At 69.9% G+C, this 56,749-nt stretch carries 58 protein-coding genes, 5 pseudogenes and 1 riboswitch (2 of these 64 only partly in view); of the genes and pseudogenes, 59 read left to right on the forward strand and 4 right to left on the reverse strand.

Annotated features, from left to right (window positions below; translation table 11 throughout):
* The 49 genes and pseudogenes from secE to truA form a co-directional block, all read left to right on the forward strand.
* On the forward strand, positions 1-178 hold the final stretch of the coding sequence (gene secE / locus KIF24_RS03270; RefSeq protein ID WP_221082698.1) for a preprotein translocase subunit SecE. 215 nt of this gene lie to the left of the window's left edge; only the last 178 of its 393 coding nucleotides appear in the window; its start codon lies beyond the left edge, outside the window; its stop codon occupies positions 176-178.
* 39 nt (positions 179-217) lie between these two features.
* Positions 218-940 carry a transcription termination/antitermination protein NusG gene (gene nusG / locus KIF24_RS03275; RefSeq protein ID WP_221082699.1) on the forward strand — a complete coding sequence of 241 codons (723 nt, stop codon included), beginning with the start codon at positions 218-220 and terminating at the stop codon, positions 938-940.
* A gap of 208 nt (positions 941-1,148) precedes the next feature.
* Positions 1,149-1,580: a 50S ribosomal protein L11 gene (rplK, locus tag KIF24_RS03280; protein ID WP_221082700.1), complete on the forward strand. Its 432-nt coding sequence runs from the start codon at positions 1,149-1,151 to the stop codon at positions 1,578-1,580.
* An 83-nt stretch (positions 1,581-1,663) separates the two neighbouring features.
* Positions 1,664-2,380 carry a 50S ribosomal protein L1 gene (gene rplA, locus KIF24_RS03285; protein ID WP_221082701.1) on the forward strand — a complete coding sequence of 239 codons (717 nt, stop codon included), beginning with the start codon at positions 1,664-1,666 and terminating at the stop codon, positions 2,378-2,380.
* A 79-nt stretch (positions 2,381-2,459) separates the two neighbouring features.
* A complete protein-coding gene (locus KIF24_RS03290) occupies positions 2,460-2,846 on the forward strand; it encodes an ATP-binding cassette domain-containing protein (protein ID WP_221082702.1) in 387 nt (128 codons plus the stop codon).
* On the forward strand, positions 2,819-2,974 hold the full coding sequence (locus KIF24_RS03295; protein WP_221082703.1) for a hypothetical protein: 156 nt from the start codon (positions 2,819-2,821) through the stop codon (positions 2,972-2,974). The genes KIF24_RS03290 and KIF24_RS03295 overlap by 28 nt, the downstream gene beginning before the upstream one ends.
* Before the next feature lie 354 nt (positions 2,975-3,328).
* Positions 3,329-3,874, forward strand: coding sequence for a 50S ribosomal protein L10 (rplJ, locus tag KIF24_RS03300; RefSeq protein ID WP_221083152.1), 546 nt, complete (start codon positions 3,329-3,331; stop codon positions 3,872-3,874).
* Positions 3,875-3,929: 55 nt separating this feature from the next.
* On the forward strand, positions 3,930-4,316 hold the full coding sequence (rplL, locus tag KIF24_RS03305; RefSeq protein ID WP_221082704.1) for a 50S ribosomal protein L7/L12: 387 nt from the start codon (positions 3,930-3,932) through the stop codon (positions 4,314-4,316).
* 594 nt (positions 4,317-4,910) lie between these two features.
* Entirely contained in the window at positions 4,911-8,342 is a 3,432-nt protein-coding gene (gene rpoB / locus KIF24_RS03310) for a DNA-directed RNA polymerase subunit beta (RefSeq protein ID WP_221082705.1), read from the forward strand.
* Between the two features lie 103 nt (positions 8,343-8,445).
* Positions 8,446-12,333: a DNA-directed RNA polymerase subunit beta' gene (locus KIF24_RS03315; RefSeq protein WP_221083153.1), complete on the forward strand. Its 3,888-nt coding sequence runs from the start codon at positions 8,446-8,448 to the stop codon at positions 12,331-12,333.
* A 138-nt stretch (positions 12,334-12,471) separates the two neighbouring features.
* Positions 12,472-12,837: a hypothetical protein gene (locus KIF24_RS03320; RefSeq protein WP_221082706.1), complete on the forward strand. Its 366-nt coding sequence runs from the start codon at positions 12,472-12,474 to the stop codon at positions 12,835-12,837.
* Between the two features lie 579 nt (positions 12,838-13,416).
* Positions 13,417-13,788, forward strand: coding sequence for a hypothetical protein (locus KIF24_RS03325; protein WP_221083154.1), 372 nt, complete (start codon positions 13,417-13,419; stop codon positions 13,786-13,788).
* A gap of 500 nt (positions 13,789-14,288) precedes the next feature.
* Positions 14,289-14,663, forward strand: a complete 375-nt coding sequence (gene rpsL, locus KIF24_RS03330; protein WP_007465318.1) for a 30S ribosomal protein S12 — start codon at positions 14,289-14,291, stop codon at positions 14,661-14,663.
* Between the two features lies 1 nt (position 14,664).
* Entirely contained in the window at positions 14,665-15,135 is a 471-nt protein-coding gene (gene rpsG / locus KIF24_RS03335; protein ID WP_221082707.1) for a 30S ribosomal protein S7, read from the forward strand.
* Between the two features lie 74 nt (positions 15,136-15,209).
* Complete coding sequence (gene fusA, locus KIF24_RS03340; protein WP_221082708.1) at positions 15,210-17,306, forward strand: elongation factor G; 2,097 nt, start codon at positions 15,210-15,212, stop codon at positions 17,304-17,306.
* A gap of 214 nt (positions 17,307-17,520) precedes the next feature.
* Positions 17,521-18,714 (forward strand): elongation factor Tu, encoded by a 1,194-nt coding sequence (tuf, locus tag KIF24_RS03345; protein WP_221082709.1) that lies wholly within the window; start codon positions 17,521-17,523, stop codon positions 18,712-18,714.
* Between the two features lie 349 nt (positions 18,715-19,063).
* Positions 19,064-19,372, forward strand: coding sequence for a 30S ribosomal protein S10 (rpsJ, locus tag KIF24_RS03350; protein WP_007073037.1), 309 nt, complete (start codon positions 19,064-19,066; stop codon positions 19,370-19,372).
* An 11-nt stretch (positions 19,373-19,383) separates the two neighbouring features.
* Entirely contained in the window at positions 19,384-20,043 is a 660-nt protein-coding gene (gene rplC / locus KIF24_RS03355) for a 50S ribosomal protein L3 (RefSeq protein ID WP_221082710.1), read from the forward strand.
* Positions 20,040-20,717 (forward strand): 50S ribosomal protein L4, encoded by a 678-nt coding sequence (gene rplD, locus KIF24_RS03360; protein ID WP_221082711.1) that lies wholly within the window; start codon positions 20,040-20,042, stop codon positions 20,715-20,717. Before rplC ends, rplD begins: the two co-directional genes overlap by 4 nt.
* Positions 20,714-21,016: a 50S ribosomal protein L23 gene (gene rplW / locus KIF24_RS03365; RefSeq protein ID WP_093403611.1), complete on the forward strand. Its 303-nt coding sequence runs from the start codon at positions 20,714-20,716 to the stop codon at positions 21,014-21,016. The genes rplD and rplW overlap by 4 nt, the downstream gene beginning before the upstream one ends.
* A gap of 12 nt (positions 21,017-21,028) precedes the next feature.
* A complete protein-coding gene (gene rplB / locus KIF24_RS03370; protein ID WP_221082712.1) occupies positions 21,029-21,868 on the forward strand; it encodes a 50S ribosomal protein L2 in 840 nt (279 codons plus the stop codon).
* Between the two features lie 12 nt (positions 21,869-21,880).
* Complete coding sequence (rpsS, locus tag KIF24_RS03375; protein WP_067359615.1) at positions 21,881-22,162, forward strand: 30S ribosomal protein S19; 282 nt, start codon at positions 21,881-21,883, stop codon at positions 22,160-22,162.
* A 40-nt stretch (positions 22,163-22,202) separates the two neighbouring features.
* Complete coding sequence (gene rplV / locus KIF24_RS03380) at positions 22,203-22,658, forward strand: 50S ribosomal protein L22 (protein ID WP_221082713.1); 456 nt, start codon at positions 22,203-22,205, stop codon at positions 22,656-22,658.
* Positions 22,658-23,524, forward strand: coding sequence for a 30S ribosomal protein S3 (gene rpsC / locus KIF24_RS03385; RefSeq protein ID WP_221082714.1), 867 nt, complete (start codon positions 22,658-22,660; stop codon positions 23,522-23,524). The genes rplV and rpsC overlap by 1 nt, the downstream gene beginning before the upstream one ends.
* A 3-nt stretch (positions 23,525-23,527) precedes the next feature.
* Complete coding sequence (gene rplP / locus KIF24_RS03390) at positions 23,528-23,953, forward strand: 50S ribosomal protein L16 (RefSeq protein ID WP_221082715.1); 426 nt, start codon at positions 23,528-23,530, stop codon at positions 23,951-23,953.
* Positions 23,953-24,186 carry a 50S ribosomal protein L29 gene (gene rpmC, locus KIF24_RS03395; protein WP_018784554.1) on the forward strand — a complete coding sequence of 78 codons (234 nt, stop codon included), beginning with the start codon at positions 23,953-23,955 and terminating at the stop codon, positions 24,184-24,186. The genes rplP and rpmC overlap by 1 nt, the downstream gene beginning before the upstream one ends.
* Before the next feature lie 31 nt (positions 24,187-24,217).
* Positions 24,218-24,502 (forward strand): 30S ribosomal protein S17, encoded by a 285-nt coding sequence (rpsQ, locus tag KIF24_RS03400; RefSeq protein ID WP_221082716.1) that lies wholly within the window; start codon positions 24,218-24,220, stop codon positions 24,500-24,502.
* A 96-nt stretch (positions 24,503-24,598) separates the two neighbouring features.
* Positions 24,599-24,967, forward strand: coding sequence for a 50S ribosomal protein L14 (gene rplN / locus KIF24_RS03405; protein ID WP_015619002.1), 369 nt, complete (start codon positions 24,599-24,601; stop codon positions 24,965-24,967).
* Between the two features lie 82 nt (positions 24,968-25,049).
* On the forward strand, positions 25,050-25,364 hold the full coding sequence (rplX, locus tag KIF24_RS03410) for a 50S ribosomal protein L24 (protein WP_221082717.1): 315 nt from the start codon (positions 25,050-25,052) through the stop codon (positions 25,362-25,364).
* Positions 25,364-25,933: a 50S ribosomal protein L5 gene (gene rplE, locus KIF24_RS03415; protein ID WP_221082718.1), complete on the forward strand. Its 570-nt coding sequence runs from the start codon at positions 25,364-25,366 to the stop codon at positions 25,931-25,933. The genes rplX and rplE overlap by 1 nt, the downstream gene beginning before the upstream one ends.
* 1 nt (position 25,934) lies before the next feature.
* Positions 25,935-26,120, forward strand: a complete 186-nt coding sequence (locus KIF24_RS03420) for a type Z 30S ribosomal protein S14 (RefSeq protein ID WP_007073023.1) — start codon at positions 25,935-25,937, stop codon at positions 26,118-26,120.
* A 98-nt stretch (positions 26,121-26,218) separates the two neighbouring features.
* Positions 26,219-26,626: a 30S ribosomal protein S8 gene (gene rpsH, locus KIF24_RS03425; RefSeq protein WP_091444025.1), complete on the forward strand. Its 408-nt coding sequence runs from the start codon at positions 26,219-26,221 to the stop codon at positions 26,624-26,626.
* Positions 26,627-26,642: 16 nt separating this feature from the next.
* Positions 26,643-27,185 carry a 50S ribosomal protein L6 gene (rplF, locus tag KIF24_RS03430; protein ID WP_221082719.1) on the forward strand — a complete coding sequence of 181 codons (543 nt, stop codon included), beginning with the start codon at positions 26,643-26,645 and terminating at the stop codon, positions 27,183-27,185.
* On the forward strand, positions 27,182-27,571 hold the full coding sequence (gene rplR, locus KIF24_RS03435; RefSeq protein WP_221082720.1) for a 50S ribosomal protein L18: 390 nt from the start codon (positions 27,182-27,184) through the stop codon (positions 27,569-27,571). Before rplF ends, rplR begins: the two co-directional genes overlap by 4 nt.
* A gap of 34 nt (positions 27,572-27,605) precedes the next feature.
* Positions 27,606-28,220, forward strand: a complete 615-nt coding sequence (rpsE, locus tag KIF24_RS03440; RefSeq protein ID WP_221082721.1) for a 30S ribosomal protein S5 — start codon at positions 27,606-27,608, stop codon at positions 28,218-28,220.
* Positions 28,220-28,402 carry a 50S ribosomal protein L30 gene (rpmD, locus tag KIF24_RS03445; protein WP_221082722.1) on the forward strand — a complete coding sequence of 61 codons (183 nt, stop codon included), beginning with the start codon at positions 28,220-28,222 and terminating at the stop codon, positions 28,400-28,402. The genes rpsE and rpmD overlap by 1 nt, the downstream gene beginning before the upstream one ends.
* Entirely contained in the window at positions 28,402-28,845 is a 444-nt protein-coding gene (rplO, locus tag KIF24_RS03450; protein ID WP_221082723.1) for a 50S ribosomal protein L15, read from the forward strand. The genes rpmD and rplO overlap by 1 nt, the downstream gene beginning before the upstream one ends.
* Positions 28,846-29,078: 233 nt before the next feature.
* Positions 29,079-30,401, forward strand: a complete 1,323-nt coding sequence (secY, locus tag KIF24_RS03455) for a preprotein translocase subunit SecY (protein ID WP_221082724.1) — start codon at positions 29,079-29,081, stop codon at positions 30,399-30,401.
* On the forward strand, positions 30,402-31,055 hold the full coding sequence (locus KIF24_RS03460; protein WP_221082725.1) for an adenylate kinase: 654 nt from the start codon (positions 30,402-30,404) through the stop codon (positions 31,053-31,055).
* A gap of 88 nt (positions 31,056-31,143) precedes the next feature.
* On the forward strand, positions 31,144-31,995 hold the full coding sequence (gene map, locus KIF24_RS03465; RefSeq protein ID WP_221082726.1) for a type I methionyl aminopeptidase: 852 nt from the start codon (positions 31,144-31,146) through the stop codon (positions 31,993-31,995).
* Between the two features lie 106 nt (positions 31,996-32,101).
* A pseudogene (locus KIF24_RS34290) lies at positions 32,102-32,613 on the forward strand (DUF1707 SHOCT-like domain-containing protein); the annotation flags it as partial.
* Positions 32,614-32,973: 360 nt separating this feature from the next.
* The gene (gene infA, locus KIF24_RS03475) at positions 32,974-33,195 is read left to right on the forward strand and encodes a translation initiation factor IF-1 (RefSeq protein WP_007073013.1); all 222 of its coding nucleotides are present in this window, start codon (positions 32,974-32,976) and stop codon (positions 33,193-33,195) included.
* A gap of 91 nt (positions 33,196-33,286) precedes the next feature.
* The gene (rpmJ, locus tag KIF24_RS03480) at positions 33,287-33,400 is read left to right on the forward strand and encodes a 50S ribosomal protein L36 (RefSeq protein WP_012184307.1); all 114 of its coding nucleotides are present in this window, start codon (positions 33,287-33,289) and stop codon (positions 33,398-33,400) included.
* 272 nt (positions 33,401-33,672) lie between these two features.
* Positions 33,673-34,053 carry a 30S ribosomal protein S13 gene (rpsM, locus tag KIF24_RS03485; RefSeq protein ID WP_221082727.1) on the forward strand — a complete coding sequence of 127 codons (381 nt, stop codon included), beginning with the start codon at positions 33,673-33,675 and terminating at the stop codon, positions 34,051-34,053.
* A gap of 129 nt (positions 34,054-34,182) precedes the next feature.
* The gene (rpsK, locus tag KIF24_RS03490) at positions 34,183-34,590 is read left to right on the forward strand and encodes a 30S ribosomal protein S11 (RefSeq protein ID WP_030329919.1); all 408 of its coding nucleotides are present in this window, start codon (positions 34,183-34,185) and stop codon (positions 34,588-34,590) included.
* A gap of 13 nt (positions 34,591-34,603) precedes the next feature.
* A complete protein-coding gene (rpsD, locus tag KIF24_RS03495) occupies positions 34,604-35,230 on the forward strand; it encodes a 30S ribosomal protein S4 (protein ID WP_221082728.1) in 627 nt (208 codons plus the stop codon).
* A 99-nt stretch (positions 35,231-35,329) separates the two neighbouring features.
* Complete coding sequence (locus KIF24_RS03500) at positions 35,330-36,352, forward strand: DNA-directed RNA polymerase subunit alpha (protein WP_221082729.1); 1,023 nt, start codon at positions 35,330-35,332, stop codon at positions 36,350-36,352.
* A gap of 34 nt (positions 36,353-36,386) precedes the next feature.
* Positions 36,387-36,944: a 50S ribosomal protein L17 gene (gene rplQ, locus KIF24_RS03505; protein ID WP_221082730.1), complete on the forward strand. Its 558-nt coding sequence runs from the start codon at positions 36,387-36,389 to the stop codon at positions 36,942-36,944.
* A 67-nt stretch (positions 36,945-37,011) separates the two neighbouring features.
* Entirely contained in the window at positions 37,012-37,842 is an 831-nt protein-coding gene (gene truA / locus KIF24_RS03510) for a tRNA pseudouridine(38-40) synthase TruA (RefSeq protein ID WP_221082731.1), read from the forward strand.
* 21 nt (positions 37,843-37,863) lie between these two features.
* On the opposite strand, the gene KIF24_RS03515 is transcribed toward truA, so the two are convergent.
* A complete protein-coding gene (locus tag KIF24_RS03515) occupies positions 37,864-38,799 on the reverse strand; it encodes a hypothetical protein (protein ID WP_221082732.1) in 936 nt (311 codons plus the stop codon).
* A 279-nt stretch (positions 38,800-39,078) separates the two neighbouring features.
* Between KIF24_RS03515 and KIF24_RS03520 the strand changes: the two genes are divergently transcribed.
* The 3 genes from KIF24_RS03520 to KIF24_RS03530 are packed head-to-tail and all read left to right on the forward strand — an operon-like array spanning position 39,079 to position 42,419.
* Positions 39,079-39,684, forward strand: coding sequence for a class I SAM-dependent methyltransferase (locus KIF24_RS03520; protein ID WP_221082733.1), 606 nt, complete (start codon positions 39,079-39,081; stop codon positions 39,682-39,684).
* Positions 39,685-39,731: 47 nt separating this feature from the next.
* The gene (locus tag KIF24_RS03525) at positions 39,732-41,411 is read left to right on the forward strand and encodes an ABC-F family ATP-binding cassette domain-containing protein (protein ID WP_221082734.1); all 1,680 of its coding nucleotides are present in this window, start codon (positions 39,732-39,734) and stop codon (positions 41,409-41,411) included.
* A 57-nt stretch (positions 41,412-41,468) separates the two neighbouring features.
* Positions 41,469-42,419 (forward strand): aldo/keto reductase, encoded by a 951-nt coding sequence (locus KIF24_RS03530; RefSeq protein WP_221083155.1) that lies wholly within the window; start codon positions 41,469-41,471, stop codon positions 42,417-42,419.
* Between the two features lie 69 nt (positions 42,420-42,488).
* Here KIF24_RS03530 and KIF24_RS03535 read toward each other — a convergent pair whose 3' ends face one another.
* Positions 42,489-48,287: a ThuA domain-containing protein gene (locus tag KIF24_RS03535; protein ID WP_331460999.1), complete on the reverse strand. Its 5,799-nt coding sequence runs from the start codon at positions 48,285-48,287 to the stop codon at positions 42,489-42,491.
* Positions 48,288-48,615: 328 nt separating this feature from the next.
* Positions 48,616-48,725: riboswitch (TPP riboswitch) on the forward strand.
* Between KIF24_RS03535 and KIF24_RS03540 the strand changes: the two are divergent.
* From KIF24_RS03540 to thiC, 7 genes and pseudogenes are all read left to right on the forward strand, one after another.
* Positions 48,720-49,345 (forward strand): annotated as a pseudogene (locus KIF24_RS03540) (thiamine phosphate synthase). Its footprint overlaps the riboswitch before it by 6 nt.
* A gap of 20 nt (positions 49,346-49,365) precedes the next feature.
* Positions 49,366-50,525, forward strand: a pseudogene (gene thiO, locus KIF24_RS03545) (glycine oxidase ThiO).
* Positions 50,516-50,716 carry a sulfur carrier protein ThiS gene (gene thiS, locus KIF24_RS03550; RefSeq protein ID WP_221082735.1) on the forward strand — a complete coding sequence of 67 codons (201 nt, stop codon included), beginning with the start codon at positions 50,516-50,518 and terminating at the stop codon, positions 50,714-50,716. Before thiO ends, thiS begins: the two are co-directional and overlap by 10 nt.
* Positions 50,717-50,721: 5 nt before the next feature.
* Positions 50,722-51,507 (forward strand): thiazole synthase, encoded by a 786-nt coding sequence (locus tag KIF24_RS03555; RefSeq protein WP_221082736.1) that lies wholly within the window; start codon positions 50,722-50,724, stop codon positions 51,505-51,507.
* A 59-nt stretch (positions 51,508-51,566) separates the two neighbouring features.
* A pseudogene (locus KIF24_RS03560) lies at positions 51,567-52,265 on the forward strand (thiamine phosphate synthase); the annotation flags it as partial.
* Between the two features lie 256 nt (positions 52,266-52,521).
* Positions 52,522-53,310, forward strand: coding sequence for a bifunctional hydroxymethylpyrimidine kinase/phosphomethylpyrimidine kinase (gene thiD / locus KIF24_RS03565; RefSeq protein ID WP_221082737.1), 789 nt, complete (start codon positions 52,522-52,524; stop codon positions 53,308-53,310).
* Between the two features lie 14 nt (positions 53,311-53,324).
* Positions 53,325-54,916: pseudogene (gene thiC, locus KIF24_RS03570) on the forward strand (phosphomethylpyrimidine synthase ThiC).
* Between the two features lie 64 nt (positions 54,917-54,980).
* Here the strand turns inward: thiC and KIF24_RS03575 are convergent.
* Positions 54,981-55,322, reverse strand: coding sequence for a hypothetical protein (locus KIF24_RS03575; RefSeq protein ID WP_221082738.1), 342 nt, complete (start codon positions 55,320-55,322; stop codon positions 54,981-54,983).
* Positions 55,323-55,398: 76 nt separating this feature from the next.
* Positions 55,399-56,749 carry the 3' portion of a hypothetical protein gene (locus tag KIF24_RS03580; protein WP_221082739.1) on the reverse strand. 422 nt of this gene lie beyond the right edge of the window, so 1,351 of the gene's 1,773 nt are visible here — the last part of the coding sequence; the start codon falls outside the window, past its right edge; the stop codon is at positions 55,399-55,401.

Raw genomic sequence — 56,749 nt, forward strand, 5'->3', positions numbered from 1 at the left:
GCGTTTCGTCCGCGAGGTGGTGGCCGAACTGCGTAAGGTCATCTGGCCGACCCGCAAGGAGCTGCTGACCTACACGGCTGTCGTGATCGCGTTCGTCACGGTGATGCTGACGATCGTGGCCGTCCTCGACTACGGCTTTGCCAAGGGCGTGTTGTGGGTCTTCGGCAACCCCAGCTGACCGGCTGACACGTGCCGATAGTGACGGAAGTGAGCAAGCGTGCCTGAGTACGACGAGACCGCCGAGACCCCGGACGAGCAGTCCGCGGTGGCGACGGCGGCTGGTGACGAGTCGGTCGAGGCCGCCAGCGAGCCGGAGTTCGACATGACCGAGCCCGCGCCCGACGAGGACTTCGACCCGGTCGCGGAGTTGCGGCAGAAGCTGCGTTACGCACCGGGCGACTGGTACGTGGTGCATTCGTACGCCGGCTACGAGAACAAGGTCAAGACCAACCTCGAGACCCGGATCACCTCCCTCGACATGGAGGACTACATCTACCAGGTCGAGGTGCCGACCCGGGAGGAGGTCGAGGTCAAGAACGGCAAACGTGCCCAGGTCCAGGCCAAGGTCTTTCCCGGCTACATCCTGGTCCGGATGGAACTGACCGCCGAGTCCTACTCCTGCGTGCGCAACACGCCGGGGGTCACCGGCTTCGTCGGTGCGACCGACCGGGCTGACCGGCCCGCGCCGTTGAGCCTCGACGAGGTGCTCAAGTGGTTGGCGCCGACCGTCGAGACCGAGCAGAAGAGGGCCAAGCCGGAGATCAAGGTCCTCGACTTCGAGGTCGGCGACTCGGTGACGGTCACCGATGGCGCCTTCGCCTCGCTGCCGGCCACGATCAGTGAGATCAACGCCGACCAGCAGAAGCTCAAGGTGCTGGTGTCGATCTTCGGTCGGGAGACGCCGGTGGAGCTGAACTTCAACCAGGTCGCGAAGATCTGAGCTGCCGACCGCCGGCGGTGGGACTGATCCCGTCGCCGGCGGTCGCCTTCTTCCGGGCGGTCCGACCGACAGGCCAACCTCCGTGGGCGGACGGATCCCAGCCTGCGCTACCCTAGAACGTCGCTGCCGTCGCACCCGCGCTGGCCGTGCGCGCCCCCGACGGCGACGTCGTGTGAACATTTCCCAGCTCCAAGCCCCAGGAAGAGACATGCCTCCGAAGAAGAAGCTCGTCAAGACGTTCACGCTTCAGCTGCCGGCGGGCCAGGCCACTCCGGCACCGCCGGTCGGCCCCGCGCTCGGTCAGCACGGCGTGAACATCATGGAGTTCTGCAAGTCGTACAACGCGCAGACCGAGTCGCAGCGGGGCGACATCGTCCCCGCCGAGATCAGCGTGTACGAGGACCGTTCCTTCACCTTCGTGCTGAAGACCCCGCCCGCCGCCCGGCTGCTGATCAAGGCGGCCGGCGTGCAGAAGGGCTCGGGCGTCCCGCACACGCAGAAGGTCGGCTCGGTGACCCGCGCACAGCTGCGCGAGATCGCCGAGAAGAAGATGGCCGACCTCAACGCCAACGACCTCGACCAGGCTGAGAAGATCATCGCCGGCACCGCCCGGTCGATGGGCCTGAACGTCGCCGACTGACGTCGACCGCAGCCGACCCGTACGGATCGTGGGAGGGCGCGCGAACACCGCGGCCCGCCAGAGACCACAGGAGTAAACAGAAGATGCAGCGCAGCAAGAGCTACCGCAAGGCCGCCGAGGCCATCGACCGGTCCAAGCTCTACACCCCCTCCGAGGCCGTCAAGTTGGCCAAGGGGAGCACCACCGCCAAGTTCGACGCCACGGTCGAGGTCGCGATGCGCCTCGGCGTCGACCCCCGCAAGGCGGACCAGATGGTCCGCGGCACGGTCAACCTGCCGCACGGCACCGGCAAGACCGCCCGCGTGATCGTCTTCGCCGCCGGCGCGAAGGCCGACGAGGCTGCCGCCGCCGGTGCCGACGAGGTGGGTACCGACGAGTTGGTCGCCCGGATCCAGGGCGGTTGGCTGGACTTCGACGCGGCGATCGCCACGCCGGACCAGATGGCCAAGATCGGCCGGATCGCGCGGATCCTGGGCCCGCGCGGTCTCATGCCGAACCCGAAGACGGGCACGGTGACCATGGACGTCACCAAGGCGGTGTCCGACATCAAGGGCGGGAAGATCACCTTCCGGGTGGACAAGCACTCCAACCTGCACCTGATCATCGGCAAGGCCTCGTTCTCGGAGGTCCAGCTGGTCGACAACTACGCGGCCGTCCTCGACGAGGTGCTGCGGGCCAAGCCGTCCGCCGCCAAGGGCAAGTACCTCAAGAAGGTCACCCTCACCACCACCATGGGCCCGGGCGTCCCGATCGACCCGAACGTGGTGAAGAACCTGCGGGAGGGCTCGGCCGACAGCTGAGCTCGACCGCGCCGACCGGGGTCCCCGCCACGAGGTGGCAGGGACCCCGGTCGCTGTCGCGTTGTGGCACGCTCACAGCATGTGGCTGGAGGACGTGTGGCTGAGATACCACCGGCGCGGTCCGTGGGTGCTGCGGGAGGCGACACTTCACGTCGCCTCCGGCGAGGCGGTGGTCGTGCCCGGTCGTAACGGCGCCGGCAAGTCGTCGCTGCTCCAGCTTGCCGCGGGTGTGCTGCGCCCGACCCGGGGCCGGGTGGCCGATCGACCGGCCGCCGTGGGCTGGGTGCCCGAGCGATTCCCCGCCGACCAGCCGTTCACCGTCGGTGGATACCTTGCGGCGGCCGCCCGGATGGCCGGCCTGTCCCGAGCCGAGGCCGATCGGGCCGTACGCCGGTGGGTCGACCGGCTCGGCCTCTGGTGCTCGGCAGCATCGGCTCGGTGGTGCCTTGGCTGGCGCCGCCGTTGATCCCCACGGCCCGGGCGTTGACCGGAGCGTTCTCGGGCCTGACCGCCCTGTCGTCGACGGGGTGGGCGGTGGCCGGGGCGACGGTGCCGCTGGCCGGGTACGCCCGGGCCCGCGGCCGGCGGGCCTGAGGCCGGCGGCCTGTCACGGCAGGGGTGAGCGGGGGCACACTGGGGCAGTTTGGCGGGCTGAGCGGCGTCGCGTACGCTCATGACGTCGTGCATGTTGTTGTGCATGAAGTTCCACCCAGAGACCGCTGGTCACCGTGCCTCGGCACGGTCGAAGGTCCCGCGAAGACGGGCGACCCGCGCAGGGCGGCAAGCGAACATCGGCAGCATCCTGCGGTCCGTCGACCGCAATGATCTCCGCCGGCCTCGCCCCGTGCGCCCTGCGCCGGGGCTTTTCTGTTGCCGCGATGCCTCCGCCACCGTCACGGGCGCTCGCCTGCGACGGTGACCAGCCTCGAGCAACGAGAGAGGAGGGACATGGCGGACAAGCCGATCCGGGCCGACAAGGCCACGGCCGTTGCTGAGCTGACGGAGAGTTTCCGTAGCGCGGGTGCCACCGTGCTGACCGAGTACCGCGGTCTGACGGTTTCCCAGCTCACCCAGCTGCGGCGCTCGCTCGGCAGGGAGTCGACCTACACGGTCGCCAAGAACACGCTGGCCAAGCGTGCAGCGGCGGACGCGGGCATCTCCGGCATCGACGAGCTGTTCACCGGTCCTACCGCGCTGACTTTCGTTTCGGGCGACGTCGTAGAGGCGGCGAAGGGTCTTCGCGACTTCGCGAAGTCCAACCCGAAGCTCGTCATCAAGGGCGGCGTCTTCGAGGGCAAGGCCATTTCCGCGGCCGAGGTCACGAAGCTCGCCGACCTTGAGTCCCGTGAGGTGCTGCTGGCCAAGCTGGCCGGCGCGATGAAGGGCAACCTGAGCAAGGCCGCGGCCCTGTTCCAGGCCCCGCTGTCGAAGACCGCCCGCCTGGCGGCCGCCCTGCAGGACAAGCGCGAGAAGGAGGGCGCCGAGGCGGCCTGAGGCCCCGCGGCGCAACCACGTTCTTAGGTAAATCATTCAGGAAAGGACGCCAGCCATGGCGAAGCTCAGCACCGACGAGCTGCTCGACGCGTTCAAGGAGATGACGCTGATCGAGCTCTCCGAGTTCGTGAAGCAGTTCGAGGAGACCTTCGAGGTCACCGCCGCCGCGCCGGTCGCCGTTGCCGGCCCCGCCGGCCCGGCTGGCCCGGCCGCCGAGGCCGAGCCGGAGAAGGACGAGTTCGACGTCATCCTCGACGCCGACGGTGGCAAGAAGATCCAGGTCATCAAGGTCGTCCGCGAGCTGACCGGCCTGGGCCTCAAGGAGGCCAAGGACGCGGTCGAGTCCGCGCCGAAGGCCATCCTGGAGAAGGTCAACAAGGAGACCGCCGAGAAGGCCAAGGCCAAGCTGGAGGGCGAGGGCGCCAAGGTCACCCTCAAGTGACCTGAGTCCCACCTGGCCGCCCGGCTCGCCTGAGCCAGGGCACACCACGTCGCGGCGGGCGGCGATCCGAGACCGGATCGCCGCCCGCCGTGTTGGTGGCCTCCCGCCGGGAGCCGGCATGAGCAGGGCGTCGAACGGGCATGAGCAGGGCGTCGAACGGACCCCGAGGCCGCCGCCGGGGGCCGTCGGCCTCGCCCGTCGGTGGGAAACAGCGTCCGATGGCGACGACGGCTCTTGACGCGGCACTGGACCGCCAGGCACGCTGACATCAGCAAGACCTTCCGCGCTTGCGACGGCCATCGCGCGGGTAGTGCAGCGGCAGCACCATTCGCCGCTGAGACCCGAGCGGCCCGGCAGGAACGTTGCGTTCCGAGCGGCCCGGTACGACCCGTTCGAGGGGTCCCGAGGCGCGTTCCGCAACGACCTGCGGGTTGGGCTGGACAGCGGTTAGCCTCTCGGCTACACTGCTAGTTTGCGCTGCCTTCCGACTTGACCCCTGCTCGGAAATGTCCGTTTATGGATATTTTCTGGTGGGGTCATTGGAGTGCACGCGTACCAGCCGTTCTGCAGCACCGGTCCTCGGAAGGACGCATCTTGGCAGCTTCCCGCCCTGCGAAGACCAGTCGTACGTCGAGCGCATTCGCTCCCCGCCGAGTTTCTTTCGGTCGGATCACCGAACACCTCGAGGTCCCCAACCTCCTCGCCATCCAGAACGAGTCGTTCGACTGGCTCGTCGGCAATGAGGGTTGGCAGGGCCGGTCGGCGGACGACCCGCACGCACGCTCGGGTCTCGCGGAAATTCTCGACGAGATCAGTCCCATTGAGGACTTCTCGGGCACTATGTCGCTTTCCTTCTCGGCGCCACGCTTCGACGAGGTCAAGGCCTCGATCGAGGAGTGCAAGGAGAAGGACCTCACCTACTGCGCGCCGCTGTTCGTGACCGCGGAGTTCACCAACAACACCACCGGCGAGATCAAGAGCCAGACGGTGTTCATGGGTGACTTCCCGATGATGACGCCGAAGGGCACCTTCATCATCAACGGCACCGAGCGTGTGGTGGTCAGCCAGCTCGTCCGATCGCCGGGCGTCTACTTCGACAAGCAGCCGGACAAGACCTCCGACCGCGACCTCTCCAGCGTCAAGGTCATCCCGAGCCGGGGTGCCTGGTTGGAGTTCGACATCGACAAGCGCGACACGGTCGGCGTCCGCATCGATCGCAAGCGCCGGCAGGCCGTCACGGTGCTGCTCAAGGCCGTCGGATGGTCGGCCGAGCAGATCCGTGAGAAGTTCGGCTGGTCCGAGCTGATGATGACCACGCTCGAGAAGGATCACATCGCCGGCCAGGACGAGGCGCTGCTGGACATCTACCGCAAGCTCCGCCCTGGCGAGCCGCCGACCCGCGAGAACGCCCAGACCCTGCTCGACAACCTCTTCTTCAACCCGAAGCGGTACGACGTCGCCAAGGTCGGTCGGTACAAGTTCAACAAGAAGCTCGAAGTGGGTGTGCCGATCACCACCGGCACGCTGACCGAGGACGACATCGTCGCCACCGTGGAGTACCTCTGCCGGCTGCACGCCGGTGAGGAGGGCTACGAGGCCGACGACATCGACCACTTCGGCAACCGGCGGCTGCGTACCGTCGGCGAGCTGATCCAGAACCAGGTTCGGGTCGGCCTGTCCCGGATGGAGCGGGTCGTCCGCGAGCGGATGACCACGCAGGACGTCGAGGCGATCACGCCGCAGACCCTGATCAACATCCGTCCGGTCGTGGCCGCGATCCGGGAGTTCTTCGGCACCTCGCAGCTGTCCCAGTTCATGGACCAGACCAACCCGCTGGCGGGCCTGACCCACCGGCGCCGGCTGAGCGCGCTCGGCCCGGGTGGTCTGTCCCGGGAGCGGGCCGGCTTCGAGGTCCGCGACGTGCACCCGTCCCACTACGGCCGGATGTGCCCGATCGAGACGCCCGAAGGCCCGAACATCGGTCTGATCGGCGCGCTGTCCACCTTCGCCCGGGTCAATCCGTTCGGCTTCATCGAGACGCCGTACCGGAAGGTCATCGAAGGTCGGGTCACCGACCAGATCGACTACCTGACCGCGGACGAGGAGGACCGGTTCGTCAAGGCGCAGGCCAACGCGCCGCTGAAGGCCGACGGCACGTTCGTCGAGGATCGCGTCCTGGTCCGTCGTAAGGGCGGCGAGACCGAGGACGTCGCGCCGGGCGCCGTGGACTACATGGACGTGTCGCCGCGGCAGATGACCTCGGTCGCGACCGCGATGATCCCGTTCCTTGAGCACGACGACGCGAACCGGGCACTGATGGGCGCGAACATGCAGCGCCAGGCGGTGCCGCTGGTCAAGGCCGAGTCCCCGCTCGTCGGCACCGGCATGGAGTACCGAGCCGCCGTCGACGCCGGTGACGTGGTCGTGGCCGAGGTCGGTGGCGTTGTCGAGGACCTCTGCGCGGACTACATCACCGTCCACCAGGACGACGGCCACCGCCGGACGTACCTGCTGCACAAGTTCCGCCGCTCCAACGCCGGCTCCTGCGTCAACCAGAAGCCGGTCGTCTTCGAGGGCGACCGCGTCGAGGCCGGCCAGGTCATCGCCGACGGTCCGTGCACCGACGAGGGCGAGATGGCGCTCGGGCGAAACCTGCTCGTGGCGTTCATGACCTGGGAGGGGCACAACTACGAGGACGCGATCATCCTGTCGCAGCGCCTCGTCCAGCAGGATGTGCTCACCTCGATCCACATCGAGGAGCACGAGGTCGACGCGCGGGACACCAAGCTCGGCCCGGAGGAGATCACCCGCGACATCCCGAACGTCAGCGAGGAGATGCTCGCCGACCTCGACGAGCGCGGCATCATCCGGATCGGCGCCGAGGTCGTTCCCGGCGACATCCTGGTCGGCAAGGTCACGCCCAAGGGCGAGACCGAGCTGACCCCGGAGGAGCGACTGCTCCGCGCGATCTTCGGTGAGAAGGCGCGTGAGGTCCGGGACACCTCCCTGAAGGTGCCGCACGGCGAGACCGGCACGGTCATCGGTGTGCGGACCTTCTCCCGGGAGGACGGCGACGAGTTGCCGCCGGGCGTCAACGAGTTGGTCCGGGTCTACGTCGCCCAGAAGCGGAAGATCCAGGACGGTGACAAGCTCGCCGGACGCCACGGCAACAAGGGCGTCATCTCCAAGATCCTGCCGGTCGAGGACATGCCGTTCCTGCAGGACGGCACCCCGGTCGACATCGTGCTCAACCCGCTCGGCGTGCCGGGCCGGATGAACATCGGCCAGGTGCTGGAAACCCACCTGGGGTGGGTGGCGAAGACCGGCTGGAAGGTCGACGGCGACGACGCGGACTGGCAGCGTCAGCTCCGGAGCATCGGTGCCGACGAGGCCGAGCCCGACACCAACGTGGCCACCCCGGTCTTCGACGGTGCCCGGGAGGAGGAGATCTCCGGCCTGCTCGCGTCGACCCTGCCCAACCGGGACGGCAAGCAGCTGATCGGCTCCTCCGGTAAGGCGCAGTTGTTCGATGGTCGCTCCGGCGAGCCGCTGCCCGACCCGATCGCGGTCGGCTACATCTACATCCTGAAGCTCAACCACCTGGTCGACGACAAGATCCACGCTCGGTCGACCGGCCCGTACTCGATGATCACGCAGCAGCCGCTGGGTGGTAAGGCGCAGTTCGGTGGTCAGCGCTTCGGCGAGATGGAGTGCTGGGCGATGCAGGCATACGGTGCCGCGTATGCCCTGCAGGAGCTGCTGACGATCAAGTCCGACGACGTTCTCGGCCGGGTGAAGGTCTACGAGGCCATCGTCAAGGGCGAGAACATCCCCGAGCCGGGCATCCCGGAGTCGTTCAAGGTGCTGCTCAAGGAGTTGCAGTCGCTGTGCCTCAACGTAGAGGTGCTCTCCAGCGACGGCGTGGCCCTGGAGATGCGCGAGACCGACGACGAGGTGTTCCGGGCCGCGGAGGAACTGGGTATCGACCTGTCCCGGCGCGAGCCGAGCTCGGTCGAGGAAGTGTGACGTTGGGGTCCGGTGGCGGGATGACTCCCTGGTGGGTCACCCCGTCACCGGACCAGGCCCGGTCAGCTGCTAGCGCAACAAGCGACGTGTGAGGGAATTGAACGTGCTCGACGTCAACTTTTTCGACGAGTTGCGAATTGGGCTGGCGACCGCCGACGACATTCGTCAGTGGTCGCACGGCGAGGTCAAGAAGCCCGAGACGATCAACTACCGCACCCTCAAACCGGAAAAGGACGGACTCTTCTGCGAGAAGATCTTCGGTCCGCAGCGGGACTGGGAGTGCTACTGCGGTAAGTACAAGCGGGTTCGGTTCAAGGGCATCATCTGCGAGCGCTGCGGCGTCGAGGTGACCCGCTCGAAGGTCCGCCGTGAGCGGATGGGCCACATCGAGCTTGCCGCCCCGGTAACCCACATCTGGTACTTCAAGGGCGTGCCGAGCCGGCTGGGCTACCTGCTGGACCTCGCCCCGAAGGACCTCGAGAAGATCATCTACTTTGCCTCGTACGTCGTGACGAGCGTGGACGCCGAGGCGCGTCACCGTGACCTCTCGACGATCGAGAACGAGATTCTGGCCGAGAAGCGCCAGTCGGAGAACAGCCGCGACTCGGAGATCGAGAAGCGGGCCGCCAAGCTTGAGGCCGACCTGGCCGAGCTGGAGGCCGAGGGCGCGAAGGCGGACGTCCGGCGCAAGGTCAAGGAGGGCGGAGAGCGCGAGATGCGCCAGATCCGCGACCGGGCCCAGCGCGAGATCGACCGCCTGGACGAGGTGCTGGACACCTTCCGCAAGTTGGACCCGAAGCAGCTGGTCACCGACGAGCTGCTCTACCGGGAGTTGCGGGACCGGTTCGGTGAGTACTTCACCGGTGGCATGGGCGCCGAGGCGATCAAGGCCCTGGTGCAGAACATGGACCTCGAAGCCGAGGCCGAGAGCCTGCGCGAGACCATCCGTAGCGGCAAGGGTCAGCGGAAGATCCGGGCGCTCAAGCGGCTGAAGGTCGTCGCGGCGTTCCAGAACACCCGCAACTCGCCGCTCGGTATGGTGCTGGACTGCGTGCCGGTCATCCCGCCGGACCTGCGCCCGATGGTGCAGCTCGACGGTGGCCGCTTCGCGACCAGCGACCTGAACGACCTGTACCGCCGGGTGATCAACCGGAACAACCGGCTCAAGCGGCTGATCGATCTCGGTGCTCCCGAGATCATCGTCAACAACGAGAAGCGGATGCTCCAGGAGGCCGTCGACGCGTTGTTCGACAACGGCCGTCGTGGCCGGCCGGTCACCGGGCCGGGTAACCGTCCGCTGAAGTCGCTGTCCGACATGCTCAAGGGCAAGCAGGGCCGGTTCCGCCAGAACCTGCTCGGCAAGCGCGTCGACTACTCCGGCCGTTCGGTCATCGTGGTCGGCCCGAAGCTCAAGCTGCACCAGTGTGGCCTGCCCAAGCAGATGGCGCTGGAGCTGTTCAAGCCGTTCGTGATGAAGCGGCTGGTCGATCTCAACCACGCGCAGAACATCAAGTCCGCGAAGCGGATGGTGGAGCGGCAGCGGCCGGTCGTGTGGGATGTGCTGGAAGAGGTCATCGGCGAGCACCCGGTGCTGCTCAACCGGGCGCCCACCCTGCACCGACTGGGCATCCAGGCCTTCGAGCCGCAGCTGGTCGAGGGCAAGGCGATCCAGATCCACCCGCTGGTCTGCACCGCGTTCAACGCGGACTTCGACGGTGACCAGATGGCGGTGCACGTGCCGTTGTCCGCCGAGGCCCAGGCCGAGGCGCGGATCCTGATGCTGTCGTCGAACAACATCCTCAAGCCGGCCGACGGCAAGCCCGTGACGATGCCCACCCAGGACATGATCATCGGGCTGTACCACCTCACCCACCTCACCTCCGGTGAGCGTGGGGAGGGACGCGCGTTCAGCTCGGACGCCGAGGCGCGGATGGCGTACGACAACGGTGAGCTGGACCTGCAGTCTCTGATCAAGATCCGGCTGCGCGGCGTCGTCGAGGTCGACAACGGCGCGGGCGGCGAGGCCTGGACCGCACCTGAGGGCTGGACCACGGGCGACCCGCTCACCGTGGACACCACCCTCGGCCGGGTGCTGTTCAACGAGACGATGCCGCGGGGCTACCGCTTCGTGAACTACGAGGTCCGTAAGGGCCAGCTCTCGCAGATCGTCAACGACCTCGCCGAGCGCTACCCCAAGGTGGAGCTGGCCGCCACCCTCGACGGTCTCAAGGAGGCCGGTTTCCACTGGGCCACCTGGTCCGGCGTCACGATCGGCATGGAGGACGTGGTCACGCCTCCGCACAAGCAGGAGATCCTGCAACGCTACGAGAAGGAAGCCGACCGGATCGACAAGCAGTACCAGCGTGGTCTGATGACCGGCGAGGAGCGCCGCGGCGAGCTGATCGAGATCTGGACGAAGGCGACCAACGAGGTCGCCAAGGACCTGGAGAACTCGCTGCCGCAGGAGAACCCGCTGTGGAAGATGATCCACTCGGGTGCCCGCGGTAACCTGCTCCAGCTGCGCCAGATCGCGGCAATCCGTGGCCTGGTGGCCAACCCGAAGGGCGAGATCATCCCGCGGCCGATCAAGTCGAGCTACCGCGAGGGTCTGTCCGTGCTGGAGTACTTCATCTCCACGCACGGTGCCCGTAAGGGCCTCGCGGACACGGCTCTGCGTACCGCCGACTCGGGTTACCTGACCCGTCGTCTGGTGGACGTCTCGCAGGACGTGATCATCCGCGAGGAGGACTGCGGCACCGATCGGGCCATCCCGATGCAGGTCGGCGAGCAGCTCGACGGCAAGCTTGTCGTGCACGAGCACGCCGAGACCGGCGCGCACGCCCGCACGCTGGCCGACGACATCAAGGCACCGGACGGCACCGTGGTGGCCGAGCGGGGCCAGGACCTCAACTCGATTCTGGTCGACCGGATCGTGGCGGCCGGCGTCGAGACGGTCCGGGTCCGTAGCGTGCTGACCTGCGAGTCGAAGCTGGGCGTCTGCGCGGCCTGCTACGGCCGGTCGCTGCCGACCGGCAAGACCGTGGACATCGGCGAGGCGGTCGGCATCATCGCGGCCCAGTCGATCGGTGAGCCGGGTACGCAGTTGACGATGCGTACCTTCCACACGGGTGGCGTCGCGGGTGAGGACATCACCCAGGGTCTGCCGCGTGTCCAGGAGATCTTCGAGGCCCGGATCCCGAAGGGTAAGGCGCCGATCGCCGACACCCCCGGCCGGATCCGGATCGAGGACGGCGAGCGGTCGCGCAAGATCGTGGTGATCCCGGACGACGGCAGCGACGAGATCGTCTACGACAAGATCTCGAAGCGGGTCCGGCTGCGGGCGCACGACGGCGACCACGTCGAGGTCGGCGAGAAGCTCACCGAGGGCACCATCGACCCGCACGAGTTGCTCCGCATCCTCGGCCCCCGGGCGGTCCAGGTCCACCTGACCCAGGAGGTTCAGGAGGTCTACCGTTCCCAGGGCGTGCTCATCCACGACAAGCACATCGAGATCATCATTCGCCAGATGCTCAAGCGGGTGACGGTCATCGACTCCGGCTCGACCGAGTTCCTGCCGGGCGTGCTGGTCGACCGGGCGCTCTTCGAGTCGGAGAACCGCCGGCTCGTCTCCGAGGGCGGCGAACCCGCCGCGGGTCGTCCGGTGCTGATGGGCATCACCAAGGCCTCACTGGCCACCGACTCCTGGCTCTCGGCGGCCTCCTTCCAGGAGACCACCCGGGTGCTGACCGACGCGGCGATTCACGCCCGCAGTGACTCGCTGATCGGTCTCAAGGAGAACGTGATCATCGGTAAGCTCATCCCGGCCGGTACCGGCATCAGCAAGTACCGCAACGTCCGGGTCGAGCCGACCGAGGAGGCGAAGGCCAAGGTCTACTCGATGACCGGCTACCCGGAGACCGACTACGGTTTCGGGCCGGCCAGCGGCCAGGCGGTCCCGCTGGACGACTTCGACTTCGGGTCGTACCGCTAGACCGCGCGGTGACATGGGAAGGCCCCCGGCTTGCCGGGGGCCTTCTCGTATCCAGGAGCGGCCAGGCGGCGGGTGGACCGTCCAGCAAGCTCGGACGGAGCTACCGCGCGGATCGCCGGGTGGGGGCATCATGTGGTCATGACGATCGCACCCGGATCGGCGCCCGCCGCGCCGGCGCCGCGTCACCCGCTCGACCCGGACCCGGTCCGGGCGACCAAGGCCCGGGCGGTCTTTGCCCTGGGTCTGATGGCCGCGTTGACGGGGCTGCTGGTCGGCGGCGTGGTGCCGGCCACCGTCGCACTGCACCTCGCCCGGCAGGCGCGCCGGGAGGCGTACGCCTCGGGTGGGTTCCTGACCGGCGAGGCCTGGCTGCGTCGCGGCGAGCGCCTGGCCTGGACGGGCCTGATGCTGGTCGCGGTCAGCCTGGTGGCGGCGCTGGTGATCGGCGTGGTCCGGCTCGCCGAGGCGCCGTACGGGCAGGACTTCGGGCCCGAGATCGACTGACCGCGACCCTCCGGACCTCCCTCTGTGGCCCGGTGACCGCAACGTCGGTGCGGGCGGCTCGATCCCGCGCCGGGCGCGGCGGGGCGGACCCGCGGCGGTAGCCTGACCGTTGTCTGTCGCACGGCGGTGGACGCTGCCGATGAGGAGGATCCCGTGACGGAACCGGTGCGCCCCGAGGGCGGCGAGTCCGCCCAGCCGATCGCCGGGCGCCCGGAGGCCGAGGTGGCGGGGCCCGGCGGGCAGGCCGAGGCCGGATCCGGACCGGAGACCGTCCCGGTGTCCTCCTCGACCGGGCAGCCATCGCCATCCGGCCTAGCTCCGCCGGCCTCCCGTCCGCCCGGTCCGCCGCCCCTGGGCACCTCGGTCGGTCTGCCCGGCTCGTCGCCCTGGGGCCCACCGCCCGGCTCGCCGGACCGCCCTCCGGTCCCCGGCCCGCCAGCGTTCGGCTCGCCAGCGTTCGGCGCGCCGCCGGCGCCGGGTTGGCCTCCGGCCGGTCCTGGCTGGCCGCCGGCCGGTCCGGGCTGGGCTCCGCCCGCACCGCCGCAGGAGCGACCCCGACCACCGAAGCGGGTCGAGCAGGTGCCCGGTACCCCGTTCGGGGTGGTACATCTCGACGTGCCCCCGGTCACCTCGGGCCTGGCGGTCGGCTCGCTGGTGGCCGGGATCACCTCGATCCTGGTGTCGATCCTGGTGATCTGCTTCGGGGCCGTCGGGGGAGGGGCGAACGGCGCCTGGGCCGCCGGCGCCTTCGCCGCACTGGGCAGCCTGACCGGGGCGGGTGCCGTCGTGGCCGGTCTGCTCGGTCTGCGGCAGATCCGGCGGCCGGCGCCCCCGCCGTCGGTCCGGTTCACCGGCCGCGGTCTGGCCATTGCCGGAGTCAGCTGTGGTGGTGCCGGCCTGCTGCTCTGCCTGCTGGGTGTGGGGCTGGCGCTGCTACTGGCATTGCGCTGAGGTCGAGCTGCCCTGCCCGACCCTCCCGCTCGGGGGCTGTCGGGCCAGGTTCCGCAGGAGCCGGTACACTCGTATCCGTAGGTGCCCATGACAGGTGGGCGGTCGACGGATCCGGCCGGACGCGGTGCGAGGTGACGCGGTGCGAAGTCCGGCGGGTTTCCCGTTTTGACCTGCACGGCTGTGGTAGGTAGTCTTTCCCCTTGTGCCCGGGCCTGCCCGGGCAACTCGTGCGTGCGCTGGATGCGGCGATCCGATGTCCGGATGGCGCCACGACTGAGCCAGAAGACCCGGCCCGCGGCGATCCGTGTGCCGGCGACACAAACCCCGGGGACTGCGCGCAAGCGTCGGAACCGGGACCGTGAGTTGGGCGACACGCCCGACCGCGGGTGCCGGGACCTCCGTGAGGCGGCCCTGGTCGGAATGTAGGAGAGCCGGTCACGAGATCGGCTACGACGGACGGCGCGGCTGCGACGAGCGGCCGAAGGGAGCGGAGAAACCCGGTGCCCACCATTCAGCAGTTGGTCCGAAAGGGCCGCCAGGCGAAGACGACCAAGACCAAGACCCCGGCGCTCAAGGGATCCCCGCAGCGGCGCGGCGTGTGCACCCGCGTCTACACCACCACCCCGAAGAAGCCGAACTCGGCGCTGCGCAAGGTCGCCCGGGTCAAGCTCAGCAGCCAGATCGAGGTGACCGCCTACATCCCGGGTGTCGGGCACAACCTGCAGGAGCACTCGATCGTGCTCGTGCGTGGTGGCCGGGTGAAGGACCTCCCCGGCGTGCGTTACAAGATCGTTCGCGGTTCGCTGGACACCCAGGGCGTCCGCAACCGCAAGCAGGCGCGCAGCCGGTACGGCGCGAAGAAGGAGAAGAGCTGACATGCCGCGCAAGGGACCCGCACCGCGGAAGCCGCTGGTCGCTGACCCGGTGTACAACTCGCCGCTGGTCACCCAGCTGGTGAACAAGATCCTGCTGCGCGGCAAGCGTCAGCTCGCCGAGCGCGTCGTCTACGCCGCCCTGGAGGGCTGCCGGGAGAAGTCCGGGACCGATCCGGTCGTCACCCTCAAGCGCGCGATGGACAACGTCAAGCCGACCCTTGAGGTACGCAGCCGCCGTGTCGGTGGCGCGACCTACCAGGTTCCGGTCGAGGTCCGGCCGGCCCGGGCGACCACGTTGGGCCTGCGCTGGTTGGTGACCTACGCCCGCGCACGGCGTGAGAAGACCATGATCGAGCGGCTGATGAACGAGCTGCTGGACGCGAGCAACGGCCTCGGTGCCGCCGTCAAGCGGCGCGAGGACACGCACAAGATGGCCGAGTCGAACAAGGCCTTCGCGCACTACCGCTGGTAACACCCTGGTTCCGGCGCCGGACCGGCGCCGGAACGCCACCAGTTGTGTCGAGACGACGATAAGTAGGGATTGAAGTGGCCGCCGCAGACGCGCTCGCCAACGTACGCAACATCGGCATCATGGCGCACATCGATGCCGGTAAGACCACGACCACCGAGCGGATCCTGTTCTACACCGGCATCACGTACAAGATCGGTGAGGTCCACGAGGGCGCTGCCGTCATGGACTGGATGGAGCAGGAGCAGGAGCGTGGCATCACCATCACCTCCGCTGCCACCAAGTGTGAGTGGAAGGGCCACACGATCCAGATCATCGACACGCCCGGTCACGTCGACTTCACGGTCGAGGTCGAGCGGTCGCTGCGGGTGCTGGACGGTGCGGTCGCGGTCTACGACGGCGTGGCCGGCGTGGAGCCGCAGACGGAGAACGTCTGGCGTCAGGCCGACAAGTACCACGTCCCCCGGATGTGCTTCGTCAACAAGCTCGACCGGACCGGTGCCGACTTCTTCCGCTGCGTGCAGATGATGATCGACCGGCTCAACGCCACCCCGCTGGTGCTGCAGATCCCGATCGGGCTCGAGGGCGACCACATCGGTGTCGTCGACCTGATCGGCATGCGCGCGCTCACCTGGCGTGGGGAGACCCAGAAGGGCGACGACTACGCCATCGAGGAGATCCCGGCCGAGCTGGCCGACTCCGCGGCGGAGTGGCGCGAGAAGCTGATGGAGACTCTGGCCGACGTCGACGACACGGTGATGGAGAAGTACCTGGAGGGCGAGGAGATCTCCGCCGAGGAGATCAAGGCCGCCATCCGTCGGGCCACCATCGCCAGCAAGGCCAACCCGGTGCTCTGCGGTTCGGCGTTCAAGAACAAGGGCGTCCAGCCGATGCTCGACGCGGTCATCGACTTCCTGCCGTCGCCGCTCGACGTGCCGGCCATCGAGGGCACGGCCACCGACGGCGAGACCCCGATGCAGCGGCAGCCGTCGAAGAAGGAGCCGTTCTCCGGCCTGGCGTTCAAGATCCAGACCGACAAGCACCTCGGCAAGCTCACCTACGTCCGGGTCTACTCCGGCGTGGTCGAGACCGGCACCCAGGTGGTCAACTCCACCAAGGACCGCAAGGAGCGGGTCGGCAAGATCTACCAGATGCACGCCAACAAGCGGGAAGAGCGCGGCTCGGCCCAGGCTGGCGACATCATCGCCGTGCAGGGTCTCAAGCAGACCACCACCGGTGACACGCTGTGCGACCCGGCGAACCCGGTCATCCTGGAGTCGATGACCTTCCCCGAGCCGGTCATCGAGGTGGCCATCGAGCCGAAGACCAAGGCCGACCAGGAGAAGCTCAGCACCGCTATCCAGCGGCTGGCCGAGGAGGATCCGACCTTCCGCGTCAAGCTGGACGACCAGACCGGCCAGACGGTCATCTCCGGCATGGGCGAGCTGCACCTGGACATCCTGGTCGACCGGATGCGCCGCGAGTTCAACGTCGAGGCGAACATCGGTAAGCCGCAGGTGGCGTACCGCGAGACGGTTCGCCGCAAGGTGGACAAGATCGAGTACACCCACAAGAAGCAGACCGGTGGTTCCGGCCAGTACGCTCGCGTGATCGTGAGCGTCGAGCCGCTGCCGCTGGGCAACGACTCGCCGACCTACGAGTTCGCCAACGCCGTCAGCGGTGGCCGGATCCCCCGGGAGTTCATCCCATCGGTGGACGCGGGCGCGCAGGACGCGATGCAGTACGGCATTCTCGCCGGCTTCCCGCTGGTGGGTGTCAAGCTGACCCTGCTGGACGGCCAGTACCACGAGGTCGACTCGTCCGAGATGGCATTCAAGATCGCCGGCTCGATGGTGATGAAGGAGGCGGCCCGCAGGGCCGACCCCGCACTGCTCGAGCCGATGATGGCTGTTGAGGTCACCACTCCAGAGGAGAACATGGGTGACGTCATCGGCGACCTCAACTCCCGGCGGGGCATCATCCAGGCGATGGAGGAGCGCAGCGGCGCTCGCGTCGTCCGGGCCCTGGTGCCGCTGTCGGAGATGTTCGGCTACGTCGGCGACCTGCGGTCGAAGACCCAGGGCCGGGCTAGCTACAGCATGCAGTTCGACTCCTACGCCGAGGTTCCGCAGAGCGTGGCGAAGGAGATCATCGCCAAGGCGACGGGTGAGTGACGCTCGCCTGAGTTGATCCGGCGGTGGTCGCGGGAGGATTCCCCGACCGCGACCACCTCGGTCGGATTGTGTGAATTCCGGGCCTGTAGGCTTCATCGCCGCAGAACCCACAAAAGCTCTCCGGCCGCCAGGCCGGAAAGGCTGTCGACAGAGTCCTAAGCGCCGACCTGGCGCGCCGGGGCGAACGAACCAAGAAGTCCACAGGAGGACACCAGTGGCGAAGGCGAAGTTCGAGCGGACTAAGCCGCACGTCAACATCGGCACCATTGGTCACATCGACCACGGTAAGACGACGCTGACGGCGGCCATCACCAAGGTCCTGCACGACCAGTTCCCGGACCTGAACCCGTACACGCCGTTCGACGAGATCGACAAGGCGCCGGAGGAGAAGGCGCGCGGCATCACGATCTCGATCGCACACGTCGAGTACCAGACCGAGGCGCGGCACTACGCGCACGTCGACTGCCCCGGTCACGCCGACTACATCAAGAACATGATCACCGGTGCCGCCCAGATGGACGGCGCGATCCTGGTGGTCGCGGCGACCGACGGCCCGATGCCGCAGACCCGCGAGCACGTGCTGCTGGCCCGCCAGGTCGGCGTGCCGTACATCGTCGTGGCGCTGAACAAGAGCGACATGGTCGACGACGAGGAGCTGCTCGAGCTCGTCGAGCTCGAGGTTCGCGAGCTGCTCTCGTCGCAGGAGTACCCGGGCGACGACCTGCCGGTCGTGCGGGTCTCGGCGCTACGGGCCCTTGAGGGCGACCCGGAGTGGACCGGCCGCCTGATGGAGCTGATGAACGCCGTCGACACCGCGATCCCGCAGCCGGAGCGCGAGACCGAGAAGCCGTTCCTGATGCCGATCGAGGACGTCTTCACGATCACCGGTCGCGGCACCGTCGTGACCGGTCGCGCCGAGCGCGGCATCCTCAAGCCGAACGAGGAGGTGGAGATCGTCGGTATCCGCGAGAAGTCGCAGAAGACGGTCTGCACCGGCATCGAGATGTTCCGCAAGCTGCTCGACGAGGCCCGTGCGGGCGAGAACGTCGGTCTCCTGCTGCGTGGCATCAAGCGCGAGGACGTCGAGCGTGGCATGGTCGTCGTCAAGCCGGGCACCACGACCCCGCACACCGAGTTCGAGGCGACGGTCTACATCCTCTCCAAGGAGGAGGGTGGCCGGCACACGCCGTTCTTCCAGAACTACCGTCCGCAGTTCTACTTCCGGACCACGGACGTCACCGGTGTCGTGACCCTTCCCGAGGGTACCGAGATGGTCATGCCGGGCGACAACACCACGATGACCGTGAAGCTGATCCAGCCCATCGCGATGGAGGAAAACCTCAAGTTCGCGATCCGGGAGGGTGGCCGTACGGTCGGCGCGGGTCGCGTCACCAAGATCGTCAAGTGAGCTGGGTAACCCCGATTAGACCCGCCGCCGGTCGTGCGGCATACTAGTCAGGTTGCGTAACGACGGTTCGCTGCCCGTGTTCGGCTCCGGCCGAACCGCCGGGTAGGCAGAACAGTCGGGCGTGGGGTGGCTGGTGGCCCGTCCGCCAGTCACCCTCGCGCGGCGTTCAGGTCGCCTCAGCGCGATCGGCGCCTGGAGCCACCGCGGTCAGGATCGCTCCGGGCACCCGGGGCGGAGCCTGGCCCCAGGGCGCGACACGCCCGACCGCGGGGGTGGGCGAAGAGGGTCTGTACCAGCCGGTACAGGCACCCGCAACACAGCGGCATCGAGAGAAGGAACAGAAGCCACCATGGCGGGACAGAAGATCCGCATCCGGCTCAAGGCCTATGACCACGAGGTCGTCGACTCCTCGGCTCGGAAGATCGTCGAGACGGTGACGCGTACCGGGGCGCAGGTCGCGGGCCCGGTGCCGCTGCCCACGGAGATCAACCGTTTCTGCGTCATCCGCTCGCCGCACAAGTACAAGGACTCGCGCGAGCACTTCGAGATGCGTACGCACAAGCGGCTGATCGACATCATCGACCCGACCCCGAAGACGGTCGACTCGCTCATGCGCCTCGACCTGCCGGCTGGCGTCGACATCGAGATCAAGCTGTAGGGACCGGACACATGGACAGGCAAGTTAAGGGGATCCTGGGCGCAAAGCTCGGCATGACCCAGGTCTGGGACAACAACCGCGTTGTTCCGGTGACCGTGGTTCAGGCCGGCCCGTGCGTCATCAGCCAGGTTCGTGACGCCGGCAAGGACGGTTACTCCGCGGTCCAGCTGGCGTACGGGACGATCGACCCGCGTAAGGCCAAGAAGCCGCTGCGCGGGCATTATGCCAAGGCCGACGTGGCGCCGCGCCGGCACATCGTCGAGCTGCGCACCACCGACGCCGCGGACTACTCGCTCGGCCAGGAGGTCACGGTCGAGGAGTTCCCGGTCGGCGTCTCGATCGACGTCACCGGCAAGACCAAGGGCAAGGGCTACGCCGGCCCGATGAAGCGGCACGGCTTCCACGGTCTGCGCGCCAGCCACGGTGTCGAGCGCAAGCACCGTTCGCCGGGCTCCATCGGTGCCTGCGCCACCCCGGGCCGCGTCTTCAAGGGCACCCGGATGGCCGGCCGGATGGGCGGCGTGCGCTACACCGTGCAGAACCTGACCGTCCAGGCGGTCGACACCGAGAACAACCTCCTGCTCGTCCGCGGCGCCATCCCCGGCCCCAAGGGCGCGCTGGTGCTGGTCCGCACCGCGGCCAAGGCGAAGAAGGGCGGTGCGGTCAAGTGACCACCGTTGACGTCCTCAACTCCGAAGGCACCAAGACCGGCTCGGTCGAGCTGCCCGCCGACATCTTCGACGCGCAGGCGAACATCGCGCTGATGCACCAGGTCGTCGTGGCGCAGCTCGCGGCTGCCCGGCAGGGCACCCACAAGACCAAGACCCGGGGCGAGGTCGCCGGCGGCGGCAAGAAGCCGTACAAGCAGAAGGGCACCGGTCGTGCCCGGCAGGGCTCGATCCGCGCGCCGCAGTTCGCCGGCGGCGGCGTGGTGCACGGTCCGATGCCGCGCGACTACAGCCAGCGCACGCCCAAGAAGATGAAGGCCGCCGCGCTGCGTGGCGCCCTCTCGGACCGGGCCCGCGCCGGGCAGGTGCACGTCGTCGAGGCGTTCGTCTCCGGCGAGAAGCCGTCGACCAAGGCCGCCCTGGCCACGCTGGCCAAGCTGTCCGAGGCCCGACGGGTGCTGGTCGTGTTGAGCAGCACCGACGAGCTGAACTGGGTGTCGCTGCGTAACGAGCCGCGGGTGCACCTGATCGAAGCCGGCCAGCTGAACACGTACGACGTGCTGGTGGCCGACGACGTGGTCTTCACCAAGGAGGCCCTGGACGAGTTCCTGGGGCTGCCGGCGGCAGTCGGCCAGGCGGCCGGGTCCACCGAGACCACCGAGGAGGGTGGCAAGTGAGCACGATCGCCGACCCGCGCGACATCATCGTGGCGCCGGTCGTCTCGGAGAAGAGCTACAGCGAGCTGAACCGCAACTGGTACACCTTCCTGGTGCACCCGGACGCGAACAAGACCGCGATCAAGATCGCCATCGAGCAGATCTTCAACGTTCGTGTCCTGACGGTCAACACGCTCAACCGTGAGGGCAAGCGCAAGCGGACCCGTACCGGGTTCGGTAAGCGCAAGGACACCAAGCGGGCGATGGTGAAGCTGGCTGAAGGCGACCGCATCGAGGCCTTCGGCGGCCCGGTCAGCTGAGGGGTGTAGACAATGGCTATCCGTAAGTACAAGCCGACGACGCCGGGCCGGCGTGGCTCGAGCGTCGCCGACTTCGCCGAGATCACCCGGTCGACGCCCGAGAAGTCGCTGCTGGTCCCGCTGCCCAAGAAGGGCGGCCGGAACGTGCACGGCCGGATCACCGCCCGGCACCAGGGCGGCGGCCACAAGCGCCAGTACCGGTTGATCGACTTCAAGCGGGTCGACAAGGACGGCGTGCCGGCCAAGGTCGCGCACATCGAGTACGACCCGAACCGCACCGCGCGGATCGCGCTGCTGCACTACGCCGACGGCGAGAAGCGTTACATCATCGCGCCGAAGGACCTGAAGCAGGGCGACGCCGTCGAGTCGGGTCCGGCCGCAGACATCAAGCCGGGTAACAACCTGCCGCTGCGCAACATCCCGGTCGGCACCACGATCCACAACGTGGAGTTGCGTCCGGGCGGCGGGGCCAAGCTGGCTCGCTCGGCCGGCGTCGGCATCCAGCTGCTCGGCCGGGAGGGCGCGTACGCGACCCTGCGCATGCCGTCGGGCGAGATCCGGCGGGTGGACGTGCGTTGCCGCGCGAGCATCGGCGAGATCGGCAACGCCGACCAGTCAAACATCAACTGGGGCAAGGCCGGCCGGATGCGCTGGAAGGGCAAGCGCCCGACCGTGCGTGGTGTCGCGATGAACCCGGTCGACCACCCGCACGGTGGTGGTGAGGGCAAGACCTCCGGTGGTCGCCACCCGGTCAACCCGCAGGGTAAGCCCGAGGGCCGCACCCGTCGTAAGGGCCAGCCGAGTGACCGGCTGATCGTCCGCCGCCGCTACGCCACGCGTAAGCGCGGCTGAGGGAGATAAGACATGCCTCGCAGCCTGAAGAAGGGCCCGTTCATCGACGACCACCTGCTCAAGAAGGTGGAGACGCAGAACGAGAAGGGCTCCAAGAACGTCATCAAGACCTGGTCTCGGCGCTCGACGATCATCCCGGACATGCTCGGGCACACGATCGCCGTACACGACGGACGCAAGCACGTCCCGGTGTTCGTGACCGAGGCCATGGTCGGGCACAAGCTCGGCGAGTTCGCGCTGACCCGCACGTTCAAGGGTCACGAGAAGGACGACCGGAAGAGCCGCCGGCGCTGACGCCGCGGGCATACGGATAGAGGATCAAGGGGTTACAGCGATGCCAGGAAAGGGCGACGCTCCGGTGCTTCCGGGCGCGCGGGCGGTTGCGCGGTATGTGCGCATCTCGCCGATGAAGGCGCGCCGGGTGGTCAACCTCGTCCGCGGCCTGCCCGCGAAGGAGGCTCTCACGGTGCTGCAGTTCGCGCCGCAGGCTGCGAGCGAGCAGGTGTACAAGGTGCTCGCGAGCGCGATCGCCAACGCGGAGAACAACGAGCGGCTGGACCCCGACGCGCTGCTCGTCAGCGAGGCGTTCGTGGACGAGGGCCCGACCATGAAGCGGTTCCAGCCACGGGCGCAGGGCCGGGCGTACCGGATCCGTAAGCGCACCTGCCACATCACCGTGGTGGTCGAGGCGGTCGCGCCGGCCGCGCCGAAGAAGTCGGCGAAGAAGTCGGCCCCGGCGGAGCAGACCGCGCCGGCCGAGACGCAGAGCAACACGGAGGGCGCCGAGTAATGGGTCAGAAGGTTCACCCGCACGGGTTCCGGCTCGGCATCTCGACCGACTGGAAGTCCCGCTGGTTCGCGGACAAGCTCTACAAGGACTACATCGGCGAGGATGTGAAGATCCGCCGGATGATGTCCAAGGGCCTGGAGCGCGCCGGCATCTCGAAGGTCGACATCGAGCGCACCCGCGACCGGGTCCGCGTCGACATCCACACCGCCCGGCCGGGCATCGTCATCGGCCGTAAGGGCGCGGAGGCCGACCGGATCCGCGGCGAGTTGGAGAAGCTCACCGGCAAGCAGGTTCAGCTGAACATCATCGAGGTGAAGAACCCCGAGTCGGACGCGCAGCTGGTCGCACAGGGTGTGGCCGAGCAGCTCTCCAGCCGGGTCAGCTTCCGTCGGGCGATGCGCAAGGCGATGCAGTCGGCGATGAAGAACCCGATGTGCAAGGGCATCCGAGTGCAGGTTTCGGGCCGCCTCGGTGGCGCCGAGATGAGCCGCACGGAGTTCTACCGCGAGGGTCGGGTCCCGCTGCACACGCTGCGGGCCAACATCGAGTACGGCTTCTTCGAGGCCCGCACCACCTTCGGCCGCATCGGCGTGAAGGTCTGGATCTACAAGGGCGACGCGGTGCCGGGTCGGGAGACTCCGGCCGAGGCGCCGTCGCGTCCGCGCCGGGAGCGTGGCGACCGCCCCGAGCGGCCCCGCCGTGGTCGCTCCGGTTCGTCCGGTACGACCTCCGGTGGCACCGAGGCCGGCCGGGCTGCCGCGACGACCGTCGCACAGCAGGCCGAGACGCCGAGTGGCGAGCCAGTCGACAGCGCTGCTGTTGCTTCCGCCGCTACGGCTCCGGCAGAAACGCAGCAGGAGGGCTGACAGATGCTGATGCCGCGCAAGCCCCCGAAGGGCTTCCGCAAGCCGCACCACCCGGACCGCAGCGGCGCGTCCAAGGGTGGTAACCGGGTGGTGTTCGGCGAGTTCGGGATCCAGGCTCTCGAGTCGGCGTACGTGACGAACCGGCAGATCGAGTCGGCGCGTATCGCGATGACCCGCCACATCAAGCGTGGCGGCAAGGTCTGGATCACCGTCTTCCCGGACCAGGCCCTCACCAAGAAGCCGGCGGAAACCCGGATGGGTTCGGGTAAGGGTTCGCCCGAGTGGTGGGTCGCCAACGTCAAGCCCGGGCGGGTCCTCTTCGAGATGTCCTTCCCGAACGAGCAGATCGCGCGAGAGGCGATGCGTCGCGCGATCCACAAGCTCCCGATGAAGTGCCGGATTGTTACGCGCGAAGTGGGTGAATCCTGATGGCAGCGGGCGTCAAGCCTTCCGAGCTGCGTGAGCTCTCCGAGGAGGAGCTGGTCACGAAGCTGCGTGAGGCCAAGGCGGAGCTGTTCAACCTCCGCGTGCAGGCCGCAACCGGGCAGCTGGACAACAACCGGCGGCTGCAGGTCATCCGTCGGGAGATCGCCCGGATCTACACGATCATGCGTGAGCGTGAGCTGGGGCTCTCGGCCGCGCCGACTGAGGTGACTTCGTGAGCGAGCGAAGCAAGCGTAAGGGAGCTCGAGCATGAGCGAGAACACCACCGCGAGCGTTCAGCGCGCGCGGGGCCGCCGCAAGGTGCGTGAGGGCCTCGTGGTCAGCGACAAGATGGAAAAGACCGTCGTGGTCGAGGTCGAGGACCGGGTCAAGCACGCGCTGTACGGCAAGATCATGCGCCGGACCAGCAAGCTCAAGGTCCACGACGAGCAGAACTCCGCCGGCATCGGCGACCGGGTCCTGATCATGGAGACCCGGCCGCTGTCCGCCACCAAGCGGTGGCGGCTCGTGGAGATCCTCGAGAAGGCCAAGTAGCGAAGGCTCGAGCTCGGCCGAGATCGGTCGGGCGCAGGTTCCGCCAGGCTCCGGCCGCCCAGGCGGCCGGAGAACCGGCAGACATAGGAGATAGACGTGATTCAGCAGGAGTCGCGACTGCGTGTCGCCGACAACACGGGTGCCCGGGAGATCCTGTGCATCCGGGTTCTCGGTGGCTCCGGTCGGCGCTACGCGAGCATCGGCGACGTCATCGTCGCGACCGTCAAGGACGCGATCCCGGGTGCCGGTGTCAAGAAGGGCGACGTCGTCAAGGCCGTCATCGTCCGTACCGCCAAGGAGAAGCGGCGGCCGGACGGTTCGTACATCCGCTTCGACGAGAACGCCGCCGTCATCATCAAGGACGGTGGGGACCCGCGCGGTACCCGCATCTTCGGCCCGGTCGGGCGGGAGCTGCGGGACAAGCGGTTCATGAAGATCATCTCTCTCGCGCCGGAGGTGTTGTGACCGTGAGCGAGCGGAGCGAGCGAACCAGCAGGCTCAGTAGGTGCAAGCTTCAGGCGCGCGCCGACCGGAGGGAGGTGCGGGCATGAAGGTCAAGAAGGGCGACACGGTCGTCGTCATCGCCGGCAAGGACAAGGGTGCCAAGGGTAAGGTCATCGCGGCCTACCCGCGGCAGGACAAGGTCCTGGTCGAGGGCGTGAACCGGGTCAAGAAGCACACCCGCATCAGTACCACTCAGCGTGGCGCCAAGACCGGTGGCATCGTCACCCAGGAAGCCCCGATCCACGTCTCGAACGTGATGGTCGTGGACTCCGACGGCAAGCCGACCCGCGTCGGCTACCGGGTCGACGAGAACGGCCAGAAGGTTCGCATCGCGCGTAGCACCGGTAAGGACCTGTGATGACCACGGCTACCGAAACCAAGACCATGCCGCGCCTCAAGGAGCGGTACCGCGACGAGATCGCGGCCAAGCTGCGCGAGCAGCACGACTACGGCAACGCGATGCAGGTGCCGCGCCTGGTCAAGATCGTGGTGAACATGGGTGTCGGCGAGGCCGCTCGCGACGCCAAGCTCATCGACGGGGCGGTCCGTGACCTGGCCACCATCACCGGCCAGAAGCCACAGGTCCGGCGGGCGAAGAAGTCCATCGCGCAGTTCAAGCTCCGCGAGGGCATGCCGATCGGCGCGAAGGTGACCCTGCGCGGCGACCGGATGTGGGAGTTCCTGGACCGGCTGCTGTCGATCGCGCTGCCGCGTATCCGTGACTTCCGCGGCCTCGACGGGCGCAAGCTCGACGGGCACGGCAACTACACGTTCGGTCTGACCGAGCAGTCGGTGTTCCACGAGATCGATCAGGACAAGATCGATCGCCAGCGGGGCATGGACATCACGGTGGTCACGACCGCCACGACCGACGACGAGGGCCGGGCGCTGCTGAAGCTCCTGGGCTTCCCGTTCAAGGAGAACTGAGATGGCCAAGAAGGCGCTGATCCTCAAGGCGGCCGCGAAGCCGAAGTTCTCGGTTCGCGCGTACACCCGCTGCCAGCGGTGCGGGCGTCCCAAGGCGGTCTACCGCAAGTTCGGGCTCTGCCGGGTGTGTATCCGGGAGATGGCCCACCGCGGTGAGCTGCCCGGCGTGTCCAAGGCTTCCTGGTAATAGCCCGGCGCGCTCCGCGCGTTAGCTGGACTGTCTCTTCGCCGTAGGCCTGTGGGCGCAAGCCGCGGGAACCCCGGCGAGAAAGGTTGACGAGTTTCATGACGATGACCGACCCGATCGCAGACATGCTCACGCGTCTGCGTAACGCCAACCAGGCGTACCACGACCAGGTGACGATGCCCTACTCGAAGATCAAGGCGAACATCGCCGAGGTCCTCAAGTCCGAGGGCTACATCGCCACCTGGTCAGTCGAGGAGCCCGAGGAGGGTGCCGTCGGCAAGCGACTGGTCGTCGAGCTGAAGTACGGCCAGAACCGGGAGCGGAGCCTGGCCGGCATCAAGCGCGTCTCCAAGCCCGGTCTGCGGGTGTACGCCAAGTCGGACGGGCTCCCCCGGGTGCTCGGCGGGCTGGGCGTGGCGATCATTTCGACGTCCCAGGGGCTGCTCACCGACCGGCAGGCCCGCAAGCGGAGCGTTGGCGGGGAAGTCCTCGCCTTCGTCTGGTAACGGGAGACAGGTAGAAATGTCGCGTATTGGACGTAAGTCGATCCCGGTGCCATCCGGCGTCGACGTGATGATCGACGGCCAGACCGTCAAGGTCAAGGGCCCCAAGGGCGAGTTGTCGCACACCCTGGCCGAGCCGATCACCATCGAGCGGGCCGAGGACGGGCAGTTGAACGTCAACCGCCCGAACGACGAGCGCAAGGCCAAGGAACTGCACGGCCTGAGCCGTACCCTGGTCGCCAACATGATCGTCGGGGTCACCGAGGGCTACCGCAAGAGCCTGGAGATCGCCGGCACGGGTTACCGGGTCACCGCCAAGGGCAAGGATCTCGAGTTCGCGCTCGGGTTCTCGCACCCGGTGCTGGTGCAGGCCCCGGACGGCATCACCTTCACGGTGGAGCGGCCCACGCTGTTCCACGTGGCCGGCATCGACAAGCAACTCGTCGGTGAGATCGCCGCCAACATCCGGAAGATTCGCCCGCCGGAGCCCTACAAGGGCAAGGGCGTGAAATACCAGGGCGAAATCATCCGACGCAAGGCTGGAAAGGCAGGTAAGAAGTGAGCGCCACGCTGCTCAAGCGCCGCCGCGGCGTCGCCGCCAAGCGTGCCGTCGGGCGTGCGCGTCGGCACTTCCGGGTCCGCAAGAACGTCAGCGGCACCGCCGAGCGTCCCCGCCTGGTGGTCACCCGTTCGCTGCGGCACATCGTCGCCCAGATCGTGGACGACACCAAGGGGCACACCCTGGCGTCGGCCTCGACCCTGGATGCCTCGCTGCGCGGTACGGAGGGCGACAAGAGCGCCCTGGCCGGCAAGGTCGGTGCGCTGCTCGCCGAGCGCGCCAAGGCCGCCGGCATCTCCAAGGTCGTCTTCGACCGAGGTGGCAACCGGTACGCGGGGCGGGTCGCCTCGCTTGCGGACGCCGCCCGCGAAGCCGGGCTCGAGTTCTGACAATCCCCGTCACGAGAGAGAAGGAAGGCTGCTGATGCCAGGTCAACAGCGCCGTGGCGGCGGGTCCGGTGGCAACGAAGGTGGTCGCCGCGACAACCGCCGTGAGGGCGGTCGCGGAAACGCGCCCGCCGAGAAGACGCCGCACCTCGAGCGGGTCGTCGCGATCAACCGCGTCGCCAAGGTCGTGAAGGGTGGTCGTCGCTTCAGCTTCACCGCCCTGGTGATCGTGGGCGACGGCGACGGCACCGTGGGTGTGGGCTACGGAAAGGCCAAGGAGGTGCCCGCGGCGATCGCCAAGGGTGTCGAGGAGGCCAAGAAGCACTTCTTCAAGGTGCCGCGGATCGGTCAGTCGATCCCGCACCCGGTGCAGGGCGAGGACGCCGCCGGGGTGGTGCTGCTCAAGCCGGCCTCCGCCGGTACGGGTGTCATCGCCGGTGGCCCGGTCCGTGCCGTGCTGGAGTGCGCGGGCATCCACGACGTGCTCTCCAAGAGTCTCGGCTCGTCGAACCCGATCAACATCGTGCACGCCACCGTGGCTGCGCTGAAGGGGCTCGAGTCCCCGGAGGCCGTTGCCGCCCGGCGAGGCCTGCCGGTGGAGGACGTGGCGCCGGCCGCGATGCTGGCGTCGCGGGCGGGGGTGGCGTCCTGATGGCACGTCTCAAGGTCACCCAGATGCGTTCCGAGATCGGGACCAAGCACAACCAGCGTGAGTCGCTGCGTTCGCTCGGTCTCAAGCGGATCAACGACGTGGTGGTCAAGGAGGACCGGCCCGAGATTCGCGGCATGATCTTCAAGGTGAGCCACCTCGTGAAGGTCGAGGAGGTCGAGTAATGACGATCAAGGTCCACCACCTGCGCCCGGCGCCGGGGGCCAAGACCGCGAAGACCCGCGTGGGTCGCGGTGAGGGCTCCAAGGGCAAGACCGCCGGCCGCGGTACCAAGGGCTCCAAGGCCCGGAAGAACATCTCGGCGGCGTTCGAGGGTGGGCAGATGCCCATCCACATGCGCCTGCCGAAGCTGAAGGGCTTCAAGAACAAGTTCAAGGTGGTCTTCCAGGTTGTCAACCTGGACCGCCTGGCCGAGCTGTTCCCCGAGGGCGGCCAGATCGGCCCGGCCGAGATGGTCGAGGCCGGCGCGGTCCGCAAGGGTCAGCCGGTGAAGGTTCTCGGCACCGGGGACCTCGGCGGTGTGACGCTCCAGGTGTCGGCGCACGCGTTCAGCGCGTCGGCCAAGGAGAAGATCTCGGCCGCCGGCGGCTCGGTCACCGAGCTGTAGGGCTGTGCGACCCGTGGTGCCCGCCAGTTGATCCCAGCTGGCGGGCGCCACGGTCTACGCCGGGCGAGTGCGCCCGGTAACATCGGATTCGGTTTATGTAGCCGGGCACATCTGCCCGGACCGGGATCGGGCTGTTAGAGTCCCTTCCCAGCCATGGATATCGGGCACCTGCCCGGCACCCACCCCGATCCGCCAGGGATGACCGGCGGCCCGCCTCGCGCAGGAGGAAGAAGTTGCTGTCCGCCTTTCTCAGTGCGTTCCGTACGCCTGACCTGCGCAAGAAGCTGCTGTTCACAGTAGGCATCGTCGCGATCTACCGGCTCGGCGCCACAGTGCCCAGCCCAGGCGTCTCGTACGGCAACGTGCAGAAGTGTCTGGAAACCATCGAGGGCTCGACCGGGGTGTTGAACCTCCTCGACCTCTTCTCCGGTGGCGCGCTGCTGCAACTGTCGATCTTCGCGCTGGGCATCATGCCCTACATCACCGCGTCGATCATCCTGCAGCTGCTGACGGTGGTCATCCCCCGGCTGGAGCAGCTCCGCAAGGAGGGCCAGGCCGGCCAGGCGAAGATCACCCAGTACACCCGCTATCTGACCCTGGGCCTGGGTGTGCTGCAGGCCTCGGCGTTCGTGGCGCTGGCCCGCTCCGGGCAGCTGTTCAACAACCAGTGCAACGAGGAGATCATCCCGACCGGCACCGGTGTGCCGGACTGGCTGACCCTGTCGATCCTGGTGATGACGATGACCGCCGGCACCGGCATGGTCATGTGGCTCGGCGAGCTGATCACCGATCGCGGTGTCGGCAACGGCATGTCCGTCCTGATCTTCACCTCGATCGCCGCCCGGCTGCCCAGCGAGGGCTGGCGGATCAAGGAGAGCCAGGGCTGGTGGAAGTTCTTCCTCGTCATCGCCCTGGTGCTGGTGGTCATCACCGCGGTCACCTTCATCGAGCAGGCGCAGCGCCGGATCCCGGTGCAGTACGCCAAGCGGATGATCGGCCGGCGGATGTACGGCGGTACCTCGACCTACATCCCGCTCAAGGTGAACCAGGCGGGTGTGATCCCGGTCATCTTCGGCTCGTCGCTGCTGTACCTGCCGCAGCTGGCGTTGCAGTTCTTCGACCAGAACGACCCGGGCAAGACCCAGGCGTGGATCCAGAACAACCTGGTCGACCCGACCAGCCCGATCTACATCGTGGTCTACTTCCTGCTGATCATCTTCTTCACGTACTTCTACGTCTCGATCACGTTCAACCCGACCGAGGTCGCGGACAACATGAAGAAGTACGGCGGCTTCGTGCCGGGCATCCGCCCCGGCAAGCCGACGGCCGACTACCTGGACTTCATCCTCAGCCGCATCACGCTGCCGGGCGCGCTGTACCTCGCGACCATCTCGATCCTGCCGAACTTCTTCTTCATCTGGCTGGACCGGCAGCAGTACCTCAACTTCCCGTTCGGCGGCACCGCTGTTCTGATCATGGTCGGTGTGGCTCTCGAAACCAGCAAGCAGATCGAGAGCCAACTGATGCAGCGGAACTACGAAGGGTTCCTGCGGTAGATGAGACTGGTTCTGGTTGGCCCGCCGGGGGCGGGCAAGGGCACACAGGCGGAGTTCATCGCCGCGCACCTCTCCGTGCCGAAGATCTCGACCGGCGACATCTTCCGGGCCAACGTGTCGCAGGGCACGCCGCTCGGTGTCGAGGCCAAGCGCTACATGGATGCCGGGAAGCTCGTGCCGGACGAGGTCACCATCAACATGGTGCGGGACCGGCTCGCCGAGCCGGACGCCGCCGAGGGCTTCCTGCTCGACGGCTTTCCCCGTACCACCCCGCAGGCCGCCGCACTGGACAAGCTCCTCGCGGACCTGGGGACGGCGCTGGACATCGTGCTGGAGTTGGTGGTCGACGACGACGAGGTGATCCGCCGGCTCTCCGGCCGGCGGACCTGTCGGGGCTGCGGCAAGATCTGGCACGTCGAGTTCGACGCGACCAACCGGGAGGGCATCTGCGACCGCTGTGGTGCCGAGTTGTTCCAGCGTGACGACGACAAGCCGGAGACCATCGCCGCCCGCCTGCGCGAGTACGCGGAGAAGACCGCGCCGCTGGTGGACTACTACGGCGCTCAGGGCAAGCTGGTCGGCATCGACGCCACCGGCCCGGTCGAGGACGTGACGGTCCGCGCGATCGACGCCCTCCGGTCCTACGGGGGCTGAATCGGGCCGGCCACCAGCCGGATAGAGTGCGAACAGCGGGGTACGCCCGGCGTATCCCGTTGTTTCGGCAACGAAAGGTAGCGCCGCCATGCGTCGTCCCCAGCTGGACATCCAGCTGAAGACCCCCGAGCAGATCGAGAAGATGCGTGCTGCGGGCCTGGTGGTCGCGGAGGCGCTGCGCCGGATGCGGGAGGCGGTGGCGCCGGGGGTGAGCACCGCCGACCTGGACGGGATCGCCGAGGCGACCATCCGCGAGGCGGGCGGGGTGCCGTCGTTCAAGGGCTACCACGGCTTCCCGGCGTCGATCTGCTCCTCGGTCAACGAGCAGGTCGTGCACGCCATCCCGGCGCCGGAGCAGGTCCTCGCCGAGGGCGATCTCATCTCGGTCGACTGCGGCGCGGTGCTCGATGGTTGGCACGGCGACGCGGCGATCACCGTCGGGGTGGGTGTGGTCGATCCGGCGCTGCTGCGGATGGCCGAGGTCGCCGAGAACGCCATGTGGGCGGGCATCGCCGCGGCCGCGCGCGGTGCGGCGAGCGGCAAGGGCCGGCTGACCGACATCTCCCACGCCGTGGAGACCGCGGTACGCAAGGCCGGGCGCTACGGCATCGTCGACGGCTACGGGGGCCACGGCATCGGTACCGAGATGCACCAGGACCCGCATGTGCTCAACCACGGGCGGCCGGGCAAGGGGCCTCGACTGGTTCCGGGGATGGCGCTGGCCATCGAGCCGATGATCACCATTGGCTCGCCGCGCACCGTGGAACTCGCCGACGGCTGGACCGTCGTCACCCGGGACGGGTCGCGGGCCGTGCACGTCGAGCACACGATGGCCCTGCTGCCGGACGGCGTGTGGGTGTTGACCGCCCCCGACGGCGGGCGGGCCCGCCTGGGTGACCTGGTCACCGCGCGCCAGCCGAGCATCTCACCCGCATCCTGACCCGCGGGCCGGGCCGCCCGGACCGGATCGGGCCATCGGCACCGCGATCGTGGCGACCCGGGAACCGGCTACCCCCGGCTGGCGGCACGGTGGCATGCTTGCCGGCATGGACGGGCAGGACGGGATGCGGGCGGCGGACTCCGACCGACAGGCCGTGGCCGAACGGCTCCGGGTCGCCCTCGACGAGGGCAGGCTGGACCTGCACGAGTACGACGAGCGGTTGCAGCGAGCCTACGCCGCCCGCACGTACGCCGAGTTGGATGCCCTGGTGGGTGACCTGCCTGCGCCGGCCGGTGCGGTGCCGGCGCCCAGGGCGGCCGGTGCGGTGCCGCCGGTGCCCGGCGACGACGGGCGGGGGTGACCGCGCGCTGGCTGGCCGAGGTCTGGGAGCCGTGGCTCAAGGTCGTCGGGATCGTCGTGGCGATCTGGGCGTTCACCTCGTTGGCCGCCGGTGACGTGCTGTACTTCTGGCCGGGCTGGGTGGCCGGCCCATGGGGTGCGGTGGTGGTGGTGCGTACCGTCACCGGCCTGGCCACCGGAGAGCCTCGACGGTGGGCGACCGACCGGGAGCGCCGCCGGCGGCAGCGGGCGGCGAAGCGGGCGCTCAAGCGGGAACGCAAGGCGGTCGCCGGGCAGCAACCCGGCGAGATCGAGGCGGCCGGTGGCGTGACCGGCCCGGCGGGCGAACCGGCCGCCGAACACGGCCCCGCCGGGCCGGAACGGCGTTCGGAGCAGGGCGGTACCGGCTGAACATCACGTTTGTCCGACTCGGCGCCGCCCGATCGCCGGTCGGTTTGGCGACGGCCTGCCTACCGGCGTAGACTTTCTGATCGGCGCACAGCGTCCACTCTGCCATGCCCACCAGCGCTTCGGTGGGTCGCGGAGCCGCGGCTGGCGCGGGCGGCTGATCTTGATCAACCCGCCCGTGTAAGGCGTTGTGAGCCGTCCGGAGTAACCGACGTCAGGACAGCGGAGGACATGCCGAAAAAAGACGGAGCCATCGAGATCGAAGGTCGGGTCATCGAGCCCCTGCCGAACGCCATGTTCCGGGTGGAGCTCGCCAACGGCCACAAGGTGCTGGCTCACATCAGTGGCAAGATGCGGCAGCACTACATCCGCATCCTGCCGGAGGATCGGGTCGTCGTCGAGCTCTCGCCGTACGACCTGACCCGCGGGCGCATCGTCTACCGCTACAAGTAAGCCTGACGGCGGCCGGGAAACGTCCTGTGTCCGTCTTCGACGTCCGGTGTCGCGCCTCGTGGCGCCGGGCCAGATGGGAAGTAAGGCAACCGTGAAGGTCAAGCCGAGCGTCAAGAGGATCTGCAACAAGTGCCGGGTGATCCGCCGGCACGGCCGGGTCATGGTCATCTGCACCGACCCGCGCCACAAGCAGCGCCAGGGCTGAGTCACTCCGGTCGACCGGGCAAGCCACGGTCGGTCGAGGTGATCCGGTCCCGCAGATCCAGACAACACATCACACATGCTCGTCCCAGCCGCGGGCGGTGCGCAGCGCGTACCTTCTCGTGGTTGACCCCCGGTCGGAGGCCGGGGCCCGCTCGGGCAGCGGCCGATCCCGGTCGTCGGCGCGTAGTCGCGCCGGAAGTGACGGGAGAAGCCGGTAGCGGGGTGGGACGGGTCCAGACCTCCGTCAGGACACCACAAGGAGTACGCCCGCACATGGCACGTCTAGCCGGCGTCGATCTCCCCCGCGAGAAGCGGTTGGAGATCGCGCTCACCTACATCTTCGGCGTGGGTCGCACCCGCGCCCTGGAGACGCTCGCTGCCACCGGCATCTCGGCGGACAAGCGGGTCCGGGACCTCACGGACGAGGAGCTGGTCCAGCTCCGTAACCACATCGAGGGCAACTACAAGGTTGAAGGCGACCTGCGCCGCGAGGTCGCCGCTGACATCCGCCGCAAGGTCGAGATCGGCTGCTACGCGGGCATCCGGCACCGCCGGGGTCTTCCCGTGCGTGGCCAGCGGACCAAGACCAATGCGCGGACCCGGAAGGGCCCGAAGCGGACGGTCGCCGGCAAGAAGAAGCCCGGCAAGAAGTAGTTCTTAAACCGGAATTCTGGTCGTTCTCCGCCGAGGTAGGCCGGGCTCCAACCGGAACCGGTGTTCACCGCATCAACGGGGCGAAGAGCCAGAACCGATCGAGAACCAAATTCAGGAGCGCACAGACTTATGCCACCGAAGGCTCGTGCCGGAGCCGCCGTAAAGAAGGTCCGGCGCAAGGAACGCAAGAACGTCGCCCACGGGCAGGCGCATATCAAGAGCACCTTCAACAACACCATCGTGTCCATCACGGACCCGACCGGTGCCGTCATCTCCTGGGCCTCCGCGGGCCAGGTGGGCTTCAAGGGCTCCCGCAAGTCGACCCCGTTCGCCGCGCAGCTGGCCGCCGAGGCCGCCGCGCGTCGGGCGATGGAGCACGGCATGCGCAAGGTCGACGTGTTCGTCAAGGGCCCCGGCTCCGGCCGGGAGACCGCCATCCGTTCGCTGCAGGCAGTCGGGCTGGAAGTCGGCCAGATCGCCGACGTCACCCCGCAACCGCACAACGGATGCCGTCCGCCCAAGCGTCGTCGGGTCTGAGAGGTAGAGAGAGATGGCTCGTTACACCGGTGCAGACTGCCGCCGTTGCCGGCGGGAGAAGATGAAGCTGTTCCTCAAGGGCAGCAAGTGCGATGGCCCGAAGTGTCCGTTCGAGTCCCGGCCGTTCCCGCCCGGGCAGCACGGTCGCGGCCGGACCAAGGAGACGGAGTACCTGCTCCAGCTCCGTGAGAAGCAGAAGGCCCGCCGCGTCTACGGCGTGCTGGAGAAGCAGTTCCGCGGTTACTACGAAGAGGCCGTAGGCAAGAAGGCCAAGACCGGTGAGGTTCTGCTCCAGATCCTCGAGTCGCGGCTGGACAACGTCGTCTACCGGGCCGGCTACGCGCACTCGCGTGACATGGCCCGCCAGCTGGTCAAGCACGGTCACTTCACGGTGAACGGCAAGAAGGTCGACATCCCGTCGTACCGCGTCAAGGAGCACGACATCATCGAGGTTCGGGGCAAGAGCAAGGAGCTGACCCCGTTCATCGTCGCGCAGGCCCAGGCGGGCTCGCGGGCGGTGCCGGCGTGGCTCGAGGCCATCCCCAGCCAGATGAAGATCCTCGTGCACTCGCTCCCGGCCCGCCAGGTGATCGACACCCAGGTCCAGGAGCAGCTGATCGTCGAGCTCTACTCCAAGTAGGGGCTCGTTGCGGTGGCCCGCCCTGGCGAGGGGTGGGCCACCGGAACAGGTTGTGTCGTGGGCGTCATATAGCGGGCGCCCCGGAAGAGAAGAGAAGACATGCTCATCAGCCAGCGACCGTCTCTTTCCGAAGAGTCGATCAACGAGACCCGTTCCCGGTTCACCATCGAGCCGCTGGAGCCGGGTTTCGGTTACACCCTGGGCAACTCGCTGCGGCGTACGCTGCTGTCGTCCATCCCGGGTGCGGCGGTCACCTCGATCAAGATCGACGGTGTGTTGCACGAGTTCACCACGATCCCCGGCGTCAAGGAGGACGTGGTCGAGCTCGTCATGAACATCAAGGAGCTGTGCGTCAGCTCCGAGCACGACGAGCCGGTCAGCATGTACCTGCGCAAGCAGGGCCCGGGCGACGTGACCGCCGGCGACATCCAGCCCCCGGCCGGTGTCTCGGTGCACAACCCGGACCTGAAGCTCGCCACCCTCAACGGCAAGGGCCGGCTCGACATGGAGCTGACCGTCGAGCGGGGTCGCGGATACGTCACGGCGGCGCAGAACAAGCAGGCCGGTGCCGAGATCGGGCGGATCCCGGTCGACTCGATCTACTCGCCGGTGCTGAAGGTGACCTACCGCGTCGAGGCGACCCGGGTCGAGCAGCGGACCGACTTCGACCGGCTGATCATCGACGTCGAGACCAAGCCGTCGATGGGCCCGCGTACCGCGTTGGCGTCGGCCGGCTCGACGCTGGTGGAGCTGTTCGGGCTGGCCCGGGAGCTGGACGAGACCGCGGAGGGCATCGACATCGGCCCGTCCCCGCAGGACGCGCAGCTGGCGGCGGACCTCGCCCTGCCCATCGAGGAGCTGGACCTCACCGTCCGCTCGTACAACTGCCTCAAGCGCGAGGGCATCAACGCCGTTGGTGAGCTCATCGGGCGTACCGAGGCCGACCTCCTCGACATCCGCAACTTCGGCCAGAAGTCGATCGACGAGGTCAAGATGAAGCTCGCCGGGATGGGTCTGGGACTGAAGGACTCGGCTCCCAACTTCGACCCGGCGAATGTCGTGGACGCCTTCGGTGAGGCCGAATACGACACCGACGACTACCGCGAGACCGAGCAGCTCTAGTCCGCGCTGCCGCCACACCTGAGGAGCACCAAGCATGCCCACGCCCACCAAGGGCCCCCGCCTCGGCGGCAGCCCCGCGCACGAGCGGCTGATGCTGGCCAACCTGGCCACTGCGCTGTTCCAGCACGGCAAGATCCAGACCACCGAGACCAAGGCTCGGCGGCTGCGTCCGCTCGCCGAGCAGCTCATCACCAAGGCCAAGCGCGGCGACCTCGCCTCGCGTCGGCGGGTGGCGGGTGTCGTCAAGGACAAGGACGTGGTCTACAGCCTGTTCGACCAGATCGCGCCGCGGTACGCCAACCGCAACGGCGGCTACACCCGGATCGTGAAGACCGGTCCGCGCAAGGGTGACGCCGCACCGATGGCGATCATCGAGCTGGTCGAGGAACTGCAGGTCGCCGAGCCCAAGGCGAACAAGAAGACCGCCGCCCGCAAGTCCGCCCAGCAGGACAAGGTCGAGGCGCTGGCCCCGACCGAGGCCCCCGCGTCGCGGCCGGCCGACCAGGACGCCGAGGCGCCCCAGTCGGCATCCGGTGACACCGCCGCTGCCCGCGAGGACAGCGACCTGGCCACCGAGGAAGGCAAGGCCTGACCCAGGCCGTCGTCGGGCCCGGCATCCCCTGGGGTGCCGGGCCCGACTCGTCACGAGGAGGCGGGACGTGGACGAGTGGACCCGGGTGCGGCTGGACGTCGCGTACGACGGCACCGGCTTCTCCGGCTGGGCCGCCCAGCCGGACCGCCGGACGGTCGCCGGGGTGCTCGTCGAGACGGTGGATCTGGTGCTCGGTGCCGGCACCGCGAGCGGGTTGACCGTCGCCGGGCGCACCGACGCGGGGGTGCACGCCACCGGGCAGGTCTGCCACCTCGACCTGCCCGCCGAGGTCTGGCGGGCGCACGAGGGCCGGCTGCTGCGCCGGCTGGCCCGGCTGCTCCCGGCGGACGTGCGGATCCGGGCGATGCGCGCGGTGCCGGCCACCTTCGACGCCCGGTTCTCGGCCACCTTCCGCCGCTACGAATACCGGGTGACCGATGCCGCGTGGGGCGCCGACCCGCTGCGCCGGCACGAGATCCTTGCCTGGCCCCGCGCCCTCGAACTCGGCCGGCTCGCCGCCGCGGCGGCCGGTCTGGTGGGGGAGCACGACTTCGCCGCGTACTGCCGGCGCAAGGAGAACGCGACCACCTTGCGGGAGGTGACCCGGCTGGACTGGCATCGGGACACCGACGGCATCCTGGTCGCCACCGTGCAGGCCGACGCATTCTGCCAGGCGATGGTGCGCAGCCTGGTCGGCGCCATGCTCGTCGCGGGGGACGGTCGGCGGCCGGTCCAGTGGCCGGCCGGCCTGCTCACCCGACGCGAGCGGTCCAGCGAGGTGACCGTGGCGCCGGCGCACGGGCTGACCCTGGTGGCGGTCGGCTATCCGGACGACCCGGCCGAGTACGCCCGCCGGGCCGAGACGACCCGACGGCTGCGGGTGCCGGCCGAGAGCTGAGCGCGGGACCTGCCGCTGGGATCAGTCCTCGGTGGACTCGCCCTGATCGCCGGTGCCCTCGGTGGGCGTCTCGGTCGGCTGGTTGGTCGTGCCGCCGTCCGCCCGCCGCTGCAACACGCCCTGGTTGAGGTGTAGCTCCAGCATGTCGAAGAGGATCTCGCGGACGCCGGTGTCGCCGGAACGGATCGTCGCGCCGTCGGCGCGGGCGACCACCGCGTAGGCGACGTAGTGGCCGCGTACCTGCCAGCCGACCCGGGCGGGTGCGGTGGCGACGACCTCGCTACCGTCACCCGCCGACATGCCCCGGAAGCGGCCCTGCCGCTCGTCGAGCAACTGGCGGATCCGGTCGCGGGCCCGCTCGGCGCTGGACCGGTCGGTCAGGTTGAACAGACCCGTGGTGACCAGGTGGTCGCCGTCCGGTGTGCGGAGGGTGGCCCGGACCACCTGGTTACAGCCCAGCCGTACGAGCAGGTCCGCCACCTCTCCGGTCGCGGCCACCGCGCAACTTGCACTGGAGTGGGTGCGCAGCACCTCGTATCCGGTCTGGCCGTCGCCGACCACGAGGGTGGTGTCGGGAAAGAGCTCACGTGCGGTCAGCGGCGCCTGGTCGGTGTCCCGGGAGTCCAGATCGCTCGCCTCGGCGGCGGCGTCCCGGGTGGTTTCCGGTGCGGCGCTGGGGGCGGCCCGCTGCCCGATCAGTTGCCGGCCGTCGAGCAGGGCGGCGGCGGTGAGGCCGCAGAGGGCGAGCAGCACCAGCACGGCGGCGCTGCCGATCAGCACCTGCCAGGCCCGGCCACCGCGACGCGGTGGCGGTGCGGTGGCCACGGTGACCGGATCCGGTGCGGTCGCCGCCTCGCCGGCCGGGTCGTCCGGTGCGGTCGGTGCCGCGACGTAGCGTGGTGGTTCCTGCGGCGGCGCGGGGACGGCATCGGCCGGTGGTGCCGACGAGCCCAGCACGATCTGGTTCGGACGGGCCAGCGAGGGGGCGGGGAAGCGCGACGGGGACGGCCCGGCGGGGGCGGTGGGCCGGGACGGGGCAACTCGCCCGCCGGCTCGTCCTCCCGGTCCTGGATGTATGCGTCCTCATCGGAGTCGTACCGATACACCATGTTGTCCAGAGTAGGGGTACTTATCACCTTTAGTAGGTAATTTCGAAGAAAGGCCGTGCGGGATGTGTCGGACCAGCGGGAAGCCCGTGCCTCCGCCCTGCTCCGGCCCGATGCGAGAATGGCCGGCGTGACCGGGGACCACTACTTCACCGCCGAGCCGAACGCTGCCGCCCAGGCGCGCGAGGTGCAGTTCAGCGTCGCCGGCCGTGACTACACGCTGGCCTCCGCCGCCGGGGTCTTCTCGGCCACCCGCCTCGACCCGGGCACCGCCGTGCTGCTGCGCAAGGCCGACCTGCCCGACCGCGCCACCACCGGCCCCCTGCTCGACCTCGGTTGCGGCTTCGGCCCGATCGCCTGCGTCCTCGCCACCGTCGCGCCCGCGGCCCCGGTCTGGGCGGTGGACGTCAACGAGCGAGCCCGGGGACTGGCCGCCGCGAACGCGGCCCGGCTCGGCGTCAGCGGCCGGGTGCACGTGGCGACCCCCGAGGAGGTGCCCGCCGACCTCGGGTTCGCCCAGATCTGGTCCAACCCGCCGATCCGCGTCGGCAAGGACGAACTGCACCGGATGCTGCTGCGCTGGCTGCCCCGACTGGCCGCCGGGGGGGTGGCCTGGCTGGTGGTGGGCCGTCACCTCGGTGGCGACTCGTTGCAGCGCTGGCTGGTCGAACAGGGCTGGCAGGTCGGGCGGCACGCCAGCCAGAAGGGCTTCCGGGTGCTCCGGATCACCCGCTGAGGCGGTAATCGGTTGGCTGGCCGGCCCGGCTCGGGCAGGATGCCGGCGTGGGATACGTGGACGTGGCGGCCGTGGGACATACCCTGCCGGACGGGCGGCAACTCTTCGCCGAGGTGTCGTTCCGGGTCGGCGAGGGCGCCAAGGTCGCGCTGGTCGGACCGAACGGCGCCGGCAAGACGACACTGCTGCGGATGGTCGCGGGGGACCTGCCGGTGCGCACCGGCGCGATCGCGCGTACCGGTGGGTTGGGCGTGATGCGCCAGTTCATCGGCATGATCGGTGACGAGTCGACGCTGGCCGACCTGGCCCTGTCGCTCGGCCCGCCGGCGCTGCGCGACGCCGGTCGCCGGTTGGCCGACACCGAGGCGGCCATGCGGGCGGCGGAGCTGCGCGGCAAGTACAGCACCGCGGCCGGCAAGGCACAGCTGGCGTACGCGGACGCGCTGGCCGCCTGGGGCGAGACCGGCGGGTACGACGCCGAGGTGCTCTTCGACACCGTCGCCACCATCGTCCTCGACCTGCCCTGGGACACCGCCCGGCACCGCCCGGTCCGCACCCTCTCCGGTGGACAGCAGAAACGCTTCGCGCTCGAACTGCTGCTGCGCGGTCCCGACGAGGTGCTGCTGCTCGACGAGCCGGACAACTTCCTCGACGTGCCCGGCAAGCGCTGGCTGGAGGCGCGGCTGCGGGAATCGATCAAATCGGTGCTCTACGTGTCGCACGACCGGGAGTTGCTGGCACACACGGCCGACCGGGTCGTCGCGGTGGAAGGTGGCAGCGCGTGGGTGCATCCGGGCGGCTTCGACAGCTGGCACGAGGCGCGGGTGTCCCGGCACGACCGCCTCGACGAGCAGCGCAAGCGGTGGGACGAGGAACATCAGAAGCTGCGTGAGCTGATGCTGATGTACAAGCAGAAGGCGGCGTACAACTCCGGGATGGCGTCGCGTTACCAGGCGGCGCAGACCCGGCTGCGCAAGTTCGAGGAGGCCGGGCCGCCGCCCGTACCGCCGAAGGATCAGGACATCCGGATGCGGCTGGCCGGCGGGCGGACCGGCAAGCGTGCCCTGGTCTGCGAGCAGGTGGCGCTCGACGGCCTGACCTACCCGTTCGACCTGGAGGTGTGGTTCGGCGACCGGGTGGCCGTGCTCGGCGCCAACGGCACCGGCAAGTCCCACTTCCTGCGCCTGCTGGCCCGGGGCGGGACGGATCCGGACCCGGCGAGCGGGCCGGTCGACTCGGCGGCGGCGCTCGCCCCGGTGGTGCACGACGGGGTGGCGCGGCTCGGAGCGCGGGTGCGGCCCGGCCACTTCTCCCAGACCCACGACCGGCCGGAGCTGATGGCGAAGACACTTGTCGAGATCCTCTGGCGGGGTGACGAACACCGGGCCGGGATGGACCGGCACGCCGCGATGGCCGCGCTGAGCCGCTACGAGCTGGCCGGGCAGGGCGACCAGCGGTTCGGCACCCTATCCGGCGGGCAGCAGGCCCGCTTCCTGGTGCTGTTGCTGGAACTGTCCGGGGCGACCATGCTGTTGCTCGACGAGCCGACCGACAACCTCGACCTGGCCTCGGCCGAGGCACTGGAGGCCGGGCTCTCGGCGTTCTCCGGGACGGTGGTGGCGGTGACCCACGACCGCTGGTTCACCCGCACCTTCGACCGGTTCCTGCTGTTCCGCGGCGACGGCGAGGTGGTGGAGACACCCGAGCCGGTGTGGGACGTCGCCTGATCGACGGCGAGTGGGCGGACCACGGTCGGGGCGACATATGGTGATCTCGTGACTGAGATGACCTATCGCCGGCTGGGCGACTCCGGGCTCGTGGTGTCCGTCGTCGGGATCGGCTGCAACAACTTCGGCCGCAAGCTCGACCCGGACGGCACCCGCGCGGTGGTCGACGCGTCCCTCGACGTCGGGATCAACTTCTTCGACACCGCCGACATCTACGGCGAGCCCCACGGTGCGTCGGAGGCGCAGCTCGGCGCGGCCCTCAAGGGACGCCGGGACGACGTGGTGGTGGCGACCAAGTTCGGCATGTCGATGAGCGGTGGCAACGGACCGGACTTCGGGGTGCGCGGCTCGCGACGGTACGTGATCCGGGCGGTCGAGGCGTCACTGCGTCGGCTGGACACCGACTACATCGACCTGTACCAGTTCCACGAGCCCGACCCGGGCACCCCGATCGACGAGACGCTGTCCGCGCTGGACGACCTGGTCCGTGCCGGCAAGGTGCGCTACCTGGGCAACTCCAACTTCGCCGGCTGGCAGGTCGCCGACGCCGACTGGACGGCCAGGACCCGGGGGCTGACCCGGTTCGTCAGCGCGCAGAACCACTACAGCCTGCTCAACCGGGACGCCGAGATCGAGGTGCTGCCCGCCTGCGAGCGGTTCGGTCTCGGCATGCTGCCGTTCTTCCCGCTGGCCAACGGGCTGCTCACCGGCAAGTACCGGCGCGGCGAGGCCCCGCCCGCGGGCAGCCGACTCGCCGGTGGCGGCCGGTACGCCCAACGCCTGGCCGCCGCCGACTGGGACACCATCGAGGGCATCGGGGCGTACGCCGCCGAGCGGGGCGTGTCGATGCTGCACGTGGCCATCGGCGGGTTGGCCGCCCAGCCGGCGGTCACCTCGGTCATCGCCGGAGCCACCACGCCCGAGCAGGTGCGCGCCAACGCCGAGGCCGGCGCCTGGCAGCCCACCGACGAGGACCTCAGGGCCCTGCGCGTGGTGCTCGAACGGTAGCCGTCGACGAACAGGGGCCCCGCCCGGCTGCTGCCGGACGGGGCCCGAGTGTTCACCCGTGACGGTCGCTCAGAGGCGACGACCCGGGGCGAGCCGGGTTGGATCGCCACCGAGCCGGCCGGCGCCGGCGACCGATTCGCCGTCGTTGGCCCGCACGCCCGCCTTGGTGGCCGCGCCACCGAGCCGGACGATCATCGAGTCGGCGTCGCGGATCAGCACGTCCCGGATCTCCGCCTCACCGATCAGCGACGCGTCGCCGGCCAGGGTGCGGAACGCGGTGAGCTGGTTGATCGCCCGCTTGTCCTTACCGGCCGCCTCCGCCGTACGGGCCTTGTCGAGCCGCTTGGACAACTTGTTGTACGCCTTGTTCGTGAGCCGCCCCGTCGCCTTGAACCGGTCCAGCAGGTTCTGCATGTCCCGGAACGAGGTGGTGACGAAGAACCGGACCGTCGTGGAGGTGTCGTTGCCCGCCTTGTCGGTCGCGGTGACGGTCAGTTCGTGCAGGCCCAGCGGCAGCTCGTACATCGCCTGGAGGGTCCCGCTGGCGTACGGCCGGTCGTTGAGCTGACCGACCACGCTCGCGATGCCGGAGGTCGGGTCGACCGCCTGCCAGGACACCCGGACGTCCTGGCTGTCACCGTAGAGCTGACCGTCGGCGAGGCCGGAGACCAGCAGGGTCGGCTTGGTGCCGTCGATGCGCACCACCGCCGACTTCAGCGTCTCGGCGTTGCTCGCGGTGTCGGTGGCCCGGTAGAGCAGCTCGTGGTCCCCGTCACCGCTGATCTCGACCGGCTCGGTGTACGGCGTCCAGTCGCCGCCGTCGAGCGACCACTCCAGCAGCTTCACCCCGGAACCGTCGTCGGTCGAGGTGAGCACCACCGGAATGGTGCCGTCGTGCCACCCCTCGTCGTTCGCGGGTGCGAACGACGCGGTGCTGACCGGGCCGGTGGCGTCGATCTTGACGGCGACCGTCTTCGTCTCCTCCACGTTGCCGGCCTCGTCGACGGAACGGAACCGCAGCTCGTGATCGCCGTCTCCGGCCACCGCCACCGGTTCGGTGTAGGCGGTCCAGTCGGTGGCGTCGTCGAGCTGGTACTCGGTGCGGGCCACCCCGCTGCCGTCGTCGTCGGCGGTCAGCGTGACCGTCGCCGGCCCGGTCAGCCAGCCCTCGACCGGCGTGCCGGAGACCTCGGCGGCGGTGACCGGCGCGGTGTCGTCGACCGTTCCGGTGTCGAGCCGGAAGTAGTCGAACGACACCGACTTCGAGGCGGTCTGGTTGGCACCGAGGGTGAACAGGCCCACCTTCGGCGTCGCACCGACCGCCGTGTTGGTCAGCTCGGTCAGCGCCGTCCAGGTCGTCCCGTCCGCCGAGTACGACGCGGTGAAGGTGTCGCCGCTGCGGGCCAGCCGCAGGTGCCACACCGATTCGGTCAGGCTCTCCGCACCGGGCTGCGGGTCCTGCACCGCCCCGCCGATCTCGCTGCGGAACTCGATCCGCCGCGACACCGCCTCGCCGGCCTGGTTGTCCACGATGAAGTCGAACTTCAGGTAGTTGTCGTCGTCGCCGTGCACGATCAGGCCGGCCTGCTGGTACTGCTCGTCCAGCAGGCTGCCGTCGACCTTCGTCTCCAGGGTCCAGTCGCCGCTCGGCGCGGTCTGGAGGATGAAGTTCGTCGGGTCGGAGTTGTCGGCGCCGTAGATGTCGCCGTTCGGCACGTCGATCTGCAGCGACCCGTCGCTGACCCGGTAGCCGTTGGGGTCCTCGCGGAGGATCGCGTCCCACCGGCACTTGTCCAGCGCGTCACCGGTGAACTCGTCCGACGGCTCCACCGGCCCGGACGGCGCGTCCGGCGCCACCTGGAACCAGTCGAACGCCGCCTCGACCACCGGCGCCTCGGTGCCGCCGTTGAGGGCGAACACGCCGATTTGCGGGTTCTCGATGCCGTCCAGTGCGGCCGACCGGCCGACCGGGGTGAAGGTCTGGCCGTCGCCCGACATCGCGGCGGTCAGGTTCGTCCCGTCACTGATCACCCGCAGGTAGATGGTGTCACCCACTGGTGCGTCGGCGCTGTCGGTACCCTCGTTGCGAGGCGTACCGGCGGTCTCCCGGATGAACTCCACCCGCCGGCTGCCGTTGTACAGCAGGTCCAGCTTGGCGTAGTTCTCGTCGTCGCCGTAGACCAGCAGGCCAGCCTGCTGGTAGTTGGCCGTCACCGGGAGCGTGACCTTGGTGGTCGCCTGCCAGGCTCCCGACGGCGCCGGCTGGAGCACCAGGTTCGTGGCGTCGTTGCGGGTGCCGTACAGGTCACCGACCCCGGTGGGCAGGCGCAGCGCCCCGTCGGAGACCGACAGGAGCTGGTCCTCCCGCACCACGCTCCACCGTTCCCGGTCGAGGGTGTCGCCGCCGAAGTCGTCCGACCGCGTCCCGAAGCAGGACGTGTTCGGCGCGTCGACGCGCACCGGCACGGCGGCGTACGAACTCGCGCCCCGGCTGTCGGTCACCGTCAGGGTGGCGGTGAAGTTGCCGGGCGTGGTGTAGGTGTGTTCGGCCAACAGCGTGTCCGCCGTGGCACCGTCACCGAAGTCCCACCCGTACGTCAGCGGGGTGTCGCCCTCGGGGTCGGTGGCCGTGCCGGCGAACGCGACGGTGACCGGCGCGATACCGGTGACCGGCGTGGCGGTGGCGGTGACCACCGGCGGTGCGTTGTCGGTGACGCCCTTGCCGATGAAGTCCGCCCAGTTGACGTTGAACAGCGATCCCGCGCCGCCGGTCGGGTCCTGCGCCACGAAGTAGAGCGAGCCGCTCGCGGCGCCGGTCACCGGTGCGGTGACGTCGGTGTACGTCTGCCAGTCGCCGGTGCCCGGCACGGTCGCCGAGGCGACCACCGGACCGTCGACCGCGCCGGCGCGGACCTCGATCACGCCGCCCTCGACCGCCGAGGCGGCCCGGATCCGGATCTCGTCGATCTCGGTCAGGTCGGCCGGGTCGACCGACCACCAGTCGCCGTCCTCGATGAAGCCGATGTTCTGGCCACCACCGGCGGTGTCACTTGTGGTCTCCGTCTGCACCCCGGCGTCGCCGCCGCCGGTGCTGCCCGGCGCCCGACCGGTCTCGCTGAAGTACTCGGCCTGCTTGCGCTTGGGCTGAAGGATCTCGATGACCCGGCCGGTCAGCGGGTTGGCCCCGCCGGCCCCACCCTGGTCGGTGTAGGTGGCCTCGAAGACGGTGAACACGTCCGCCTCGGCGCCGTGCCCGGCGGCGAGCTGGGTCTGCACCGTGCCGGTGCAGCCGGTGTGCTGCTCCAGCGGGTGGGCGTGCTCGTCGTGCCCGAGGAGGACCTGGAGCTGGACGTCGTCGCAGTCGATCTCCCCGTCCTCCGGGTCGGTCACCGCGATGGTGTACCGGACTTGGTCGCCCCAGTCGAAGAAGCCGCCGTCCGGCGGGAACTCGATGGTCACGGTCGGGGCGGTGTTGCCCACCGTGACCGGGACGTTCGCCACCGCCGTACGACCCTTCGGGTTGGTGACGGTGAGCTGGGCGGTGTAGTTGCCCGCCGAGGTGTACGTGTGGCTGGGGTTCGCCTCGGTGGACGTCTCACCGTCGCCGAACGCCCAGGCGAAGGTCAACGCGCCGCCGTCCGGGTCGCGGGATCCGGCGCTGGAGAAGGCCACGGTCAGCGGGGCCGCCCCGGAGGTCGGCTCCGCGCTGGCCACGGCGATCGGCGCCCGGTCACCGGCGGTGTAGTCGATCCGGTAGACGCCGGAGTTGTCGTTGTTGCCGCCGAAGCCGCTGCCCCACTCGATCAGGTACATCGCGCCGTCGGGACCGAACTCGAAGTCCATCGGGCGGATGAAGGTCATCCCGGTGAGCAACTGGTTGATGTCGACCAGTTCCTGGCCGTCCGCGGTGACCTGCATCGCGTACATCTTCGACTGGTTCCACTCACCGAGGAGCGCCTTGCCGTCGTAGTACGCCGGCCACTTGCGGTCCGAGTCGAGGTCGGCGTCGTAGCGGTAGACCGGGCCGCCCATCGGTGCGCCGCCACCACCGATCTCCGGGTACCGCGGGTCACCGCCGTAGCCGTAGTCGACGGTCGCCGGGATGGCCGGCGGGAGGTTGGTCAGGCCGGTGTTGTTGGGTGAGTCGTTCACCACGGCGGCGCAGTCGAACTTCGCTCCGCTCGGGCCGGAGGGGAACTGGTAGTCGTTGTACGCCTCGTTCGTCCCGGTGCAGTACGGCCAGCCGTAGTTGCCGGGCTCGGCGACGATGTTCCACTCCACCAGACCCTCGGGGCCCCGGTTCGGGTTGTCCGAGGAGGCGTCCGGCCCGTAGTCGGCGACGTAGAGGGTGTCGCTGCCCGGGTCGATGCCGATCCGGAACGGGTTCCGGAAGCCCATCGCGAAGATCTCCGGACGGGTCTGCGCCGTCCCCGGCGGGAACAGGTTGCCCTCCGGGATGGTGTACGTCCCGTCGTCCTCCGGGTGGATCCGGATCACCTTGCCGCGCAGGTCGTTGGTGTTGCCCGAGGTGCGCTGCGCGTCGTAGTCGGCGCGGCCGGGACGCTCGTCGATCGGGGTGTAGGCGTCCGACGAGAACGGGTTGGTGTTGTCGCCGGTGGCCAGGTAGAGGTTGCCGGCCGAGTCGAAGGTCATCGTGCCGCCGGCGTGGCAGCAGGTGTTGCGCTGGGTGTCGACCTGGAGCACGACCTGCTCGGTGGCCGCGTCGATCGAGTCGCCGCTCACCGTGAACCGGGACAGCACGTTGCGCGCCACCCCGTCGTTCGGTGCGTAGTAGAGGTACACCCAGTTGTTGGTGGCGAAGTCCGGGTCGAGGCGGATGCCGATCAGGCCGTCCTCGTTGCCGGTGAAGACGTCGAGGTCGATGGCGGTGATCGTGCTGTCGGTGTCGGGCTTGACGATCTGCACCCGGCCGTCGCGCTCGATGTAGAAGACCCGCCCGTCGGGGGCGATGTCCAGCTCCATCGGGTTGCTGGTGTTGCTGTCCAGCGTCACCTTCTCGAAGCTCTCGGTCAACGAGGCGCCGCAGTCGGCGCCCACGACACCGGCCGCGGTCTGGATGCCGCCGAGCAGGTGGGCGAGGAACTCGGGCTCGGCGAACGACTCGTTGGTGTGGCCGCCGCCCGTGTACCAGGCCCGGCCGCCGTCGTGGTCCTGGCACCAGGCAATCGGGTGGTCGTGACCCATGGCGCCGGACCCGGGGGAGTAGCTGGTCTCGTCGAGGGTGGCCAGCACGTGCACGTCGCCGCGCGGGTTGGCCCGGAAGTTGTACCACTCGTCGAACCGGGACCAGCGTTCCGGCAGCTCCGCGGTGGACGGGTGGGCAGGATCCTCCACCTTGACCGTGGCCTGCTGGTTGGCGGGGTGGTTGTTGAAGTACGCGCCCACCAGTTCGCCGTACCAGGGCCAGTCGTACTCGGTGTCGGAGGCGGCGTGGATGCCGGCGTAACCGCCGCCGGCCTGGATGTAGCGCTCGAACGCCGCCTGCTGCTCGTTGTTGAGCACGTCACCGGTGGTGGAGAGCCAGATGACCGCCTGGTAGTTGGCGAGGTTGGCGTCGGTGAAGTCAGCGCTGTCCTCGGTGGCGTCGACGGTGAAGCCCTGCTCCACGCCGAGCTGTTGGATGGCGGCGATACCGGTGGGGATCGAACCGTGCCGGAAGCCGGCGGTCTTGGAGAAGACCAGGACCGAGAACGGCTCGGCCGCGGCCTCCGGGGCCGCCTGCGCGACCGGGGCGGTCCGGGTGGTGGTGGCCTGCGCGGCGGGGGCTCCGAAGAGGGTGGTCGCGGCGAGGCCGAGGGAGAGGAAGGTGGCGGTCAGGGACATGCGGGCACGACGGGGTGGGGACACTCCGGTCTCCTTTGTCCTTGCTGGACGTGGGTCGCGGGGGTCGGCTCGCCGAAGGACCGTCCCGGATGGAGCCGAGCCGGATCACCTTGCCAAGGCCATCCGTTTCGGCATTATGTCGAGTCGCTGAACAAATTAATTCCGCTGAATCGGTTCATGACAAGGTCTCGATAGGTCACGTTTCTGCAACGGTGGGTGACATTCCTGTCAGGACTTCGCAAAGCACCCGGCTCGCACCCGGCCACGGCGCCGGGGCGACCACCGACCGGGGCCCCGCCCGCCGCAGGGAGGGCGCCTTGGCAGCCCGGCGGATCTGCCGTACGGTGACACCGAAGTGACCCACGGGAGCCCGGTCGACCGGGCTGAGAGGGGGGCTGTGAGCCCCCGACCGTCGAACCTGATCCGGGTAATGCCGGCGCAGGGAGGAGCATTGCCGTGCCGTCTCTGGGACGACTGCATCTGATCACCGACACCCGGCCCGGGCGGGATCCGCTCGCCGTGCTGCGCGCCGTGCTGCCGGTGGCCCGCGCCGAGTTGGTGGTGCAGGTTCGGGTCGAGGACACCGCGACCGACCGCCAGACGTACGACCTCACCCGGCGGGTGCTCGCGCTGTGTGCACCGTACGGCGTCAACTGCCTGGTCAACGACCGGCTGCACGTCGCGCTGGCGACCGGCGCGGCGGGTGGCCACGTCGGTGTGGAGGACCTGCCGGTGTCGGCCGCCCGGGAGGTGCTCGGCGCGACCGCGGTGCTGGGCGCCACCGCGCGAGAGCCGGCCACGGCCCGCGCGGCCGTCACCGCCGGCGCGAGCTACCTGGGGTGGGCCCCTGCCACACCACCACGACGAAGGACGGGCTGCCGCCACCGATCGGCCCGGCCGGCGTGCGGGCGGTGGCCGAGGCGGTCGACGTGCCGGTGATCGCCATCGGTGGGGTGACGGCGCGGGACGTGCCCGCACTGCGGGCCGTAGGGGCGTACAGGGTGGCGGTCGTCGGCGCCCTCTCCGGCGCAGCCGACCCGGCCCGCGCCGCCGCCGACCTGCTCCGGGGACTGTCGTGCTGAGCCCGTCCACCACCGCAGACATGGCGCGCAGACCTGGCCCCGCAGCCGACGTCGCGGTGGTGGGGGCCGGGCCGGTGGGGCTGGCGATCGCCTGGCGCTGTGCCGAGCGCGGACTGCGGGTCGTCGTGCACGACCCGGCTCCCGGGTCGGGTGCCTCGCACGTGGCCGCCGGGATGCTGGCTCCGGTGGCCGAGGCGTACTTCGGTGAGCGGGAACTGACCGGGCTGCTCACCGAATCCGCGCGCCGCTGGCCCGGGTTCGCGGCCGACCTGGCCGACGCGACCGGCGCCGACGTCGGCTACCGGACCGACGGCACGTTGATGGTCGGGCTGACCGCGGACGACCTGGCCGAGGCGGGCCGGCTGTGGGCGTACCAGCGGGGGCTGGGGCTGCCGGTCACGCAGCTGCGCCCTCGCAGCTGCGCGAGCGCGAGCCGGCGCTGGCACCCCGGGTACGCGGCGGCGCGTTCGCCGCAACCGATCACCAGGTCGACCCGCGCCGGCTGGTGCCGGCCCTGCGGCTGGCGGCCGAGCGGGCCGGGGCCGCCCTGGTCACCGAGCCGGTCCGCCGGCTGGCCGACGTGACGGCCGGCGTGACCGTGGTCGCCGCCGGCTGCGGCGCCGCCGCCCTCACCGGGCTGCCGGTCCGCCCGGTGAAGGGCCAGGTGCTGCGGCTACGCGCCCCCGACGGGGGCCCGCCCGGCTTCCGGCACGTCATCCGCGGGTACGCCGAGGGCGAGCACGTCTATCTGGTCCCACGGGACGACGGCGAGGTCGTCGTCGGTGCGACCGTCGAGGAGCGCTCCGACCTCAGGATCTGCGCCGGGGCGGTGCTGCGGCTGCTGCGCGCGGCCGTCGACCTGCTGCCCGAACTCGCCGAGTACGACCTGGTGGAGACGTTGGCCGGGCTGCGTCCGGGCACGCCGGACAACGCCCCGATCCTGGGGCCGTTGCCGGGCCGCCCGGACGTGCTGGTGGCCACCGGCCACCACCGCCACGGGATCGTGCTCACCCCGGTCACCGCGGACCTGATCACCGATCTGGTCTCCGGCGGCGGCCCTGATCCGCTGCTCGCCCCCTTCCGGGCCGATCGGTTCAGCACCGGGGCGGGCGCCGCGCCGGCCGGGGCCGGCACCCCCACCACGTCCGAGCAGCCGACGGAGGATGACTCGTGGAACTGACGGTGAACGGTGTCGACCGCAGCCTGCCGGACGGCGCCACGGTCGCCGAACTGGTCCGGGACGTGACCGGTCAGCAGCGGGGCCTGGCGGTGGCCGTGAACGGCGAGGTGGTGCCGCGTACCGGCTGGCCGGCGACCGTGCTGCGCGGCGGCGACCGGGTCGAGGTGCTCAGCGCCGCCCAGGGCGGGTGAGCCGGATGGACGGCGGTCCGGCGTGCTTCGAGCTGGGCGGTGTGCGGTTCGGCTCCCGGCTGGTCCTCGGCACCGGTGGGGCGGCCAACCTGCACGTGTTGGAGCAGGCGATCCGGGCATCCGGCACGGAGCTGGTCACCCTGGCGCTGCGCCGGGTGGAGACCGTGCCCGGCGGCTCGGGTGGGCTGCTGGACCTGCTCGACCGGTGCGGCGTGCGACTGCTGCCCAACACGGCCGGCTGCTACACGGCCGGCGAGGCGGTGAAGGTGGCCCGGCTGGCTCGGGACGCGTTCGACACGGACTGGGTCAAGCTGGAGGTGATCGGCGACGAGCGGACGCTGCTGCCCGACGGGGTGGAGCTGCTGCGGGCCGCCGAGGAGCTGGTCGACGACGGGTTCACCGTGCTGCCGTACACGTCGGACGATCCGGTGCTGGCCCGGCGCCTGGCCGATGTCGGCTGCGCCGCGGTGATGCCGGCGGGCGCGCCGATCGGGTCCGGACTGGGGATCAACAATCCGCACCACATCCGGCTCATCCGGCAGGACGTCGACGTGCCGGTGATCCTGGACGCGGGCATCGGCACCGCCTCCGACGCGGCGCTGGCCATGGAGCTGGGCTGTGACGCGGTGCTGCTGGCCAGCGCGGTGACCCGGGCGGCCGACCCGGTGGCGATGGCCACCGCGATGCGGTACGCGATCGAGGCCGGTCGGCTCGCCCACGGCGCCGGCCGCATCCCGCGCCGCTTCCACGCCCTCGCGTCCACCCCGGACGAGGGGCGCCCCGACCTGTGACCGCGCGGACTCAAGATCTTGGTGCGAGAGCGCCCCACCGGGGGCCGGCTGGGACCAAGATTCACTCGATCTCGGGTGTCGTGCTGCTGACGGATCGGCGGGTGGCCCGGGGGTCGCTGGTGGACGTGGTGGCGGCGGCCGTCGCCGGGGGAGTGCGATGGGTGGTGCTGCGCGAGAAGGACCTGCCGCGCGCCGAACGCCTCGCCCTCGCCGCCGAGCTGCGGCCGATCCTGGTCGAGGCCGGCGGCACCCTCGTCGTCGCCGGCCCCGACCCGCTGCTCGCCGACCAGGACCGCGACCCGGCCGGCGCCGGCCACGCCGACGACAGGGGCACCGGCATCTGCCGCGCCGACGCCGCCGGTCGCCTCGGTGCGGCCGGAACGGCCACCGAGATCCGGACGCCGATCGCGATCCACCTGTCGGCGGCCGGCCCCTACCCGCCGCCGGCCGCCGACCTGGTCGGTCGGTCCTGTCACGACGAGGCGGAGCTGCACCGGCTCAGCAGCGAGGACTACGTCACCCTGTCGCCGGTCTTTCCCACCAGGACGAAGCCCGGCCACGGCCCACCGCTGCTGCCCGAGGGGCTGGCCGGGTTGATCCGGCGCAGCCCGGTGCCGGCGCTGGCCCTGGGCGGCATCGAGACCCCGGCCCAGGTGCGCGCCTGCATCCAGGCCGGCGCGACCGGAGTGGCCGTCCTCGGCACCATGATGCGCGCCACCGACCCCCACCTGACGGCCAGCACCCTCGTCGAAGCCTTCCGACAGGCCGCCACCTCCAACCCCCGAACCCCACCCCCACCAGCCAGCCCACCCCCACCAGTCAATCCACCCCCACTCCCGAAGCGCGAACCCGCACAGCTCCGGACGGCCCGCCCCACGACGGGGCTGCGGCCGACCGTGCCCACGCAGGGATCAAGCCTGACCGCCCGGAGTGGGCACGGTCGGCCGCAGCCCCCACAGTGACCACCGAACCGCAAACCTCGACAGCAAGCCCCGAGAACCCCGAGGGAGAGACGTGACCCCCACCACCGTGCTCACCGTGGCCGGCTCCGACTCCGGGGGCGGCGCCGGCATCCAGGCGGACCTGAAGGTCTTCGCCGCGTTCGGCGCGTACGGCACGAGTGTGCTCACCGCGATCACCGCGCAGAACACCCGGGGCGTGGACGCCGTGCTGCCGCTGCCCCCGCAGCTGGTGACCGACCAGCTCGACAGCGTGCTGTCGGACTTCACGGTGCGGGCGGTCAAGACCGGGATGCTCGGCACCCCGGCCGTGGCGGGCGCGATCGCCGACGCGGCGGCGGCCGGTCGGCTGCCGCACCTGGTCGTGGATCCGGTGCTGGTGGCCACCAGCGGGCACCGGCTCGGCGTGGTGGAGGCGGTGCAGCGGCTGCTGCCGTACGCCCGGGTGGCGACCCCGAACAGCGCGGAGGCCGCGGCTCTCACCGGGGCCGCGGTGACCGACGTGGCGGAGATGACGGCGGCCGCGCGGGCCCTGGCGGCCGGTGGACCGGAGTGGGTGATCGTGACCGGCGGCGACGTGGACGCCGGCGCGGAGGCGGTGGACGTGCTGCACGGCCCGGACGGGACGAGGGTGCTCCGCGGCCCGCGGGTGCCGACCCGCCACACCCACGGAACCGGGTGCTCGTTCTCGGCGGCCATCGCGGTGCGGCTGGCACTGGGTGATCCGGTGCCGGCGGCGGTCGCGACCGCCAAGGAGTACGTCACCCGCGCGCTGACCGGCGCGCGGGACTGGGAGTTGGGCGCGGGACGCGGCCCGATGGACCACTTCGGCTGGTCCGCCTGATCAGGGAGGCTGTCATGCAGGCACGTCACAAGGTGTACGTCGAGGGATCCCGGCCGGACATCCGGGTGCCGTTCGCGGAGGTGGAGCTGACCGGGGACAACCCGCCGGTGCGGCTCTACGACACCTCCGGCCCGGGCTCGGACCCGGAGGTCGGGCTGTCGCCACTGCGCGGACCGTGGATCGCCGAGCGGGGTGACGTGGCGCCGGCACGTGGCGCCGGCACCCCCTGGCCGGGGTGGACGGCAGACGGCCGACGCAGCTCGCCTACGCACGGGCCGGGATCGTCACGCCGGAGATGGAGTTCGTGGCGATCCGGGAGGGCATGACCCCGGAGTTCGTCCGGGACGAGATCGGTGCCGGGCGGGCGGTGCTGCCGCTCAACGTCAACCACCCGGAGTGCGAGCCGGCGATCATCGGCAAGGCGTTCCTGGTCAAGGTCAACGCCAACATCGGCACCTCGGCCGTGACCTCGTCGGTGGCCGAGGAGGTGGAGAAGCTGACCTGGGCCACCCGGTGGGGCGCGGACACGGTGATGGACCTGTCCACCGGCAAGCGGATCCACCAGACCCGCGAGGCGATCGTGCGCAACTCGCCGGTGCCGATCGGCACCGTGCCGATCTACCAGGCGCTGGAGAAGGTCGGCGGCGATCCGGTGCAGCTGAGCTGGGAGGTGTTCCGGGACACCGTCGTCGAGCAGGCCGAGCAGGGCGTGGACTACATGACGGTGCACGCCGGGGTGCTGATGCCGTACGTGCCGCTGGCGGTCGACCGGGTCACCGGGATCGTGTCGCGCGGCGGCTCGATCATGGCTGCCTGGTGCCTGGCGCACCACGAGGAGAACTTCCTCTACACCAACTTCCGGGAGCTGTGCGAGATCCTGGCGCGCTACGACGTGACGTTCTCCCTCGGTGACGGCCTGCGGCCCGGCTCGATCGCGGATGCCAACGACGAGGCGCAGTTCGCGGAGCTGCGCACCCTGGGCGAGCTGACCAGGGTGGCGTGGGAGTACGACGTCCAGGTGATGATCGAGGGTCCGGGGCACGTGCCGATGCACAAGATCAAGGAAAACGTGGACCTCCAGCAGGAGTGGTGCCACGAGGCGCCGTTCTACACGCTCGGTCCGCTGACCACCGACATCGCGCCCGCGTACGACCACATCACCTCGGCCATCGGGGCGGCGATGATCGGCATGTTCGGCACCGCCATGCTCTGCTACGTCACGCCGAAGGAACACCTGGGGCTGCCCGACCGGGACGACGTGAAGGCCGGCGTGATCGCGTACAAGATCGCGGCGCACGCGGCGGACCTGGCCAAGGGGCACCCGGGCGCGCAGGCCTGGGACGACGCGCTCTCCACGGCGCGCTTCGAGTTCCGTTGGGAGGACCAGTTCAACCTCTCGCTGGATCCGGAGACCGCACGGTCCTACCACGACGCGACGCTGCCCGCCGAGCCGGCGAAGACCGCGCACTTCTGCTCGATGTGCGGGCCGAAGTTCTGCTCCATGAAGATCACCCAGGATCTCAAGGAGTACGCCGCCCGTGGCATGAAGGACAAGTCCGACGAGTTCGTCGCCGGGGGTGGCCGGGTCTACCTGCCGCTGACCTGACTCCGACGCCGCCCGTCGTCGGCTGGGCCCGGCGCGCGCGTGCCGTGGTGCCGGTCGGGGACCGTCAGGAGCGGTGGTGCCGCCCGGTCGAACGCAACGAGCGGCGGGACGACTTCGGTGCTTCGGTCTCGTCGTCGGTCAGGGGCCGGCTGAGCCCGGCCACCCAGTCGACGTACTCCTCGTCCTGTTCCGGCAGCGGCTCGTCGCGTTCGGCCACGGCATCGGCCTCGCCGGAGCGCGGCCTACCCCGGCGGAACAGTCCCCGGCGGCCCCGGCCGGGCCCGCTGTCCGGCTGGACGTCCTCGGCGCGGGCTGCCGGTGGCCTGGTGAAGGCGGCCGACAGATCCCGGGCGGTGGCCGTCGGGTCGGTGGAGACATCCGGGGCGGCGGCGAGGGGCGCCGGCACCTCCCGGGCCGTCGGTGCCGCCTCCGCGCCGTGCTGACCGGCCGGATCGGCGCCGGTGGGTCCGGTTGGCTCGGTGTCAGGCTCGGCGGCCGGGCGGGAGTCGGCCGGGCCGGAGTCGGTTGGGCCGGAGTCGGCCGGGCGGGAGTCGGTTGGGCGGGAGTCGGTTGGGCCGGTCCGGGCTGAGCTGGTGGGGGTTTCGGCCTCGCCGGCCGGCTGCGGAGCGCGCTGCCCGCCGGGGGCGAACGCGTTCCAGGTCGTCGACCGGTTCAGATCCGGCATCGGAAACCGGTGCCGGGGTCGCGGCGTCACCCCGGGCACCGCCTCGATAGTCCCGCCGCCGGTGGCATTCTCCGCGGGTGCGGGTGCGGGTGCGGGTGCGGGTGCGGGTGCGGGTGCGGGTGCGGGTGCGGGCACGGGTGCGGGCACGGGTGTCGGTGGTGTGGCCCGCGGCGGCGAGAGGTCGCTGCCGTCGCCGAACCGTGCCGACTCGGGCGCCTGCTCGGGCGCCGGGTCCGGCGCCTGCTCGGGATCGCCGTCCGTGGTGGCCGGCGGCCGGGCGCTCTGCCGCTCCGGGTCGGTGCCCGTCGCCGGTGGCTCGGCCGAGTCGATCAGCTCGCCGTCCGCCGGTACGTCTGCCGCCGGCCGGCGCCGGCGGCCGGCTCGCGGGGGTGACATCGCCGTCGGCCGGCGCTTTCGGTGCTGCCGGTGCGCTTGTGGCCTCCGCTGCCCCCGGTGCGCTCGTGGCGGCCGGTGCGTCGCTTCGGCCGTCCGGCCAGTGCCAGTGGGGTGGGGAGCCGTCAGCGCCGGCAGAGTCCGGGCCCGTGCCGGTGCGCGTACCGCCGCCCGGACCGGTGCCGGTCCGGGCGGCGACGACGATGGCCGAACTCGCGGCGGGCCTCGTGCCGGCCGGACCGCCGGCCGACGACGGAAGAGTGGGCGCCGCGGGCAGCGGCTGGAGGATGGCGGTCGGCTCGATGGCCGTGCCGGCGGTGCGTGGCCCACCCGGTGTCCAGGGCAGCAGGGCGGCGGCGGTCGAGCCGAGCGCGCCGACGACGACGGCGATCAGTGCGCCGTAGTAGGGCGTGAGTTGGTAACGGTCGCCGGCGTCGCCGGGCCCGGCGGCCAGGTAGGCGAACGCCACCAGCACCGGACCGGCGACGCCGCTCGGCGCGCTGACCAGCGGCGGATGCCCGCGCCACCGGGCCAGGGCGGCCGTCGCCGCGCCGGCCAGCAGCGTCGACGTCGGCAGGATCAGCAGCGCCAGTCGTTGTGCCGCGTCGGCGGAGAGCCACGCCGGCTCCAGCACGCCGAGGCGTACCGGGAACAGCGGCCCGCTCGCTCCGAGCGACGGTACGACCGACAGCAGCGCGAGCAGCCACACCACCGCTGCGACCGCGGCCATGTTCCAGGCGAGCGGAGGCCGGACC

The sequence above is a fragment of the Micromonospora tarapacensis genome, assembly GCF_019697375.1.
GTDB lineage: Bacteria > Actinomycetota > Actinomycetes > Mycobacteriales > Micromonosporaceae > Micromonospora > Micromonospora tarapacensis.

Coding starts and splice junctions, on each gene's coding strand:
- rplK (WP_221082700.1), top strand. CDS start 1,149: ATGCCTCCGAAGAAGAAGCTCGTCAAGACGTTCACGCTTCAGCTGCCG.
- KIF24_RS03500 (WP_221082729.1), top strand. CDS start 35,330: ATGCTCATCAGCCAGCGACCGTCTCTTTCCGAAGAGTCGATCAACGAG.
- rpsJ (WP_007073037.1), top strand. CDS start 19,064: ATGGCGGGACAGAAGATCCGCATCCGGCTCAAGGCCTATGACCACGAG.
- KIF24_RS03555 (WP_221082736.1), top strand. CDS start 50,722: ATGGACGGCGGTCCGGCGTGCTTCGAGCTGGGCGGTGTGCGGTTCGGC.
- rpsG (WP_221082707.1), top strand. CDS start 14,665: ATGCCGCGCAAGGGACCCGCACCGCGGAAGCCGCTGGTCGCTGACCCG.
- rplJ (WP_221083152.1), top strand. CDS start 3,329: ATGGCGGACAAGCCGATCCGGGCCGACAAGGCCACGGCCGTTGCTGAG.
- rplL (WP_221082704.1), top strand. CDS start 3,930: ATGGCGAAGCTCAGCACCGACGAGCTGCTCGACGCGTTCAAGGAGATG.
- rplX (WP_221082717.1), top strand. CDS start 25,050: ATGAAGGTCAAGAAGGGCGACACGGTCGTCGTCATCGCCGGCAAGGAC.
- rpsM (WP_221082727.1), top strand. CDS start 33,673: ATGGCACGTCTAGCCGGCGTCGATCTCCCCCGCGAGAAGCGGTTGGAG.
- infA (WP_007073013.1), top strand. CDS start 32,974: ATGCCGAAAAAAGACGGAGCCATCGAGATCGAAGGTCGGGTCATCGAG.
- rpsC (WP_221082714.1), top strand. CDS start 22,658: ATGGGTCAGAAGGTTCACCCGCACGGGTTCCGGCTCGGCATCTCGACC.
- KIF24_RS03290 (WP_221082702.1), top strand. CDS start 2,460: ATGTGGCTGGAGGACGTGTGGCTGAGATACCACCGGCGCGGTCCGTGG.
- rplB (WP_221082712.1), top strand. CDS start 21,029: ATGGCTATCCGTAAGTACAAGCCGACGACGCCGGGCCGGCGTGGCTCG.
- KIF24_RS03420 (WP_007073023.1), top strand. CDS start 25,935: ATGGCCAAGAAGGCGCTGATCCTCAAGGCGGCCGCGAAGCCGAAGTTC.
- rplA (WP_221082701.1), top strand. CDS start 1,664: ATGCAGCGCAGCAAGAGCTACCGCAAGGCCGCCGAGGCCATCGACCGG.
- rpsH (WP_091444025.1), top strand. CDS start 26,219: ATGACGATGACCGACCCGATCGCAGACATGCTCACGCGTCTGCGTAAC.
- rpsS (WP_067359615.1), top strand. CDS start 21,881: ATGCCTCGCAGCCTGAAGAAGGGCCCGTTCATCGACGACCACCTGCTC.
- rplO (WP_221082723.1), top strand. CDS start 28,402: ATGACGATCAAGGTCCACCACCTGCGCCCGGCGCCGGGGGCCAAGACC.
- rpsD (WP_221082728.1), top strand. CDS start 34,604: ATGGCTCGTTACACCGGTGCAGACTGCCGCCGTTGCCGGCGGGAGAAG.
- rpmD (WP_221082722.1), top strand. CDS start 28,220: ATGGCACGTCTCAAGGTCACCCAGATGCGTTCCGAGATCGGGACCAAG.
- rpmC (WP_018784554.1), top strand. CDS start 23,953: ATGGCAGCGGGCGTCAAGCCTTCCGAGCTGCGTGAGCTCTCCGAGGAG.
- KIF24_RS03460 (WP_221082725.1), top strand. CDS start 30,402: ATGAGACTGGTTCTGGTTGGCCCGCCGGGGGCGGGCAAGGGCACACAG.
- rplQ (WP_221082730.1), top strand. CDS start 36,387: ATGCCCACGCCCACCAAGGGCCCCCGCCTCGGCGGCAGCCCCGCGCAC.
- KIF24_RS03320 (WP_221082706.1), top strand. CDS start 12,472: ATGACGATCGCACCCGGATCGGCGCCCGCCGCGCCGGCGCCGCGTCAC.
- rplF (WP_221082719.1), top strand. CDS start 26,643: ATGTCGCGTATTGGACGTAAGTCGATCCCGGTGCCATCCGGCGTCGAC.
- rplV (WP_221082713.1), top strand. CDS start 22,203: ATGCCAGGAAAGGGCGACGCTCCGGTGCTTCCGGGCGCGCGGGCGGTT.
- rplC (WP_221082710.1), top strand. CDS start 19,384: ATGGACAGGCAAGTTAAGGGGATCCTGGGCGCAAAGCTCGGCATGACC.
- rpsE (WP_221082721.1), top strand. CDS start 27,606: ATGCCAGGTCAACAGCGCCGTGGCGGCGGGTCCGGTGGCAACGAAGGT.
- rpsK (WP_030329919.1), top strand. CDS start 34,183: ATGCCACCGAAGGCTCGTGCCGGAGCCGCCGTAAAGAAGGTCCGGCGC.
- map (WP_221082726.1), top strand. CDS start 31,144: ATGCGTCGTCCCCAGCTGGACATCCAGCTGAAGACCCCCGAGCAGATC.
- rplP (WP_221082715.1), top strand. CDS start 23,528: ATGCTGATGCCGCGCAAGCCCCCGAAGGGCTTCCGCAAGCCGCACCAC.
- rpsQ (WP_221082716.1), top strand. CDS start 24,218: ATGAGCGAGAACACCACCGCGAGCGTTCAGCGCGCGCGGGGCCGCCGC.
- rplE (WP_221082718.1), top strand. CDS start 25,364: ATGACCACGGCTACCGAAACCAAGACCATGCCGCGCCTCAAGGAGCGG.
- KIF24_RS03530 (WP_221083155.1), top strand. CDS start 41,469: ATGACCTATCGCCGGCTGGGCGACTCCGGGCTCGTGGTGTCCGTCGTC.